The organism is Acetobacter orleanensis, from assembly GCF_001581005.1.
GTDB classification, from domain to species: Bacteria; Pseudomonadota; Alphaproteobacteria; order Acetobacterales; family Acetobacteraceae; genus Acetobacter; species Acetobacter orleanensis.
Map to the genome: position 1 here is coordinate 55,773 of NZ_LHZV01000059.1, position 54,068 is coordinate 109,840.

The 54,068-nt window shown below is 55.0% G+C and carries 49 protein-coding genes and 5 pseudogenes (1 of these 54 only partly in view); 28 read left to right on the top strand and 26 right to left on the bottom strand.

Annotation, left to right across the window (positions count from 1 at the left end):
* The 9 genes from AD949_RS06510 to AD949_RS06545 form a co-directional block, all read right to left on the bottom strand.
* On the bottom strand, positions 1-216 hold the 5' portion of the coding sequence (locus AD949_RS06510; protein WP_048836413.1) for a hypothetical protein. 174 nt of this gene lie to the left of the window's left edge; the window shows 216 of its 390 coding nt (coding positions 1-216); its start codon is at positions 214-216; its stop codon lies beyond the left edge, outside the window.
* Complete coding sequence (locus tag AD949_RS06515; RefSeq protein ID WP_048836414.1) at positions 213-707, bottom strand: hypothetical protein; 495 nt, start codon at positions 705-707, stop codon at positions 213-215. The genes AD949_RS06510 and AD949_RS06515 overlap by 4 nt, the downstream gene beginning before the upstream one ends.
* Positions 708-773: 66 nt before the next feature.
* Positions 774-1,199, bottom strand: coding sequence for a DUF4054 domain-containing protein (locus AD949_RS06520; RefSeq protein WP_048836415.1), 426 nt, complete (start codon positions 1,197-1,199; stop codon positions 774-776).
* A gap of 193 nt (positions 1,200-1,392) precedes the next feature.
* Positions 1,393-1,713, bottom strand: a complete 321-nt coding sequence (locus tag AD949_RS06525; RefSeq protein WP_048836416.1) for a hypothetical protein — start codon at positions 1,711-1,713, stop codon at positions 1,393-1,395.
* Positions 1,714-1,826: 113 nt separating this feature from the next.
* Complete coding sequence (locus tag AD949_RS06530; RefSeq protein WP_048836417.1) at positions 1,827-2,864, bottom strand: major capsid family protein; 1,038 nt, start codon at positions 2,862-2,864, stop codon at positions 1,827-1,829.
* Positions 2,861-3,364 (bottom strand): structural cement protein Gp24, encoded by a 504-nt coding sequence (locus AD949_RS06535; protein ID WP_048836418.1) that lies wholly within the window; start codon positions 3,362-3,364, stop codon positions 2,861-2,863. Before AD949_RS06535 ends, AD949_RS06530 begins: the two co-directional genes overlap by 4 nt.
* Positions 3,365-3,367: 3 nt before the next feature.
* A complete protein-coding gene (locus tag AD949_RS14540) occupies positions 3,368-4,690 on the bottom strand; it encodes a DUF2213 domain-containing protein (protein ID WP_052944582.1) in 1,323 nt (440 codons plus the stop codon).
* Positions 4,677-4,880 (bottom strand): hypothetical protein, encoded by a 204-nt coding sequence (locus AD949_RS14085; protein ID WP_141325336.1) that lies wholly within the window; start codon positions 4,878-4,880, stop codon positions 4,677-4,679. The genes AD949_RS14540 and AD949_RS14085 overlap by 14 nt, the downstream gene beginning before the upstream one ends.
* Before the next feature lie 23 nt (positions 4,881-4,903).
* Positions 4,904-6,544: a DUF1073 domain-containing protein gene (locus AD949_RS06545; protein WP_244463407.1), complete on the bottom strand. Its 1,641-nt coding sequence runs from the start codon at positions 6,542-6,544 to the stop codon at positions 4,904-4,906.
* Between the two features lie 212 nt (positions 6,545-6,756).
* Here AD949_RS06545 and sodC point away from each other — a divergent pair, with 212 nt between their 5' ends.
* Positions 6,757-7,296: a superoxide dismutase[Cu-Zn] gene (sodC, locus tag AD949_RS06555; RefSeq protein WP_048836420.1), complete on the top strand. Its 540-nt coding sequence runs from the start codon at positions 6,757-6,759 to the stop codon at positions 7,294-7,296.
* A 94-nt stretch (positions 7,297-7,390) separates the two neighbouring features.
* Here the strand turns inward: sodC and AD949_RS06560 are convergent, their stop codons facing one another.
* Positions 7,391-7,651 carry a hypothetical protein gene (locus AD949_RS06560; protein ID WP_048836421.1) on the bottom strand — a complete coding sequence of 87 codons (261 nt, stop codon included), beginning with the start codon at positions 7,649-7,651 and terminating at the stop codon, positions 7,391-7,393.
* A gap of 210 nt (positions 7,652-7,861) precedes the next feature.
* On the opposite strand from AD949_RS06560, the gene AD949_RS06565 reads away from it, so the two are divergent.
* From AD949_RS06565 to trhO, 3 genes are all read left to right on the top strand, one after another.
* Complete coding sequence (locus AD949_RS06565; RefSeq protein ID WP_048836447.1) at positions 7,862-8,470, top strand: peroxiredoxin; 609 nt, start codon at positions 7,862-7,864, stop codon at positions 8,468-8,470.
* A 51-nt stretch (positions 8,471-8,521) separates the two neighbouring features.
* Entirely contained in the window at positions 8,522-9,478 is a 957-nt protein-coding gene (yddG, locus tag AD949_RS06570; protein WP_048836422.1) for an aromatic amino acid DMT transporter YddG, read from the top strand.
* Positions 9,479-9,596: 118 nt separating this feature from the next.
* Positions 9,597-10,613 carry an oxygen-dependent tRNA uridine(34) hydroxylase TrhO gene (gene trhO / locus AD949_RS06575; RefSeq protein WP_244463408.1) on the top strand — a complete coding sequence of 339 codons (1,017 nt, stop codon included), beginning with the start codon at positions 9,597-9,599 and terminating at the stop codon, positions 10,611-10,613.
* Between the two features lie 6 nt (positions 10,614-10,619).
* On the opposite strand, the gene terL is transcribed toward trhO, so the two are convergent.
* The 3 genes from terL to AD949_RS06590 are packed head-to-tail and all read right to left on the bottom strand — an operon-like array spanning position 10,620 to position 12,762.
* Complete coding sequence (gene terL / locus AD949_RS06580; protein ID WP_048836423.1) at positions 10,620-12,062, bottom strand: phage terminase large subunit; 1,443 nt, start codon at positions 12,060-12,062, stop codon at positions 10,620-10,622.
* The gene (locus AD949_RS06585; RefSeq protein WP_244463409.1) at positions 12,010-12,273 is read right to left on the bottom strand and encodes a hypothetical protein; all 264 of its coding nucleotides are present in this window, start codon (positions 12,271-12,273) and stop codon (positions 12,010-12,012) included. The genes terL and AD949_RS06585 overlap by 53 nt, the downstream gene beginning before the upstream one ends.
* Before the next feature lie 6 nt (positions 12,274-12,279).
* A complete protein-coding gene (locus AD949_RS06590; protein ID WP_048836424.1) occupies positions 12,280-12,762 on the bottom strand; it encodes a hypothetical protein in 483 nt (160 codons plus the stop codon).
* A 663-nt stretch (positions 12,763-13,425) separates the two neighbouring features.
* Here AD949_RS06590 and AD949_RS06595 point away from each other — a divergent pair.
* The gene (locus AD949_RS06595) at positions 13,426-14,796 is read left to right on the top strand and encodes a PQQ-dependent sugar dehydrogenase (RefSeq protein WP_048836425.1); all 1,371 of its coding nucleotides are present in this window, start codon (positions 13,426-13,428) and stop codon (positions 14,794-14,796) included.
* A gap of 30 nt (positions 14,797-14,826) precedes the next feature.
* Here AD949_RS06595 and grxB read toward each other — a convergent pair whose 3' ends face one another.
* The 3 genes from grxB to AD949_RS14090 all read right to left on the bottom strand — a co-directional run bounded on the left by grxB (position 14,827) and on the right by AD949_RS14090 (position 17,143).
* Positions 14,827-15,474 carry a glutaredoxin 2 gene (grxB, locus tag AD949_RS06600; protein WP_048836426.1) on the bottom strand — a complete coding sequence of 216 codons (648 nt, stop codon included), beginning with the start codon at positions 15,472-15,474 and terminating at the stop codon, positions 14,827-14,829.
* 77 nt (positions 15,475-15,551) lie between these two features.
* Positions 15,552-16,142 carry a hypothetical protein gene (locus AD949_RS06605; RefSeq protein ID WP_048836427.1) on the bottom strand — a complete coding sequence of 197 codons (591 nt, stop codon included), beginning with the start codon at positions 16,140-16,142 and terminating at the stop codon, positions 15,552-15,554.
* A 341-nt stretch (positions 16,143-16,483) separates the two neighbouring features.
* A complete protein-coding gene (locus tag AD949_RS14090) occupies positions 16,484-17,143 on the bottom strand; it encodes a hypothetical protein (protein ID WP_052944583.1) in 660 nt (219 codons plus the stop codon).
* A 155-nt stretch (positions 17,144-17,298) separates the two neighbouring features.
* Between AD949_RS14090 and AD949_RS06615 the strand changes: the two genes are divergently transcribed.
* From AD949_RS06615 to AD949_RS06630, 4 genes are all read left to right on the top strand, one after another.
* A complete protein-coding gene (locus AD949_RS06615) occupies positions 17,299-18,009 on the top strand; it encodes a LexA family transcriptional regulator (RefSeq protein WP_048836428.1) in 711 nt (236 codons plus the stop codon).
* Between the two features lie 281 nt (positions 18,010-18,290).
* A complete protein-coding gene (locus tag AD949_RS06620) occupies positions 18,291-20,084 on the top strand; it encodes a Hint domain-containing protein (protein WP_082064801.1) in 1,794 nt (597 codons plus the stop codon).
* Positions 20,085-20,310: 226 nt separating this feature from the next.
* The gene (locus tag AD949_RS06625) at positions 20,311-20,538 is read left to right on the top strand and encodes a hypothetical protein (protein WP_244463410.1); all 228 of its coding nucleotides are present in this window, start codon (positions 20,311-20,313) and stop codon (positions 20,536-20,538) included.
* A gap of 209 nt (positions 20,539-20,747) precedes the next feature.
* The gene (locus tag AD949_RS06630) at positions 20,748-23,411 is read left to right on the top strand and encodes a TonB-dependent receptor plug domain-containing protein (protein ID WP_048836429.1); all 2,664 of its coding nucleotides are present in this window, start codon (positions 20,748-20,750) and stop codon (positions 23,409-23,411) included.
* A gap of 150 nt (positions 23,412-23,561) precedes the next feature.
* On the opposite strand, the pseudogene AD949_RS14735 reads toward AD949_RS06630, so the two are convergent.
* Together AD949_RS14735 and AD949_RS14740 are read right to left on the bottom strand one after the other, a co-directional pair.
* Positions 23,562-23,707: pseudogene (locus tag AD949_RS14735) on the bottom strand (integrase core domain-containing protein); the annotation flags it as partial.
* 12 nt (positions 23,708-23,719) lie between these two features.
* Positions 23,720-24,021: pseudogene (locus AD949_RS14740) on the bottom strand (IS3 family transposase); the annotation flags it as partial.
* Between the two features lie 388 nt (positions 24,022-24,409).
* Between AD949_RS14740 and AD949_RS06640 the strand changes: the two are divergent.
* The 3 genes and pseudogenes from AD949_RS06640 to AD949_RS13745 all read left to right on the top strand — a co-directional run.
* Positions 24,410-26,551, top strand: coding sequence for a TonB-dependent receptor (locus AD949_RS06640; protein WP_082064802.1), 2,142 nt, complete (start codon positions 24,410-24,412; stop codon positions 26,549-26,551).
* 2 nt (positions 26,552-26,553) lie between these two features.
* Positions 26,554-27,393, top strand: a complete 840-nt coding sequence (locus tag AD949_RS06645) for a substrate-binding domain-containing protein (protein WP_048836431.1) — start codon at positions 26,554-26,556, stop codon at positions 27,391-27,393.
* A 260-nt stretch (positions 27,394-27,653) separates the two neighbouring features.
* Positions 27,654-27,876 (top strand): annotated as a pseudogene (locus tag AD949_RS13745) (integrase core domain-containing protein); the annotation flags it as partial.
* A 73-nt stretch (positions 27,877-27,949) separates the two neighbouring features.
* On the opposite strand, the gene AD949_RS14745 reads toward AD949_RS13745, so the two are convergent.
* Entirely contained in the window at positions 27,950-28,111 is a 162-nt protein-coding gene (locus tag AD949_RS14745) for a transposase (protein ID WP_371277367.1), read from the bottom strand.
* Positions 28,112-28,326: 215 nt separating this feature from the next.
* Here AD949_RS14745 and AD949_RS13755 point away from each other — a divergent pair, with 215 nt between their 5' ends.
* The gene (locus AD949_RS13755) at positions 28,327-30,708 is read left to right on the top strand and encodes a membrane-bound PQQ-dependent dehydrogenase, glucose/quinate/shikimate family (RefSeq protein WP_082064805.1); all 2,382 of its coding nucleotides are present in this window, start codon (positions 28,327-28,329) and stop codon (positions 30,706-30,708) included.
* A gap of 651 nt (positions 30,709-31,359) precedes the next feature.
* Here AD949_RS13755 and AD949_RS06650 read toward each other — a convergent pair.
* Positions 31,360-32,487, bottom strand: a complete 1,128-nt coding sequence (locus AD949_RS06650) for an FAD-dependent oxidoreductase (protein ID WP_082064807.1) — start codon at positions 32,485-32,487, stop codon at positions 31,360-31,362.
* 41 nt (positions 32,488-32,528) lie between these two features.
* On the opposite strand from AD949_RS06650, the gene AD949_RS06655 reads away from it, so the two are divergent.
* Entirely contained in the window at positions 32,529-32,978 is a 450-nt protein-coding gene (locus tag AD949_RS06655) for a MarR family winged helix-turn-helix transcriptional regulator (protein WP_048836433.1), read from the top strand.
* A 177-nt stretch (positions 32,979-33,155) separates the two neighbouring features.
* Positions 33,156-33,338 (top strand): annotated as a pseudogene (locus AD949_RS06660) (IS5/IS1182 family transposase); the annotation flags it as partial.
* Positions 33,339-33,351: 13 nt separating this feature from the next.
* Here the strand turns inward: AD949_RS06660 and AD949_RS13760 are convergent.
* Positions 33,352-34,307, bottom strand: a pseudogene (locus AD949_RS13760) (IS630 family transposase).
* Between the two features lie 608 nt (positions 34,308-34,915).
* A complete protein-coding gene (locus AD949_RS06675; protein ID WP_158319960.1) occupies positions 34,916-38,101 on the bottom strand; it encodes a TonB-dependent receptor domain-containing protein in 3,186 nt (1,061 codons plus the stop codon).
* Between the two features lie 775 nt (positions 38,102-38,876).
* On the opposite strand from AD949_RS06675, the gene AD949_RS06680 reads away from it, so the two are divergent.
* Genes AD949_RS06680 through AD949_RS06690 form a run of 3 tightly spaced genes read left to right on the top strand, consistent with a single transcriptional unit; the run spans position 38,877 to position 40,637 of the window.
* Positions 38,877-39,542 carry a CsgG/HfaB family protein gene (locus AD949_RS06680; protein ID WP_048836677.1) on the top strand — a complete coding sequence of 222 codons (666 nt, stop codon included), beginning with the start codon at positions 38,877-38,879 and terminating at the stop codon, positions 39,540-39,542.
* Between the two features lie 52 nt (positions 39,543-39,594).
* Positions 39,595-39,969 carry a DUF4810 domain-containing protein gene (locus AD949_RS06685; RefSeq protein WP_052944590.1) on the top strand — a complete coding sequence of 125 codons (375 nt, stop codon included), beginning with the start codon at positions 39,595-39,597 and terminating at the stop codon, positions 39,967-39,969.
* Positions 39,966-40,637 carry a DUF799 domain-containing protein gene (locus AD949_RS06690; protein WP_048836676.1) on the top strand — a complete coding sequence of 224 codons (672 nt, stop codon included), beginning with the start codon at positions 39,966-39,968 and terminating at the stop codon, positions 40,635-40,637. Before AD949_RS06685 ends, AD949_RS06690 begins: the two co-directional genes overlap by 4 nt.
* 100 nt (positions 40,638-40,737) lie before the next feature.
* Here the strand turns inward: AD949_RS06690 and AD949_RS06695 are convergent, their stop codons facing one another.
* The 3 genes from AD949_RS06695 to AD949_RS06705 form a co-directional block, all read right to left on the bottom strand.
* Positions 40,738-41,040, bottom strand: a complete 303-nt coding sequence (locus tag AD949_RS06695) for a putative quinol monooxygenase (protein WP_048836675.1) — start codon at positions 41,038-41,040, stop codon at positions 40,738-40,740.
* A 90-nt stretch (positions 41,041-41,130) separates the two neighbouring features.
* Positions 41,131-42,066, bottom strand: coding sequence for a TPM domain-containing protein (locus tag AD949_RS06700; RefSeq protein WP_048836674.1), 936 nt, complete (start codon positions 42,064-42,066; stop codon positions 41,131-41,133).
* Positions 42,067-42,194: 128 nt separating this feature from the next.
* Positions 42,195-42,788, bottom strand: coding sequence for a LemA family protein (locus tag AD949_RS06705; protein WP_048836680.1), 594 nt, complete (start codon positions 42,786-42,788; stop codon positions 42,195-42,197).
* Positions 42,789-42,982: 194 nt separating this feature from the next.
* Between AD949_RS06705 and rfaD the strand changes: the two genes are divergently transcribed.
* Genes rfaD through AD949_RS06745 form a run of 8 tightly spaced genes read left to right on the top strand, consistent with a single transcriptional unit; the run spans position 42,983 to position 50,460 of the window.
* On the top strand, positions 42,983-43,963 hold the full coding sequence (gene rfaD, locus AD949_RS06710; RefSeq protein WP_048836673.1) for an ADP-glyceromanno-heptose 6-epimerase: 981 nt from the start codon (positions 42,983-42,985) through the stop codon (positions 43,961-43,963).
* A gap of 39 nt (positions 43,964-44,002) precedes the next feature.
* Positions 44,003-44,845 carry a prolipoprotein diacylglyceryl transferase gene (gene lgt, locus AD949_RS06715; protein ID WP_048836672.1) on the top strand — a complete coding sequence of 281 codons (843 nt, stop codon included), beginning with the start codon at positions 44,003-44,005 and terminating at the stop codon, positions 44,843-44,845.
* Between the two features lie 13 nt (positions 44,846-44,858).
* Positions 44,859-45,938 carry a class I SAM-dependent methyltransferase gene (locus AD949_RS06720; RefSeq protein WP_048836671.1) on the top strand — a complete coding sequence of 360 codons (1,080 nt, stop codon included), beginning with the start codon at positions 44,859-44,861 and terminating at the stop codon, positions 45,936-45,938.
* Positions 45,935-46,735: a peptidoglycan editing factor PgeF gene (gene pgeF / locus AD949_RS06725; RefSeq protein WP_048836670.1), complete on the top strand. Its 801-nt coding sequence runs from the start codon at positions 45,935-45,937 to the stop codon at positions 46,733-46,735. The genes AD949_RS06720 and pgeF overlap by 4 nt, the downstream gene beginning before the upstream one ends.
* A complete protein-coding gene (locus AD949_RS06730; protein ID WP_048836669.1) occupies positions 46,732-47,673 on the top strand; it encodes a hypothetical protein in 942 nt (313 codons plus the stop codon). Before pgeF ends, AD949_RS06730 begins: the two co-directional genes overlap by 4 nt.
* The gene (locus AD949_RS06735) at positions 47,670-48,746 is read left to right on the top strand and encodes a glycosyltransferase family 2 protein (protein WP_082064849.1); all 1,077 of its coding nucleotides are present in this window, start codon (positions 47,670-47,672) and stop codon (positions 48,744-48,746) included. Before AD949_RS06730 ends, AD949_RS06735 begins: the two co-directional genes overlap by 4 nt.
* Positions 48,746-49,090: an EamA family transporter gene (locus AD949_RS06740; RefSeq protein WP_048836668.1), complete on the top strand. Its 345-nt coding sequence runs from the start codon at positions 48,746-48,748 to the stop codon at positions 49,088-49,090. Before AD949_RS06735 ends, AD949_RS06740 begins: the two co-directional genes overlap by 1 nt.
* Complete coding sequence (locus AD949_RS06745) at positions 49,087-50,460, top strand: DUF2142 domain-containing protein (protein WP_048836667.1); 1,374 nt, start codon at positions 49,087-49,089, stop codon at positions 50,458-50,460. Before AD949_RS06740 ends, AD949_RS06745 begins: the two co-directional genes overlap by 4 nt.
* Positions 50,461-50,668: 208 nt before the next feature.
* On the opposite strand, the gene AD949_RS06750 is transcribed toward AD949_RS06745, so the two are convergent.
* On the bottom strand, positions 50,669-52,102 hold the full coding sequence (locus AD949_RS06750) for a lytic transglycosylase domain-containing protein (RefSeq protein WP_048836666.1): 1,434 nt from the start codon (positions 52,100-52,102) through the stop codon (positions 50,669-50,671).
* A gap of 228 nt (positions 52,103-52,330) precedes the next feature.
* On the opposite strand from AD949_RS06750, the gene AD949_RS06755 reads away from it, so the two are divergent.
* Positions 52,331-53,182, top strand: coding sequence for an ABC transporter permease (locus AD949_RS06755; protein WP_048836665.1), 852 nt, complete (start codon positions 52,331-52,333; stop codon positions 53,180-53,182).
* On the top strand, positions 53,179-54,027 hold the full coding sequence (locus AD949_RS06760; RefSeq protein ID WP_048836664.1) for an ABC transporter ATP-binding protein: 849 nt from the start codon (positions 53,179-53,181) through the stop codon (positions 54,025-54,027). The genes AD949_RS06755 and AD949_RS06760 overlap by 4 nt, the downstream gene beginning before the upstream one ends.
* Positions 54,028-54,068: the final 41 nt, after the last annotated feature.

A 54,068-nucleotide genomic window follows, 5' to 3' on the forward strand; every position in this document is an offset into this window, starting at 1 on the left:
CACGCGGGTGTCTGTGCTTTGATTCAGCCCCGCGACCTGCGCGAGATCCTCGCTGGGGGCGGGCTGCACCATGATTGGGAGCAGAACCTCCACATATTGAGGGACAACCGTACCATCGGGCTGTGTGATGTTGCCCTCCTGCGCGCGCAGGGTGGCGAGGACAGGGGGCGTCAGACCGCTGACCTGTGCGGCGGCGAGACGGAACAGGCCCTTCATCCCTCCACCTGAAAGCTGACACCGTTCTGCAATGTTCCTGTTTCCAGAAGCGGTTTATCAAACCCCTTATGCCGGATTGTGGCCGGGGCATTGGAGGGCGTGTGCGTCTGCCGGATGGTCTGTGTGATATCCGCCTGCATGGTTTTCCCTACTGTGGTCAGCGCCTGTGTGGGAGCGCTGAGGCGCTGGACAAGGGTGTTCAGGGGCGGCTCTGTGGTCCCTGCCCCGCCAGCGCGGAGAGTGGCTTTGAGGGCCTCGGCCAGCTGGCGCACCCATGCGCTGCGCCGTTGCGCGACTGTCTGACGCAGGAAAGGGTGCGGCGGGATGATGACGCTGTGCCCGCCCCTGCCCCGCACCACGGCACCAAACTCCTGCACGGCTGCGATCGCGGCGACGGGGGTGCCGTCTGCTTCTGTAGCCGTTTTGAAAAATCCGGCTTTTACGCCGGGATTTCGGGGGGATATGGCGGGTGGCGGCGAAGAAAGGGGCATGGGAGACAGGCTTTCTCTGGGAAGAGAGTATGGGAGGGTCTGCCGGAAATGATCAGCGACCTATTTTTATGGCCATGACAGCGGCGTTTGCGGGAAACCCGGAACATATCGGGCCGTGCGCAGGAAGGCTGTGGCTGCCCAGTAGGCCGCGCCATAGGGGGTTTGCGCCCACCATGCCTGAGAGGCCGTGACCGGCCCCATATCGGCCTCGACCGCCACGCTGCCCATTCTGGCAGAGGTGATGCGGCCAACCAGTGCGGGTTGGTCCGTGCCGGGTGTCGCCACACCAAACCCCAGTTGCGCCAGATGGGCGGTGATAAGCCCCAGCAGAGTGGCGCGACGCGTCAGGTCCGGGACGGGCGAGGTGTCATCATTCGCAAGAAACAGACTGGCCTGATCAAAACAGGCCTGTGCGCCCTCCGCCCCGACAGTGGTAAACAGGGCAGGATAACGGACTTGCCAGACCTGCACGTCAAACAGCACGGAGGGCATGGGGAATTTCCTTACTCATTTCACCCCGGAATACAGGGAGTCCCGGTTTGGTTCTGAAGCGGGATGTGTCGCTGATGAGTTCAAGCGAAACGGAATTGGTATAAGTCCGAACACCAGACGTGCAGGACAGACTTGTGAGCGAACTGGCGGATTGGGGCCGGGCGTATGGCAGACGCCCACGCTCCGTGCCCGGTCAGACCGGTGTTATGCCGGGGGCTGGCGTGGCGGGGTTGAGAGGTTCCGTGCCTGTGCGGAGTGTTGCCTGCTCCCGCGCCTGTCCGGTGGCTTTTTCCACCGTATTCTGTGCGAAGATCAGGCCGTTTTTCAACGGTGGAAAATCCGCATAGGCGCGGGACCATGCGGCCCAGAATTCTGCCGGGACAGGGGTCAGCCCATAGCCGCCAACAACTGCGGACGCACGGGTACCTGCCAGTTCATGCCGGGCCGCCCCCAGCGAGAGGATGAGGCCATTGGGCAGTTTGCAGCCGATGGTGACAGTAGACGGTATGGCCATGCCGGGGGCTTCCTTGCAATAACATGTTTGGCAAAAAATCAGGTTTGCCGACGCGGTGGAGAGTGTCCTAGGACCGCGCCGGGCAGACAGGTGAGCGACGCTGTAAGACGCCGTTACAGACCCGTCATGGTGGCGATGCCAGCGGGGACATAGATGACGGCACCCCATGTGCCCTGAGACAGCTTCTGTTTCCATGCGGAAGCTTCCGTTACCACGGCATGGGTGCGGAGTTTTTCCGTAAAGGCTGTTTCCGCCGTTTTCTGCGCGCCGACATGCTCCGCCATAACCTGCATGGTCTGGACAGTGCTGCCCGTGGCGTCTCCATACTCGACAGCCTGCACAAAACGCAGGTTGGGGTATGAGTCTTTCAGCAGGGAGGCAGCAGATAGACCGAAGCTGTTACGGCGGGTGAGCAGGCCCATGCGCGTGGGGGAAAGGCCGACGACCATCGGGGTTTCCGTATCCACCAGCCCCGCCGTCTGGCTGCGCAACTGGTTGATGAGGGCGATGACGTCATCCTGCCGCTCTTCCGGCGTGGCGACTGTCCAGTCCGTCCCGCCAGCCGCCTTGACGGCGGGGGTGATGGCGGCAGGCAGGCGCGGGTCATTCAGATACCCGTACAGGCGCAGACCGCTGATACCGAAAAAGTAGGTCTGGTTCTGGAATTTGTTCAGCTTGAGCGCAGCGGCTTCCCGCAGACTGGCCGCCCACTGGAGGCGGGCCTGACCGGCGAGGGCCAGTTCCATTTCCCCCCATGAGACGAAGACCTGATAATGGTAGGACTGGCGATCCGGGTAGGTCGGGTTCAGGCTGACCTGCCCGTTGCCGTTCCAGTCCCCATAACTGGACACTTCGCCTGTGGTCTCGATCATCGGGAAAATGGCCGTGCGGGTCACCCAGTTCCCCTTGCGGACTTCCCCCAGCAGTTCCGCCGCACGCATGGGGGCGAACGCGACCTTGATGAGCGCCGGGTCCACCCATGCGCTCATGAAGGCCGGAATGCCGCCGCTGGCGGTTGTGGACAGCGCGGGCTGGGCATCCTGCGCCAGAGCATCTGACGCAAGCAGGCTGTTGGCGATCATGCCGCGTGCTTCCGGCATGATGAAGCCGAGGCGGTTGAGTTCAGCCAGATGTGTTGTGAAATCGCTCATACAGCGTGGCTCCAGCTTGAAGTTTTGACAAGTTCACCCGCAGCACAAGCCGAGGCGACGTAAAAGCGGGTCTGCACCGCGCCGGAGACCGTGCTTCCGGCTGCGGCGGTGCTGAGACTGCCGTTCGTAGTGGAGGCGAACACGGCCTGACCCGGTGTGGCGGCGGTGGTGGTGCTGGCCCAGAAATCTCCTGCCGTGAACAGGCTGACCGGGAAACCCTGCGGGATGATCTGGGTGCTTTCATCAAACAGGCTGCTGATCTGGCCTGTGAGATCCCGATGCACGAAGCCATCCGGGGCGGTGGTGGCACCGTTGGCGGGCGCGTTGGCCACGCTGCGGCCATCGGCCTGCACCCAGCCGAACGCGCCTATGGTGCAGCCTCCGGCAGCGGCGACCAGTGCGCCCTCCCCTGCCGGGAAAGTGGCCGTCGGGTTGAGGGATGCGAACGCCCCCGGCAGACCGGGAGCGGGCTGGGTGTTGATCTGTGTCTGAAATGCCATGGATTATGCTTTCACCGTAATGCGGCCAAGACCGAACGTGTCCCGAAAAGAGGTGGTTTTCTCTGCATCCATACCGAGCGGAGACGTGTGGAATTTCAGGCGAGCGACTTGCTGGAACAGCGGTTTGTAAGCCTCTTCCGGCAGGCCGGTGAGGTCCACGCCCTGCTCACGCAGCGCAAAGCCATAAACGGCGGTCGCGCTGTCCATTGTGACATCCCCTACAAACGGACGCACTGCGGCACGAGCCGCATGAAGAGCGTCCATCCGGCGAATCACTTCTGCTTCCGCCTGCTGCACAGCCTGCGTCAGGGCGGCGTCCATGGTGGTGGGTGCTGGCGTTGTGGACGTTGAAGTACCCGCCGTTGATATAGATAGTGCTCCGGACGGCTGTGGTGTGGGGGGAAACTGGGTAAGCGAGGCTGAAGCAGCGGTCGGGCTACCGGAGTGGGGCTGTGTACCGGCGGGAAAGGTGGTGGGACACGTGGCTAGGGATATCATGGAGGATAGAACAGGCTCCGTGACGGAGGATGATACCAAAGGTATTGAGAAAGCGTTTGGCCCTGCCAGAGTGTTTTCAGTCTGCCCGAAGAAAGGTCGGGAAGGGTCGGGCTGCGGAGGTGTGGGCTGTGTCATGAAGGCATGATCCCTGTGCGGGGCGGAGGCGGAATCACCAATAATGGCGGTTGTCACACGCGGCTGGGTGACGAGGGCGAGGTGGTTAAAGGTGATGTCTGTCATGGTCAGGCTGTACGGGGTGCCGTCCTGCACACCACTTTGCGGGAGTGCGCGGTAGCGATAGCCTGCGGAGACGGCGCGTTGCTGCCCGCTCTCGATTGCGGCAATGGCAGCGTGGTCCCATACCGTCAAGCTGCCGATCAGATCGGGGCTTTCAAACCGGATATCGCTCCCGACAGCCCCGACGGTGATCTCTTTTGGGTGGTCTTGCGCCGAGACCGGCTGGTGCTGCATGAGAATGGGTTTGCCCGCCATGCTGGCGGCGGCGCGGGCCAGTGCCTGTGGGTCCCGATACACCTGATATAGCCTGTCCGGCTCTAGCCCTAGAGCCTCCGCGCCGGGAATTTCCGACCCGTAATAGGGGCAGACCGTGGCGGCGGAGAGGATGCAGCGGGTGATATGCAGATGACCATCGACATCGGTGTGGCGCACGGAGCGGTCCAGCGCCAGAACGACGGCATCCCTGCGCTGGCGGGGAGTGGCACTCCTGGTCATGGCGGGTGGGATGCCAAAACTTGAGGGGATGCTGTCAGAAATGCGGGAACCGGGGGCTGTGGTATACTGGGGAGAGGACGGGTCAGGAGGTGTCATGCGTTGTCCTGTCTCGGGATTTTGGAACTGTGGCATAAGGAGCCGGGAGCAGATGGGCTGCTTTTTGCGGCGCGAGCTTCCGAAAGCGGGCGGTCAGGGTGCTGGCGGATTGCGCGCGGCGATGGATGGTCTGACGGTAGCAGGCACAGAAATAGCTGGGGCTGGCGGACCAGATCCGACGATCTGGCAAGAACAAACCCGGCGGCGGACGGGTCAGGCCGCTGGCGGTGTGCCTGCGAGATTGACGGCAGCATACTGGCCACCAGCGTCATGCGCGGTGCGGGACCGGGCTTCCGTGGGGGTGATGATGCCGGAGCGGATGTTCTGGGCATCGATATCTGCACGGGTTTTCTGAAGTGTGGCGCGGGCGAGTTCATCCATCTGCCAGAGGGAGACGAAGGTAAAGTCGATATCCGGGTCGATTTCACCCCACAGGTTCAGCATGACCATGTGCAGGATGGTGGTCAGGTTCCTGCGGTAAAATGTTTCCTGAAAAGCATGCACACGATCATAAAAAACCCGGATTTCACCATCGGCTGAAGCGTTCAGGCCGCTGGGCGTGATGCCGGTGAATTTGACCAGAGGTTCCTGCGCCACCGCGCACATCTGCTCCTGCGCCTGTGCCTGAAGCCGGTCTAGCCCGGCAAGAGGGGCCGCCAGAAGCTCCAGTTTCTCCCTGTCCTTATCCAGAACGAAGGTGCCGCGATTGGAGCGGAAGCGATTGAAGGCTTCCACACGGCTCAGCAGCCCTTCCGGGTCCTGCGCATAGGCGGACATGTCTGTCGAGAGCGCCACGATGGAAAACGCATTGAGCAGGTCCGACACAGACTGACGGGTGCGCAGCCAGTTATCCACCGCAGGGCGCGCCATTTGCGAAAGAGACAACCCGCCAAAATTATAAGCAGGTTTGAGAAGGTCCGGTACCGGGCGCGATACAAACTGCAACAGCCGTGTGCTGTGCAGCAGGCCGCCCTGCACCCACCAGCGGCTAGGCTGGTAGAACTCTGCGCTGAGGGGATTTGTGGTGTCATACTGGTCTGGTGTGGTCCAGACGGGTTCGATCGGCACGAGCGCGCGGAGGGAACCTTTACGGAAAGTTTCCGGGCGGAGCAGCAGGGGTGTTTCCAGCGCGCCGCCAGTACGGGGCTGGCCGGTATCCACATAGAGCAGACCCATGCCGTAATAGCCGTCATACTCCGCCATGCGGCGCAGGACATCCCGCACGTTCAGGCGGAGGAAGTCACGTTCCAGATCCGCAAGGCGCTGCTTTTTGTCCGCCGTGCCCCGGGCGCGGAAGGTGATCCATTCCCGCGTGGCTTCAGCCGCGATGACTTCCACCATATGACGGTATTCAGCCCGCTGGGACATTTCCGCCAGACGAGGATAGCCGGGAAAGGCCACGCCCTCCGCCACGGCCTGCCGCAGCCAGCCCAGCAGACCGGGATTGGTGGCTGCGGCACTGTCCATGACCAGATGGGTCCGGCCATCCCCGCGAACACCTTTGGGCGGCTGGTAGGGGCGGAAAATATCCGCCTGCCCCATGTGGCTTTGCGGACGAAGAGTTTCCGCCAGCGCGCGCGGGCCGATGCCGGTGGAAGCCGGTTGAGTCGAAAGCACAGGATCGCAGGGCAGTCTCAGGCGGGGTTCTTTACGAGAAGTGAGCTGAGAATCTGGTGTGGTGGCTTTTGTGGAGGCTTTGCTGTGCGCGCTTGCGGAAACGAGCGTCGGGCAACTGCTTGCGGGGAGGGACATCGCGGCGCTGGTCGGCTGGGAAGAACGCGATGTGCGCAGGCTGGTTGGAAGGCGACAAGATTGCGAGGAAAACCAGCGGGAGAGGAAGGAATTACGAAGCACGAGAAGGACACTCCAGAACAGAGGGTGCGCGGCAGTAAGAGAAACAGGCGGTGCGTGCTGGGTGTTGCTTTGCGATAGTGGCGCGGGGTTGCCGATGGTAGAGTCCACGGCAGCGGCAGTTGAGCGACATCACAAAAGCTACAGACTGTGGAACCCGGAGCTTGTATACGGGTTACGGATTGCGGATTGTCAGAATTGAAGGAACATCCGGTATGAAAACAGGTTTGACGAAGGCGCTGGCAGCTGGGCTGTTGCTGGGTGTTATGGCCTCACCACTCGCCAATGCGGCGGATACGGCCACGGGGACGCTGGTGGGCACAAAGGGCACGGATATCGGCACTGTGAAAGTGACGAACGCGCCCGGGGGTGTAGTGCTGCGTGTAAGCGTGCATGACCTCACACCCGGATGGCATGGAATGCATTTCCATGAGAAAGCGAGTTGTGAAGCTCCGAAATTTACTAGTGCAGGCGCGCATGTGCACACCACCAAGCCGGTTGTGCATGGACTACTGCATGAGAATGCTAATGATGATGGAGACTTGCCGAACCTGTATGTCGGGCCAGACGGTCAGGGAACGGTGGAACTCTATTCCACGCTGGTGTCTCTCAAACCCGGTAGCCCACGGGCTGCTTTGCTAGAGAACGGTGGGGCGGCTCTGGTGATTCACGCGCATCCGGATGATTACATCACGCAGCCGATTGGCGGCTCTGGGGACCGGGTGGCCTGTGCGGTGCTAAAAGCTGGGTCTTAAACGCGGGAAGTGTGCAAAGGCAGGGAGCGCCTGTGAAACGCTCCCTGCCCTGCTTGACACGGAAAAGATGTGTCTGAAGGTATGACCTGAAAGATCAGGCTTCTTCAGTGTCCTCTTCCGGGTCTTCATCGTCTTCATAGACCAGTTCAACCGTGATGGTTGCGCTGTCACCTTCCTGAAGGGATTTGGCGTCCGCGTTGGCTTCGTCCTCGCTTTCGTAGAACTTACCTTCGTTGGGGTCTTCCTGCCACTCATTGCGAGGGTCCCAGAAGGTTACATCGCCGTCCTCGTCCTCGCGCTGGACGAGGTAGCCAACGATCACTTCGTTTTCATCGCTCATGATGTCATCGCTCATGGTCTTTTAATCCTTTAACTGACCCGTCACCTATGCAGCATGGACAGAAAAAAGGAAGAGCCTCAAGTGACGATTCTGCGTCAGCCTTGCCCTAAACGTCTGGCGGACCTGCTGAAAAAGGTTTCCTCACGTCTGACATTACACTGTGGAACAGGTGTGTGACACAAGCCTTTATGCCTTATGTTACTTTCCAATGACCTTCGGAGTTTTATGATGAATCGTGCTCTGACACCGCTGCACCGCCTTGTGCGGATTGCCCTTCTGACCCCTCTGCTAGCCGGTCCTGTGATGATGGCAACGCTGGCAGCCCCTGCCGCCCACGCCGCGCTGGCGGACGGCGTAACCGCGCCGGACTTCACCCTCAGCGGTGCACTGGGTGGAAAGCCCATCACCTTCTCGCTTAAGGAAGAACTCAAGAAGGGGCCAGTGGTGCTGTATTTCTTCCCCTCCGCCTTCACCAGTGGCTGCACGCTAGAAGCCCACGCGTTTGCTGAGGCGATGCCGACCTTTCAGAAGCTCGGCGCTACAGTGGTGGGAGTGACGGCGGGTAATATCGACCGCGTGTCCGAGTTCTCCAAAGAGGAATGCCGCAGCGCGTTCCCCGTGCTGGCAGACCCCGGCGCGAAGGTGGCCAGACTGTATGACAGCCAGAAAACACAGGGATCTTTTGTGCTGTCCTCCCGCACATCCTTTGTGGTGAGCCCGGAGGGGCGGATTGTGCTGAGCTATACCTCCAGCGACCCGGAAACCCATGTGCAGAAAACATTGGAGGCCGTGCAGGTCTGGCGGGTGGCACAGCCTGCGAGAAAAAAAGATTGAACACTGAGTAAAATAAGTTATCAGAACGGAAAATTCTGAGATTGCAGGTCCATGATCCCCAGACAGAGCGCGACACTGACAGGCCTTCTTGCCGTTTTGCTCTGGAGTGCCGTGGTCGGGATGATCCGAAGCATTACGGAAAGCTTTGGCCCGACCGCAGGCCCGGCCATGCTGTACACCATTGCCACGGGCCTGCTCTGGCTTACGCTAGGGGTGCCACGACTGCGGCGCTTCTCCCCGTCTTACCTATGTGTAGGCACGCTGCTGGCGGCGGGGTGCGAGCTGTGTCTGATCAACTCCATTGGCTATGCCAGATCCGAACAGCAGGCCATTGAAGTCGGCATGGTCAACTATCTGTGGCCGACGCTAACCGTTGTGGCCTCTATCCTGTTTAACGGAAAGAAGGCGAATGCCCTTATCTTTCCGGGCGTTTTTCTTTCTCTAACCGGGATATTCCGCATTCTGGCCGGGCAGAGTGGACTGAGCCTGTCCGCCTTTGCGCAGAATATTCAGGGTAATCCGCTCAGCTTCGGGCTGTCCCTGACCGGGGCTGTGCTATGGGCGCTGTATTCCTCTCTGACCACGCGCTCCGGCCGGGGACAGAATGCGGTGACGGTCTTTTTCCCATTGCTGGCTGTGCTGCTCTGGGGACATCTGCTGCTGACAGGCAGCACTGTCTTCCCACCCGGTAGCCTGACATTGCATGGGGTGGGCACCCTGGTGCTGGGCGCCGCGGCGCTGGGGTTTGGCTATGCCGCATGGAATGTGGGCATTCTGTACGGCAATATTACCGTACTGGCGGCGGCTTCCAACCTGATACCCATTTTTTCCGCCGTGCTAGCGGCGGCCCTGCTTCATACCTTTCTGCCGTTGGCCTTCTGGGAAGGAAGTCTGATTGTCTGCATAGGCTCCGCCCTGTGCTGGCTGGCGACACGCAGGCAGCCGTTACCTGCGGTGACGTCGCCGACACTGCCTCGCCCCTTGTCCTGCACGGGGGTGAAGGAGTAAGTCTGGCAACCTGATCTGATCCCGATTGCGGCAGGGCATGGTGTGTGGACTGGCATGGAAGCTGGCACGCGGCAAGCCCGGACTGGTCTGCAATCACACTTCTAGACTGGGTGTTGCCGTGACTGAGACCGATTTGCCGATTTGCGTTGCTGCGCTGTATCGCTTTACCCCGTTTGAAAATTTTGCCGATCTGCGTGGCCCGTTGCAGGCTGTGTGTGATGCAAACGGTGTGCAGGGCACACTGCTTCTGGCGCATGAAGGCATTAATGGCACCATTGCTGGCACGGATGCCGGGATCACGGCGGTACTGGAGCATATCCGCGCCCTGCCCGGCTGTGCGGAAATCGAGGTCAAATTTTCCCGTGCGCCGGATATGCCGTTCCTGCGTATGAAGGTCAGGCTGAAGAAAGAAATTGTGACCATGGGCGTGCCGGGGCTGGACCCGCGTTCCGACGTGGGCCACTACGTGCCTGCCGAGGACTGGAACGCGCTGCTGGAAAACCCAGACACCATTCTGATTGATACCCGCAATGATTATGAAGTCGCGGCGGGCACCTTCAGAGGCGCAATTGACCCGAAAACCCGGACATTCCGTGAATTTCCCGAATGGTTCCGCGCCCATCGGGCGGAACTGCTGGCGGACGGGCGCAAGCCGCGCATCGCCATGTTTTGCACCGGCGGTATCCGCTGTGAAAAGGCGACGGCCTTTGTGAAAGCCGAAGGGCTGGAGGAGGTTTATCACCTTCAGGGCGGCATTCTGAAATATCTGGAAAATGTTCCGGAAGACCAGAGCCTGTGGGACGGCGAGTGTTTTGTGTTTGACCAGCGCGTGACGGTGAAACACGGGCTGGAGCCGGGGTCTCTCGATCAGTGCCACGCTTGCCGGATGCCTCTGACCGCTGAAGAAATGGCCGCTCCAGAATATGAGCACGGGGTAAGCTGCCCGCATTGCTACAATGAGCGGGATGATAAACAGCGTGCCCGTTATGCCGAGCGCGAGCGGCAGGCGCAGCTTGCGGCGGAACGTGGGGAGGCGCATCTGGGCGCGCATATGGACGAAATTCGGGAGCGCAGGCGGCGGGAACGGGACGAGGAAATCCGTCGGCAGAATGAGAAGCGGCAGTCTATGGGCTGATTTTTCTCATATCCGAGAGAGGAAGTCCGGGGCGAAATGTGGCAGGGGTGTGCTGTCCGCTAGGGCGGTGAAGGCACCGGCGGCGGCGTCGACCTGATCGTCATGTCCGCCGCCGGGGAAGGCAGCGAGTTCTTCCAGAAACTGTGGGGTCCATGGGGCGCGTACGGCGAGAACGTTGCCCGCGTTGACCTGTGCAGCGAACGGGGCGGCGCGGGTGGCTTTATCGCCTGTTTCCCGCACGGTGCTGACCTGATATCCCGCGAGACGGCCTGTGAGGTAACGGGCCTGTGCGACACCGGCCTGCCCCGGGTCCTGCGGCAGGATGATGCGAGTTGCGGGACCATCCTGCGCGGCGGTTGCCAGAAGAGTTGCTTCCACCTGAGCGGGATCGCCCCGAAAGCGGGTGACATCCAGCACGCAGAAGCGACCGTCTGGCAGGCGGGCGAGTTTGACGCCGACTGTCCAATCCGCATCGCGCCCGGTGCCCTGCCGGGTGGCGGCGAGGTCCCATCGTCGGACCATTTGACCACCAGCGGGGGCGGCCTGCTGCACGGTGATCATGCCGGTCTGGAACAGGGTTCCCTCAGGCGGAATGGGGGATTGCTGATAGAGCGCGCCCCACTCCCGCGTGCCGATGGCAAGACGGATGCGGGCGAGTTCCGGCTCTGGGAAAGCCTCTGGCCAAAGAGCGGCACCGGAGGGGCGGTCGAGAGGATCTTCCGCTTCGGCAAGGGCTGGCAGGCGGAGAATGTCCCAGTGTTCTCCTGTGCCATTCTGCATGTCATCCAGCAGGCGGCCTGCGAGGTCATCCGGTGACCAGCGTGTCATGACCAGCACGATAGCTCCGCCGGGCATGAGACGGGTGCGTAGAACGGCGCGGTACCAGTCCCACACTGCGGCACGGCGAACGCGGCTTTCAGCTTCCTGACGGTCCTTGACGGGGTCATCCACAATGGCAAGATCAGCCCCTTTACCGGTCAGCCCGCCACCGAGGCCCATGCTGGTATAAAAACCGCCCTGCCCCGTGTGCCATGCATTCCGTGCGCTGCTATCTGCTGCCAACGTGACCGTGGGAAACAGGGAGCTAAAGCGACGGGATGCAACGAGGTTGCGTACGTCTCGCCCGAAATCCTGTGCGAGAGATGCCCCGTAAGAGGCGCAAACGACCTGCTTTGTGGGATTGCGCCCAAGATACCATGCCGGAAAACGCTTGCTGGTCAGCTCAGATTTTCCATGCCGTGGCGGCATGAAGACCATGAGGCGGGTGATGAGTCCGCGTTCCACCGCGTTCAGCTTTTCACAAAGTAAATGGTGATGGGCACCGGCGTTATAACCCGGCATTGTGTAGCGTGTGAAATCAAGAAGCCCCTCTCTGGCCGCGCTGCGGCGGGCAAGTTCAGTCTGGGCCGCTTGCTGGGCCTGTTTGCGCAAGAGTACTGAGCTCATCATCCGAAAACTCTTCAACACCACGGCGGACAACCGCATTCATGGACAGACCTGCCAGCTTGGGATGCAGGTAAGGAGCTGCGACCTTGGCGGCGTCAAACTGCCGATCTGTAATGGTCTCGTCCCCCAGCATGACACGCGTGAAAATATCCAACGGGGTGACAGGGGTGGATTTTCTGGAGCGTCGCTTTGGAGTTACTACTTTTTCTACCATGAGTTTTCAGAAAAAATGTAAGGCACGGGGTGAGCGAGGCTCCGCACGGTGTACTGGCACACGATACGCACCACTACAGGAAACAGCCTCATAAAATCTGCTATTATGTCTCTGCACTCTGCCAGTGTAACTCTCTTCGCAAAAATTCTGCTGGGTTGCTTCTTCCTGCCTGCGATCCCTGAGTTCCGTAAGCAGGGAGTAGACAAGTCGATCTGTCAGATTGGGACTGAACTGGCCGCGCGCCGTAAGCCCACGCGTGGAGCGCCGTAACACCGGGCGGCACCGGATGCGTGCGCCATCCGGGCAGCCAGTCTGCAAGGCTTCCGCCCATGGGATGGAAAGATCGGCCCGGTGGTGGTTTTCTGCCTGCGTAAGAATGGGACAAAACACCAGAAAGACGCCTTGACGTGCCGCCAGAACCCACCATGTGGCGGCGGAACAGAAAACGGCACCCGCACGCAGGCCTGAAGCCGGGGATACACCCGCCATGAGGACTCCTGACACGTTCTGCTCGGCTGCATGAAAGCAGCCTGCTTCCGAATTATTTTGAGAAACTTATGTGCTGCGGAGGGTTTAAAAAATCCCCCGGGCAGAACTGTTGTGATGATGACAAAGGAATAGAAGTGACCACGCGCACAAACAAGCTTTTCTGGCGGAAAAAATAAGGACCGTACGATGGTGCAAGAAATAGAGATTGATAATGAAGGGGTTTTATAACGGACGTGAGTGCCTTCAATAAAAAATCATTAACTCTCCCGATGTCTCTGTAATTCAGTCTAAAAATGCATCAGCAAGATGCCCGGAACCTAAGAAAAAAAATTATCCAAAATGATCTATTTTGCTATTTTTTCTGGTTGAGACGGTTCTGCCGCCCTGATACGTGCGGACAAAGTGCCCACGGCTTTCATCCTACTGAAGTCTAACATGCGCTGTTATACCCAGAGGATAAAAACGTTCAGGCTGCTCTTGCTCTCATCCTTGAAAAAATGCGGCCTGAATGAACTCCTTCTGCGCGCGCGTGTTGAAATGAAATAAAAAGAGCTGCATGACAGTTTTACTTGCGTGCCAACCGCTTTATTACATAAAATTCATCTTAATGAGGCTCCGGCACGCTTTCGTGACCGTGTGCCAGAAGGACGGGATAGACACACGATGACACGGACACGCCGTTACTTACTTGGACTAGTGGCTGTACTGGTTCTTGCCGGAGCCGGAACCTACAGATTTGTACTCCGACCGGAAGCTGCTCAGCTTCCTGTTTCCGAAGGTGTAGGACCACACCCCAAACTGCCGCCGCCCAATGCTACCCTGATGCCTACGGTCAATATCGCTCGACCGCTTGGTTGGAAAAACGGTGAGATGCCTCATGCCTCTGAAGGGTTGAGTGTGAAAGCCTTTGCAACCGGGCTGAACCACCCCCGCTGGCTGTATGCCTTGCCGAATGGAGATGTGCTGGTGGCGGAAACCAATTCCCCCGGCACAGATAAAACGACTTTTAAAAACCGGATTGCCAGAGCTATTCAGGGGCTTGTGGGTGCGGACGTTCCCAGCCCGAACCGAATTATCCTGCTGCGGGATGCCGATGGAGATGGGGTAGCTGAAAAGCAAAGCGTGTTTCTGGAACATCTGAATTCGCCTTTTGGCATGGCGCTAATCAAGGATACGCTTTATGTCGCCAATGCTGATGCAATCTGGCGCTTTCCCTACCAGACCGGGCAGATAACGCTGACCGCACCGGGAGAAAAAGTGGTGGACCTGCCCTCTGGCTACAACCATCATTGGACCAAGAATATTCTAGCGAGTCCAGACGGGCAAGCGCTCTACGTGACAATCGGCTCCAACAGTAATGTTGCAGAAAATGGCCTGCATGCGGAAGAAGGCCGTGCACGGATTGACAAACTCGACTTAACAACTGGAAAACTAACACCGTTTGCTACAGGTTTGCGTAACCCTAACGGAATGGCGTGGGAACCGCAGTCTGGTGCATTATGGACCGTAGTCAATGAGCGGGATGAAATCGGCAGTGATCTGGTCCCGGATTATCTGACGTCCGTGAAGGAAGGGGCATTTTATGGCTGGCCCTTCAGCTATTATGGCAGCCATGTGGATGTGCGAGTTAAGCCGCAGAATCCTGAACTTGTCGCTTCAGCCATTGCGCCGGATTATGCACTTGGTCCGCATACAGCAAGCCTTGGATTGGTCTTTGCGGAAGATAGCACCCTGCCCGCCGCATGGCGCAACGGGGCGTTTATTGCACAGCACGGCTCTTGGAACCGTAGGCCCAAAAGCGGCTATAAAGTGATTTTTGTGCCGTTTTCAAATGGACACCCATCCGGCGCGCCGGTTGATGTGCTAACGGGTTTTCTGACTCCGGATGAAGACCATGTGCATGGTCGCCCTGTAGGGCTGGCGCTGGACCAGACGGGGGCGTTGCTGGTGGCGGATGACGTTGGGAATGTGGTTTGGCGGGTCTCTGACACACAGCTTGAACAGGACTTCCCGGCGCATGATAATGCGCCGTGACTGGAAACTATCGGCCTGATGCGGATTTAATCAGGCCGCAATAGCATCATACAGACCCACTCCAGAGAGACGGGAGAGGGTCTGGCGATAGGCTTCGACGGCCGGAGGATAGAGAATCCCGCGAATAAGCGAGAGGCTGTGCAGGTGAGCAAACAAATGAATATCATCTGTTGAGAGTACACCGTTGACAGCCTCCGGGCTGTGGATCAACGGAGTAAGCATTTTCAGCATGACGTTCAGGTTTCCGATTTCACCTTCATTGTTCTTGAAAATTTCAAAAAATGGACCTGTGGAGGCTTCCTTTTTTGTTAGGAAATAGGCACGGGCAGAGGTTGTTGCAAATTCCGGTAGCGGCGCACAAGCCACGCGCGGCAGGAACAGGCGGTAGAGCGTGCTGCTGGTCACGCTAATCCATTCCGTAATGGCCGGGGTGGGCGTGCCGGTGAGGACGGGCGTACCCTGTCGGTCGATATGAGTGACAATATCCATACTTTCGGGCATAAAATGCCCGTCTTCTTCCAAAATGGGCAGGGATTTCCGGCCGACCATGCCGATGGGCGTGGCTTCATCATCATTCAGCAGGATGATGCGTTCGTAAGGCAGGTTTTTCAGGCCGAAAATCATCTCTGCTTTCACGCAGAAAGGGCAGTGGTCATAAATATAGAGTTTGCGGGACATACTGCTCGGCTCCTTACTGGTGCGCTGGCTGGCGCGGTGGGTTACCCCTCTGCCCTGTTCTAAAATGCCCCTACGCGTCAAGCCTGTTCTGTCCGAGCGACGAGTTCCATGTCTGGTTGGGGGGCTTTGTTTCTGGTTGCGCGGTCGGCTTTGGTGGCCTTGCGTTCGGCCTCCTGCCGTGCTGCGAGCTGTTCAAGTAGCAGCGCGCATTGGGCAGCTATTTTCCGTTGAGACGACCCTGCCGAAATGGCTGGAAACAGTGCCTCACCCATGGCGCGGAATGAGAGTTCATCCACTAACAGCATCCGCAGGCGCTGATGTGCGCACAGGCCCAGAGCGTCCCGCACGGCGGTAATGCGCGCCATGGCGCGGGCTCGCACGAGTTGCCATGAGACGGCATCATGCCGTGTCAGAGTACTGGGGCGGTGTTGGTCTGAAAACTCCACGTAATCACAGTAGCCAAAAACGTAATCCCGGTACCAACGCTCGGCGGCGTCCGCAGCGAGTTGGGTAATGTCACCAACCTGAAGGAGTGCCTGCACTGTGCGTAAGACACGAGGAGGTGCTGTGCCGACAAATTCGGAACGGGCGCGGCGTTCCGGCGTGGGGCCGTTTTCTGCACAGGCGTCGAGCAACGTGTGGCGGGACACGGTTTTAGATTTTGCCATGAAAGTTCCATTAGAAAAGCGGTGTTGCCACGTGTGGAAAACAGAGGACGCCGGTAGTTCTACGGCGAGGCCACTGTGACGGCAGCGAAGAGTGCGTGGCAGATGCCAACGGGAATTGCGTCGGCTGAGAAGAAGCCTATATCCGGTTTCGCAAGAATGCGAGGGGGCGAACCAGCAGAGCACGACTGGCAGCGTGCTCCGGCACAGAGTATTGGCGAAAAGCAACAGGATACTCTCCGTTCATTCGGCGACCTTCAGCGTCTGAACGGCGAACGAACAGAGGCGGAAAATCGGGTCCTGCTCATAATCCTGCCATCAGAATTTGGCTCAACGACGCTTGCTCATACAACATCCCTCCACCGCTCAAGCCCGTGCCAAATGGCTTGTGTGGCAATGGGATGACCAGCAGGAAGTGGCTCAGGGTCCCGCAGCGGTTCGTGCCACTCTTCTTCCTGCGCGATATGCGCCGGGGTTTCGGACCTAGCCTGTTCATAACGCAGTAGCGCCTGCCGCACACTTTCCATACAGCGACCTGTCTGCCGTCCGATCTGGCGCAGGGATTTTCCGGAGCGGCGCAGGCCGACCATCTGTTCCAACAGCGCGGCATCCGTTTTGGGACGGGCCGCTGCGTGGAAGGCTGTATCCGGATGTGGCGGGACGGGCGTGGCCGAATTAGCGCAAAGGATTACTGAAGGTTGGTCCGTTTGAGGCTCAGGATGCGGATTGACCGACTCGGAACGAGAGAGGGATTTATCACATTCATGCCACGTGCAATCTTGCGGGGATGAGCTATGTAGAGAGCGATGTGTGAGTGGGGGATATGGAGGGATGGAAGCGTTGGAGGTGACGAAAGCTGGATGAGCAAGGGTTCGAGCCGGTGTGCAGACCATGCTGGCATGACCAGCATGGCGCGCGTAGGGCGAACAGGCCAGCGAGGCAGCAGGAAAGTCACCTTTCTCTATGATTGTAATAGAGGAGGTATTGGACTGTGAGGCCGGCATGGGCACTCTTCCTTTGAATAAGCGATCAAAAAAATAGCCTCAGCACGAGGAAAAGGCTTAAAGGGACGGTAGGGTGACTTGTCACATTTCGTCAAGGGATGTTGTGGTGATATATCCCATTTGATCTTTGGGGGATGACGTGGGATACTTCCCCCATGGATCGCTCATCTGTTGCCAGAGAACTAGAACGCCGCATGGCCCTGCTGGGGTTGACGCAAAAAGCACTCTCCCGCAGCGCAGGTGTGGGCGACACGTATGTGCGCGATATTCTGAAAGGAAAATCTCGCAATCCGGGAGGCGAAAAGCTTGAACGCGTGGCCTCTATGCTGGGCTGTACAGCGCGGGATCTGCTTTTTCCCGCAGGCGGACAGGCCATGGCGCGAGAAGCACGCACGCCTTATATTACGCCGCCTGACCAGCCGGAAATCACGCTGGAACTAAACCCGCCGGGCTATGTGGCCGTGCCCTATATCTCGTTGCGGGCGGGTATGGGGGGATGCGGTTATGTGGAAGACCGCCTGTTGGGACGCCCCAAATTTTTTGAAGAAGAATTTGTACGAGGCGCGTTACGGGCCTCTCCTGCGGATCTACGTGTGATTGAGGTGGAAGGCCAGTCCATGGAACCCATGCTCCAGAATGGGGACATGGTGCTGGTGGATACGCGCAAGACATCTATTATCGAACCGGGTATTTTTGTGCTGTTTGATGGGGATGGTGTGGTGTGCAAATGGGCGGAGCGGGCGCATGACGCAGCCGAACCGATGGTGCGCATCAAGTCCGAAAATCCACGTTTTTCCGCCTATGACGTGCCAGCCGAGCAGGTGCAGATTATTGGCAGGGTGGTCTGGTTCGCGCGACGGCTGTAACGGGCATTACAGGTCATCTGAGCCACACTGTTCAAGAACAAATAGCTATGGTCCAAATTTTAATGGATATCCCGTATTATTTATAAAGGAAAATTAATGGAATTTTTTAGAAAACACCTGAATGAAAAATTGCTTTATTTATATAAACAAAAAACCATGTAAACAATTACAGAATTTTCTATATAGATTCGTTAAAAAATCATAAGTTGAATAAATGGATAACATTGATATGAAAGGTGAACAAATTGGTTATAGAAAAAACCTAACACGACAAGGAGTTTATGATGGGAAGTTCTTATAAATCAACATATGTGTGGCGCGGCGGTGGAGACAAGGGGAACTGGGCCGACCCCAAAAACTGGACCTATTATGGCCCGGACGGCACCCCCGCCGGAACCCTCGCCCCCTCCGCCACAGATTCTGTGATCTTTCCAACGGGAAAGAATGTCACTCTGGCTCAGAGCAGCGACGGGGTCACCAATCTGACCTATGCGTCTCTTACTGTTGAGAACGGTGCAAGCCTTACTTTTCCGTCCTATGGAACGGTAACAGTCAATGCACTGGTCTCCAATAATGGCACGCTTGATGCTGGAACCTGCACATCCATTGAATTCAAGCAGGTAATTACCGGAAATGGAATTTTAAATAATTTAAGCAATGTGGCCATTCAACTAGATGCGACGTCTTCATTCAGCCAGATAAATATCACGGGCAGCGGCACGCTCACAGCATCTAAGGATCTGAAGGCAAACACAGTCTCCGTGACAGGCAACGGTAGTGTTGTCGTTGACGGCAATCTGCTTGTTTCTGGCAAACTCACGGTTGCAAGCACGGTCACCGTCAAGGGCGACATAGAACTCGGCCAGCCCGGGTCTAAAGAGACAGTCCTTGAACTTAAGGATGGTCAGAATCTGACCGCCGGAAACGGATTAAGCGTTAACGGAACTTATGTCACTCAAGACAAAGTTTACACGGCGTCCGGTGTTTTTGCTCCCTCTTATATGAACTCCGGCGTGACCATCGCCTGCTTCCTAACTGGCAGCATGATCCGCACTACAGACGGAGACATTGCTGTAGAAGATATTCGGGTTGGTGACCAGCTTGTCACCCTCGCCCCGGAAAACGGAGCAAATGTGACCCAGCCTGTCATCTGGGTTGGCAAGGCCCATGCAAGGGTCCGCCCTGAGCTGCCTGATGACGAAGCAGGCTGGCCGGTACGGGTGTTGAAGGATGCTATTTCTGACGGTGTCCCTTACAAAGATATGCTGATTACTGCCGAACATTGTCTGTTTTTCAGGGGCAGTTTTATGCCGGTTCGGATGCTAGTTAATAATGTCTCTATTTTTTACGATAAATCCATCACTGGTTATGACTACTACCATGTGGAGACAAGCCAGCATGCTGTGATGATGGCTGATGGTGTGCTGACGGAAAGTTATCTGGACACGAACAACCGGGGCAGCTTTGCTCAAACGGGCAGTGTAGCAACACTGAGCACAGGACGCAGGACCTGGATGCAGCATGGCGCGGCCCCACTGACTGTGGCGCGGGAAAACGTGGAGCCAATTTTCCACGCTCTGATGGCGCGGGCTGTGACACATGATTTTCCAGATGCCGTGCACAGACCTGAGCTGACGACTGATGCAAACCTGCATCTGGAAACGATGGACGGAAAGATCATCCGCAAAATCCGTGAAGAGAACGGCAGGGTTTCCTTCATGCTTCCGGCTGGTGTGACGCAGGTCCGCCTTGTCTCCCGCGCCAGCCGCCCCAGCGATGTGGTCGGGCCGTTTGTGGATGATCGGCGGATGCTCGGTGTTCTGGTGGGGGATATTGTCGTTCAGAACGGCAATCTTGCCCCGTACCATGTGATGCTACACCCCGAATCCGGCTCCCTACCCGGTTGGTACGCTGCCAGCCCCGGCGAGACCCGCTGGACGAACGGCAGTGCGCTGCTACCGTTGCCTACCGCGCAGCCACAGGCCTTACGCATCCTGACACTCCATATTCTATCCGCCGGACCTTACCTGCTGCAAGGGGAGGCATCCCACCTGCAAAGCCGTGTGAGTGGCTGAAATTTTCTGACAGTCTGAGACTAAGAAAAACGGAAACACCCAGCGTGTCTTCCGTTTTTTAGCCAAAAAAGCAACAATCTGACATGGTCTGGCTTACACAGGATTCTAACCGAACGATGTGCGAGTACTGCTGATGAGACTGCCGTTCCCCCACCCTGTAATCCTTCCGGAAAACCGGCGTGCCGTAACCTCCGCATGGTCACCTTTGCCGGGCAGTCCTGCTTTCTTGCACCGCCAGGCAGCACTGGACTACGCCACGCTTACACAGATTGCAGCGCATCTACGCAAAGCGGCCCGCGATATGTCTCCCTTGATTGATACGCTCTATTTCAGAACAGCTCCTTTGGCCGTAATGGAGTGCAGCACCACGCTGGAGGCGCTGGCACAGGAAATCGAGCAGGATGACAGACGGACTATGTCGGAATGGGCGCAGAATGCGATATGCAATTTTTGAAACATATAACCGAAAGAATATTTAAAGAAGAAACGTGACATGAGCAACACATGAACAGAAAACGCCATATGTTGCTTTATCGCAACATAATGAGCGTTCTTTTGGGCCTTCTTATTTTTTGTAATGGTTTCAGAACGGTTTTGGGGCACTCTGTGAAAGAGCGGTTCCGAATTGACGGATAACCGTGATTAAGAAGCACGGATCATCCTATGAGAGTAAAGCGTCGTTTCTCCCTTCTTGTTACAACGGTTTGTACTGTTGCCCCCTGCCTGACGGCCGAGGCGGCAACATCTGTTTCTGGGAAAACCACGCCGACGCGCCATCACGTAACGGCGCATTCCGGCACTGCGCATGCCACGGGCGCACGCGCAGCGGCAAACCCGGCAACAGCGCCTTCCGTAAAGTCTGTAGCACATAAGGCTCCGCGCAAAAGCAGCCCAGTTTACGCCGGGGAGGCTGAAACCATCAACGTGACGACAGGTACCCATTCCACAAACCGCAAGGCGAGACAAAGCACATCTCCCGTAACGGTCGTGTCCGCCGCCACGCTGCGGCGCTCGGGCATGATGAACTTAGCGGATGCGCTGACACGTACCTATGCCTCCATTAACGTGCAGGCCATGGGCGCGGATTCCGCCGCTTTGACTTCCTCCATCCAGATGCGCGGTCTCGGCCCGAATGAAGTGCTGGTGCTGGTAGATGGCAAACGCCGCCATAATACCGCGAACATTACCGCTGATGCCGGGCCGCAGTTCGGCTCCACCGGGGCAGACCTGAACACCATTCCGGCAAGCGCCATTGACCATATTGAAGTTCTGGAAGATGGCGCGGCAGCCATGTATGGGTCCGACGCCATTGCCGGGGTAGTGAACATCATCACCAAAAAGCAGGATCACGGGCTGCATATGTCTGCACAGACGGGTGCCAATGCTTATAATGGCGATGGCTGGCAGTATCAGTTGAACGCCGATGGCGGGCTGAAGCTGGGACAGGACGGCTACATGCATATCAGCACTCAGATGTACCATTCCGACCATATGGTGGTGGGCGCGCATGACCATCGCCTGCTGGGAAGCTGGCCGACTAATGCCACCACGACGGGCTACTATACCGGCATGGTCCCCGGTGCGATGAACGTGCCGTCTGATTCCAATAAGATCATGAGCACGCCGGAAGAAACACGTGAAAGTCTCGCGATTGATTTTGGAAAAAAGATTACGGAAGGCATCAATTTTTACGGTCTGATCACCTACATGCACCGGCATGGGGAGGCGTATGAAAACTACCGCACACCTAATATTGCGCCAACCATGTATCCGGCCGGTTTCTCTCCGCTGGAAACTTCCGAAGAAAACGACTACGCGGCAACCCTTGGGCTGAAGGGCGACAATTTCTTCGGGTTTGACTGGGATCTGAGCACGACCTACGGCGCGGACGGCAACAAGATTGGCAACAAGAACACCGCCAATACCGGGATGCTGGCCAGCACCTGCTCCTCCGACCCGTCTTCCGCATACTTCTCCACAGACGGATGTGGCTGGTCTCCCGCGACGACCCGGGCGGAAACATACCGCATGGCGCAGTGGACCAATAATCTGGACTTCCGACGCAACTTCAATATTGCGCATGTCGTGCCGATGACGCTGGCCTTTGGCGGTGAACACCGTCTGGAAACCTACCAGATCAAGGCTGGCACGCCGCCCTCCTACCAACTCGGCGGGACACAGGGTTACGCGGGTCTTGGCCCGAACAGCGCTGGCAACTGGGACCGTGACATCTGGGCCGGATATGTGGATGGGGACTTCCATCCGCTCAAACACTGGGATCTGGATTTTGCGGGTCGGTTTGAACACTACACTGACGTTGGCAATACGGAAAACGGCAAGGTGTCCACACGCTATGACATCAATCGCTTTATTTCTGTCCGCGGCACCATCAGCACCGGGTTCCGCGCGCCAACACTGGCAGAACAGCATTACAGCGCCATGAATGTGGACCCGACCGGGGCTTCCGGCCTGCTGCCTGTCAGTTCCTCCGCGGCGCAGATTCTGGGGGCCAGCAAGCTAAAACCTGAACGCTCCGTGAGTGAAAGCGGTGGGATTGTGCTGGAGCCTGTACGGGGCTTCCATGTGGAAGCGGACGTCTACCAGATCAACCTGCGTGACCGCATTGTGGGTGGCGGCACGGTCAAGGGAGATCCGGCCATCAACGCAATTGAGGCGATGGGCTATTCCCTGCCGCTGAACAGCATCACAAAAGATAACGTCTCTGCCTATTACATGACGAACGGTGCCAGCACACGGACGCAGGGGTTAGACATTAAAGCTGACTATACCTTCCACTTTCAGAAGGCCGGAAACCTGACCTTGAGCATGGCGCTGGACCTGAACCGCACCCGCCTGCACCATAACGGCGTAGACAATAAAGGGAACTCGCTGCTAAATGCACAGAATATTGGATACATCACCACGGCTTACCCGCGCAGTAAAATTATCTTGAATGCGCTCTACACTTATCGGAACTGGGACTTTAACGTTCGTCAGACTCGCTATGGGCAGACGACCGATATGCTGACCTACTATGACTGGACGGATAAAACGCTGCCCTGCGCCAGCGGTGGAAAACTCGCTTATTCTAACTCCTGCTTTGCGCAGTTTAAAAATTCTCCGCGCTGGCTGACGGATATTGAAATTGGCTATCGCTTCACCCCGCACTGGCATCTGGCGGTGGGTGTAAACAACCTGCTAAACGTGCGGCCACGCCGGGTTCCACAGATCAACAACTCTCGTGGTGCGCAGATTTACGACCAGTATTCTCTCCAGATCCCGATTACCGGTGGCTATTACTATGGCCGACTGGATGCGAGTTTCTGATTAAGACATAAGATAGTTTAGAAAACGCAGAGCTAATGCTCTGCGTTTTTTATAGGACAGAAGTGGACCCGTTTGTTCGGAGAGTTTTGTGAACTTGATAAGCTATACCCGGTTGTTGTTATGTCGCCATTCTGACGGCGCGGCTATTGTCCATCTGGTAAGCCCGGCCCTCAGCTCTGATCTGGTCTCAAACGCATGCAGATAGACGCATTCGTATTTCAACGACCGCCACAGACGTTCGATGAACACGTTGTCCAGCCATCGTCCGCGCCCGTCCATGCTGATGCGGATCTGGCGCTCTTCTTCGACAGACGCAAGGACAGGATCTTGCTCGTGAACCAGTCCATAATCTCCATAAGTATAGAGAAATCCCCTTTTCATGGGGATATACGTGATATTGGAACACCAAACCCGGTTAGGCCAATCGATGACCCGCCCCCGCAGCAGATACGGATATTTCCGATGCTCAGGATGCGGCTATCCGTGCGTGGCTTCTGGTAGATCGCCCGCAGCCCCATGATCGCCATGAGCCGCCGACACGTTTGCGGCCCACTTCATGCCACATGCGACGCAGATGCCGTACCATCTGCCGTGAGCCATAATACGGCGTAGCCGCATCAACTCCAGACAGGTCTCGCTCTATGGCACAGGCCGATAGGAAACGCCCGACCGGTTGAATTGCAGCAGCCCGGATGAGCGGCAGACGCGCTCGCTTCGGGTCAATCATCTGCTGCTTCTGATCACGCTCAACCGAGCAGAGACATCGCATAAAAAATCCCCTTCCAAGGGAAGCTCGCCGCCATCCCCTTTATTGCTTCCAGAGCAATCTCTGATTTGAACTCCGCCGTATACCTCTTGCGCATAACTTCGCCCATAAACCCTGTTCTCTTTCTAAGCCTAAACTTAGTTGCCAGATCCGTCTATATATATGTATATATAGATTAGAAGATTAACGTATGTGGTCTGACAACTGAGATGTTTTGGAAAGAAATTTTATTATGTGGCTTGTTATGCGCCTCAGGGAGAAAATTAATTACAAGTATTACTTACCTGTTGGTGTTTTAACTTACGGCGCTATCATGGTCGTGCCCGCAAGCGCAACTGATACGCCTGAGATTATTACAGTCCGTAGCCAACTTCCTTCCGAAGTGTCAGATTACCGTATCATTTCTACAACTTTAGATTTGTTTCGGGGAAATTCTAAAATAGACGCACCTTACAGTATTGATGCTGTTCCTGAAAGTCTGGCTCGCAATCAAACCCTGCTCAGTGTACAAGAGGCTTTTCGTTTTATTCCGTCTGTACAGGGGGAAAATATACGCCCGCAATCTCGAGGGATGCAAGCTGGCGTTGTGCAAAACACATTTATTAACGGATTAAACATAGCGGCGACAACGGACTATCCAATGGAACAGTTTGAGCGCGTTGAAGTGCTTAACGGTCCATCTGGGGGTCTTTTTGGGGCCGCTAGCCCCGCAGGGACGTTTAATTATGTTCTAAAGCGTCCGACGGAAAAACCGCTTAATCGCGTGCGTGCAGAGTATCTTTCTCATGATGATTGGATGGGACATATTGATCTAGGCGGGCATTTTGATACGCAACATCACTTCGGCTATCGTCTGAATCTGGTCGAGCAAGATGGCGGGTATTACGTAAAAAATAGCCAGCTTAAACGAGAACTTTCTAGTCTTGATCTAGATTTTCATCTTACTGCTAAAACCACACTGGAAGTAGATACAAGTGCCTATCACTATATCGATAAAGGCCTGCCCGGCACATTCTCTCTTGCAAAGGACGTGATATTTCCCTCGGCACCTTCGCCGTCCCGGCGAGGTTATGGACAGCCTTATGCGGGCGACAATAATCTGACCGTCCTGACTCAGGGACGTATTACACATAGATTTAACAGTGACTGGACAGTTATTGCGGGCATTCTGCATGAAACAAATGATCGTGCATCAACAGCCGTAACAAATACATTATTAGATAATTCAGGACATTACCATACAACAGCCGCGAATACGACCTATAGTCTGGATGCCGTCCTGAGCAATAATGTCTATCTCAATGGTCATGTGAAAACTGGTTTTCTCACGCATGATGTCGTTGTCGGGACAGCCGGTTTTTCGTGGGATCGCTATACACCCTATAAAACGGGAGCCATTTCATTGGGAACAGCGTCGCTTTCCAATCCGGTAGAGTTCGCTGAACCTGATTTTCCTGACTTTGGCAATCGTTATCGCTCAGTACATACTTTCCAGCAGGCTTTGACATTTGGGGATAAAATCAGCTTTGCTAGACACTGGAGCGTACAGGCTGTTGCCACACAGACATGGATCGATACTAAAAATTACAACAAGACGAGTGCGAGAACTGCACATTACAAAGCAGATGGCATCGGCCCGACAGTAAGCCTTGTTTACCAGCCAGTCAAAAATATGAGTGCGTATTTTACGTATGCAAATAGCCTCCAGCAAGGCGATAACGCACCTGCCGGGGCTGCCAATGCGGGGGAAAGTCTTGCACCATACCGTAGCCAGCAATGGGAGCTTGGCTATAAGGTCCAGTTTGGACGGGTTGATTTGCGTACGGCCCTCTATCAGCTCGAACGCCCCTACCCTTATATCGACGCAAACAACGTTTTTGCAGTGCAGGGCAACCAGAAAAATCGTGGGTTTGAAGTGATGGCCAGCACTGTCATAGCGCGCTCACTCACGTTATTTGGCGGCATCGCCGTGCTTGATCCGCGTCTGCACAATACGGCGTCGGCCTCGACAAACGGGCGGAAAGTTTTGGGTTTAGCTCCGGTCACACTCAATGCTTTGGCAGAATATAATTTTCCTTTTTTCCGTCCTCTCACACTTACCGCTGATGTTAATTTTTCTGCTCGACGCCCCGGAAACTATACCAATACAATGTACGCTGCTGGTTATCTTATTGGAAACGTGGGTGTGCGTTACACGCGCCCCGTGTGGGGCAGGAACATGACGTGGGTGCTTAATGTGCGTAACGTCTGCAATGCTCACTACTGGGCAAATATTACCCCTAGCAGTCAGAGTGGTTACAACAGCACAGGCAGCGGTACGGGTACGCTCGGCACACCCCGTATGGTCAGACTCTCCGTTCAGATGGATTTATAATAATGCGATATTTTTCCAAATTCTCGTCTATTGTGTGTCTATTGGCTCTTCTGGTGCAACCAGCCGCCGCACAGGAGGCACGTTTTCTCAATATTTTTGCTGCAGGAAGCTTACGAGGTGCACTGGATGATATTGCGACAGAATTTACGCGACAGACAACAATAAAGACGCACATCACATATGGACCGGCAGGACAACTGAGCCGCAGTCTGGCAGCAGGGCAGCAAACAGATATTTTTCTTTCAGCCAATGAGCTTTATCCTTTGCAGCTTGAGAAAGCCGGCCTTGCCGACAAACCATTTGCTTTTATCGGGAACAGCATATGTGTACTTGCTCCGCAGTCTCTTGGACTGACTGAGGAAACACTGCTCCCATTTTTGTTAAAGCCCACGACAATTATAGGTATTTCGACACCAGGGATTGATCCGGGCGGAGATTATGGCTGGCAGGTTTTGTCAAATCTGGAGCATATACAGAAATTGGCTGCGGGCAGCGTGCTTTACAGAGCCCGCGCCCTTGTGGGGGGTACAATTCTGGCGCCGACCGCCCCAAAAGGAGTTAACCCAATTTCTTATTTTCTACAGTCAGGAATTGCAAATGTTTTTCTTGCGTATTGCAGTCGTCACGAGCGTGAGGTCTCAAAAGAGAGTGTCCGGCTTGCCATTCCTCCGACCCTGAATATTACGGTCTATTATGGCGGAGTCCTCATGACCCAAGCCACGCATAAACAGGATGCACGACGTTTCATTGAGATGATTTATTCTGAAAAAGCACAATCAATTTTCAGGATTTACGGATTTTCCCCTGTTCAAAAAAATTCTTCTCTTAAAGTTTTTCAGTAAATGTGAACTGTTACGTGAAGAGGTCGAAGAACTATTGATTTAAGTCGTTGTATACTGATTTTGGGTTCAACAAACCTGTCTTGATGGGTTTGGGATGGTAACTTCCTTTCTGAATCAAGTGAAGAACAGGGGTATTGACGCTAGATTGCTACTCAGCAGTAATAATTCGCTCATAGACAAGAAAGCGGTGCATATTATAGCCAATATTGGCTAGCCCTATCCTCATGGGGGCATAGGCAATAGCCTGTCAGGAAAACCGCAAGCAGAACGGATTCCTCGAAAGTTTCAATGGTCAGGTCAGTGACAAGCACTTCAACAAACATCTGTTCCGTAACATCGTCCATGCCCGGACGGTCATCAACACATGGGAAACGACTATAACGTTGTCAGGTCCAACACTATCCTCAAGAGTATGACGCAGATGTTTTCGCTCAGTTCCTAGGCAAGGCATACAACAACCCGCAGACCCGAACTTCAAACTGAGGGCACGTCGGGGGCAAAGCCAACAAGCAGGGCCTCATAACCAGAAAGTTTTTCGAACCTTCCACGTCTACTTTCAGCAGGCGCTACATTGATAGCGCCCACGGCTCCGGATAACGATGTGCTCATGCCCACCGCAGGCCGGGCATTTAAAACCGACTGGACGACGCCGGGTAAAAAGCATCGCACGACACGTCTCTTCGCTTCCATAAAGATCGTCGAATTGTGGTTCGCTCAACCCTGTCTGAAATTAAACCGTGCTCCAAGCCATCAACTAAACCTCTCGAAAATCGAATAATATTCGTTTTTTGTACCAGAAATAGACGACTGAACAGAGTGCATAATTAGGAAAGTATTTGCGGAATAAGATCGAAATGGGATATGCAGAAAAATAATACAATTCCTGTCAGGTTGATGTGACATTGGCAGCGTGTCGAGTTAGGTGAACCAAATATGTTTAAGGAAAAACCAAGCATAGTTAAATTTTTTCAAATATTAACTTTCTTAATTTCGCTCACAACAGGAATAATTTGCTTTGTGGGTGGACTTTTTCTTCTATATGCTGGGGGTGTTCCTTACTATTTTATAGTTGGAATTATTTACATAATATCTTCAATTCTTGTAATTAAGAAAAATATCATCGGATCTTATGTAATAGCCGTAGCATTTATATACACAATCGTATGGTCAATATCAGAAGTCGGTTTCGATTTTTGGATGAGTATCCCGCGATTGCTTATCCCTGCTGTGATCACCATTTTTGGATTCCTATCGGCACCACTTCTTGAAAAACCCCTATCGATTCAATGGCTTCCAGTATCGCGTGTAATCAATTGGTCAGGGGCTGGCATAACAACCTTATTTTTCACTGTAATGCTGGGATTGATGTTTGTGCCTCATGGTGTTGTTCGACCCACACTGAATGAACCATTTAGTTTAGCGACGGCAGATAATACGCCAAGCACATGGGAAGCATATGGACATACCAATTCAGGTGACAGATTTACCAATTTTGATCAAATCAACAGAACAAACGTCAAGAATTTAAAAGTTGCTTGGATTTACCACACAAAATATCGTGACTCGAACCCAGGTGAACGCAAGCAGTCCGATGTTAATCAGAATACTCCATTGCAGATTGGCGACACATTATACACCTGTTCACCTAACCACCAAATCGACGCTATCGACGCGGATACTGGTCAGATGCGTTGGCAGGCATCCGGTAATAAAGAAGCACCATGGTGGCATCGCTGTCGTGGTCTAGGCTACTATCGCAACGCAACGGCGAGTGTAGGGCAGATATGCCGAGATCAAATCATTGATGCTAATTCAAATGATCGTTTACGAGCGTTTGATGCTGGTAATGGACAGCTCTGTCCCGAATTCGGTCACGCTGGAGAGGTTGATCTGCTTGAGGGTATGGGAGTTTCTGCCCCCGGATATTACATGCCCACATCTGCGCCAATGGTTGCGCGCGGACTTATTATCGTAGGCGGCTGGATCGCTGATAACTTGCACTCGGACGAACCTTCTGGCGTTATCCGGGCTTACGATGCGAAAACGGGCTCACTCGTTTGGGCGTGGGATCTTGGAAATCCTCAATTGACGACAGCACCGCCTGAAGGGAAGACATATACACGTGCCACACCCAACATGTGGTCGACACCGAGTTATGACGACAAACTCGGTCTGATTTATGTGCCGTTGGGTAATCAGACGCCAGACTACTACGGTGTCAATCGTTTGAAAGCTTCGGAGCGATATAGCTCGTCGGTCGTGGCTCTCGATATCAAGACAGGTCGAGAAAAATGGAAGTTCCAGACTGTTCATCATGATATCTGGGACTATGACCTGCCTTCCCAGCCTGAGTTGGTCGATTTATCTGATGAATCAGGCAAGACAGTGCCAGCATTACTTCAAGCAACCAAGCGTGGTGAGCTTTTTCTGCTAAACCGTGCAACAGGCGTTCCAATTGCTCCTGTTGAAGAACGTCCTGTACCGACCAAAGGTAACATAGCGGAGGAAAGCCTTTCGCCAACTCAACCTTTCTCGTCTGGTATGCCACGCATAGGGGGTGAACAATTTACAGAAGCGAAGATGTGGGGAGTGACGATGTTTGATCAACTTGCCTGCCGCATCAGTTTTCGCCGTCACCGATATGATGGACCGATGACACCGATTGGACTGGACCCAGCTATCGACCAGCCTGGAAATGCTGGTGGTTTGAATTGGGGTAGTATGACGATCGATTCACACAACGGGTACGCATATATGAATGATATGCGACTCTCGAGTGAGTTTTGGTTAGTGCCCCGAGGCAATTGGCAGAAAGTCGACTCACGCTTGCCCACAGATGTTGATACGCATGGACCCTCACCAATGATTGGAACCCCCTACGGCGTGGTGACATTACCTTGGATGAGCCCACTGATGATTCCCTGTAATCATCCTCCCTATGGAACGATTACGGCGGTGAATTTAAAAACGCGTAAGGTGGTTTGGTCAGTTCCTGCGGGAACGGCTGAAAAAATGGGACCTCTAGGTATCCCAAGTCACCTACCAATGCCGGTTGGTGCTCCAGCTTATGCGGGAACATCAGGAACTGCAGGAGGACTGATTTTTTTCTCTGGATTCCAAGATTATTATGTCCGCGCTTACGATGCTCAAACTGGGACTACACTTTGGCAGCATCCTCTGCCAGTAGGGTCAAGTGCAACACCGATGACGTATATCTCACCCAAAACTGGGAAAGAATATCTTGTTGTAAATGCAGGAGGAGCGGGTCACTCCCCCGAAATTGGCGACTCTATCATCGCTTTTACTCTTCCATGACAACACTAGTTTGGAAAATTCGACATGCCTTCGCTATGCGTAGCACGTCGTATCGTTGATCTTGTGCTTGCGGCAGAGGACCGCCACCCGTGCCCGCCTGTGCTCTTTCAGGATCCTGATAATATGGTCCCGCGTGAAACGTGATCTCTCCATTGCCTGTCTCTAGTGGACAAACCTTGCTTCAAATCAAGGGCCTTCCATAGGCAAGATCACAGGCCAGCATGAGTATCTAAGACAGTCAGGTCGGATTGAGTACACGCACTCTGTCCCACCTGATCCTCTGGGAAAATAAGTATGAGTTCAGCCGCTGGCACCGGCAACTCTGCATCATGATCGCAGTGAAATGGCTGACGGTTGGCATGACAATTCAATAAGTCGCCGATGATCTGGGTTGCCAAAAAATTCCAAGATTCGTAACCATGTTTCGCAACATTCTAGGCACACCACATGGCTGATATATGACTGAAAGACACCCCGAGACTAGGCCTCTAGAAAAATAGGGCATACTCAATCAGCAGTTTAATTCTTTCCCACCCAAGTCTCGCATGAACTTATACGATGATCTGATTAACTGATCCTGTCTACATTGACGAAAATACTTGATTATGCATTGGTTTTCCTAAATAAACAATTCACCGATGACAAGTCTTCTCACGTACGCATACGCGCACGATAATGCCCCAGAACATGCTCTACTCCTTTAGATGAGAAAACGCTTCTTAAGCCCTGTGCCGCCCCTTCGGCTGCCACCGTTGCACGTGCACACACAATATGCTCATACCGACTGACTGACGACCAGTCCTCGACCGAAGTCAGAGCATCCGCCAACTCTACGGCATCAGCGAGTGCCAGATTGACCCCTTCACCCGAAAACGGAGACATGAGGTGCGCTGCATCACCCAGTAGGGTCAGACCGGCCTGACTTTTCCATGAATGCCCCACGGGCAAAGCGTAAAGCGGCCTTGCACCAATAAATTCTCCCGTTTCAATCACGTCCCGCAATTCCGGCGCCCATCCGGCAAAAGCGTCTCGCAGTGCCTGCCGCACGCGCTCGCCGGACCACTTTCCCCACTCTCTGGCTACACTCTCCGCCACCCTGACGCCAACATATCCACGAATATGGCCATACCCGTTTCTTTGCGTAATCAATGCGCGATTATCCCCTACTGCGAGCATCTTACCGCTGCCGGTCAGTTTACTGATCCGGGGATGACGGGCCACATCGAACCCCAATTCAACCAGCGTAACGCCCTCATAAAACGGCACGGCATCGCTCAGCAAAGGCCGAACACAAGACCACGCACCATCCGCACCTATGACACCGTCAAACTGTTCGGACCACCCATCGCCATACACCAAGAAACCTCCTTTTTCAGAAGCAATTCGGGTTATTCGCCGCCCCCAGCGAACAGTCCCCGGGGCTAGGGAGTTCAACAGGATTTGACGCAGCACGGATCGGTCGATTTCAGGCCGGTCGTCCGTAGGTTCATTGCGATCGAACAGGAGCGTACCCTCGGCATTGTAAAGACGATCTCCCTGATCTTCTGGACGGGCTGCCGCAACAAATGCCTCTCGCAGCCCGGCCCTCTCCATCGCGTACTGGCCGGTCTCTCCATGCATATCGAGAGAGCCCCCCTGAGGACGCTCCTGTGCATGCTGGTCTCGCTCCAGCACTACAGGACATTTCCCCTGACGTTGCAGTAGACGGGCAAGCATCAAACCACCCGGACCACCCCCTATAATCGCAATCCGCTCCGTTGCCATATCTTTGCGCTCCATTTATATAGGAGCCTATATACATAAACATAGGAGCCTATGCAATGGAGCGTTCTGACAATTGGGATCCTCTTCGTCACCCCGGTCACTATTTCAACCGGATATCCCGCGGACTAACCCGGATAGGTGACGTGCGATTGCGACATTTGGGATTTGCGACCGCGCAACTTCCGGTTTTGACAGCTCTCAAAGACGGGACAGAGTTATCACAAAAAGAGCTGGCAAAATGGGCGAAGGTCGAGCAACCGACCATGGCGCAGATGCTGTCACGTATGGAGCGAGATGGACTGGTGCAACGTGTGCCAGACCCCGAGGATAAACGCTCAAGCCTGATTTCATTGACAGATATGACCCTGAAAAAACTTCCGGAAGGACGAACTATCCTCCGTCAAGGCAATTCCGAAATGACGAAGGGTCTGACCGAAGAGGAGATTGAGACGCTGGTGTCCCTGCTCAGGCGTGTGCTTGAAAATGTTGATTCCATGGAGCCGTGAACAAAAATCTCTTTCTATCTGCCGACGTCAGGATAAAGCCTGAATATGACATTGGTGACAGTCCCCCAATCAGCGCAATACAGACGCTGAGAAGGCCGATCTGGAAAGTTCGAAAAGCCTTTTGGTTATGTGGCCTGCCCGCGTTTCCATCGTTTATCTTACGATGATAGATGGATGATGAAGCCGCACGGTTTCTTTGATGCTGAAGAGCGGCTGGCTCGTCTGAGTGGGCTTGGCAACCGGCTTGAAACGTTGTCCCGGATTGTGGATTTTGAGGTGTTCCTCCGCCCTGATCTGGACAAGACTCTAACCTCTTCAGACGGGAGCAAAGGTGGTCGTCCAGCGTTTGATCCGGCGCTAGAGCATTTTCCTCTCAATCTGGCTCATATCCAGCAGTTGTAAAGAAGTTTGCGCATTCTTCTGGTGAGACCTGATTGATCAGTGTGCCGATCCTGTCCCAGAGAGCGTCGCGTGTGCGTTCTGCGGCTTTACGGAGATGGGCTTTGAGTTTGGAGAAGGCTTTCTCGATTGGATTGAAGTCCGGGCTGTAGGGTGGGAGATAGCGCACGGTCGCTCCCGCAGCTTCGATGGCGGCCTGCACGCCGGGGCCTTTGTGAGAGCTGAGATTTTCCATGATGACAATGTCGTATGGCCGCAGATCGGGTATCAGCACGCGGTCGACGTAGGTCTGGAGGCTACGGCCATTGAACGGACCGTCCAGCACCATGGGAGCCACGATACCGCTCAGCCGCAACCCGGCGACGAACGTCGTCGTTTGCCAGTGACCGTGTGGCACGGCGGAACGCAGTCTCTGGCCGCGCCGACACCGCCCGTAGCGTCTTGTCATATTGGTGGAAGCCCAGGTTTCATCAATGAAGACCAGCCATGTCAGATCGAGATCGAGATCGGGCTGGGCATCGAACCAGTCCTGTCGTCGTGTCAGGATGTCCGGCCGCTCCTGTTCCGCCGCGTGAGCGGTCTTTTTTCCATGTAATCTTATGACGGGCGAAAAAAACGCCAGAGTGTGCCAATGGCAAAGTGATGTCCGTCATCAGCCAGATGGTTACGGGTTTCCGCCAAGGTCAGGTCATCTTTCCCGGCAATCAGCGCATGGATACGCCTCGCCTGCGCCTCGATCCGGTGAGACAGACGATCCCTGCCACGCGGTCTGGCGGCAGTGCTGCCGGTCGTGACAGCAAGAGCGCACCAGCGAACCGCACTCGCAGGACTGACGCCAAACCGTTCAGCCGCCTGACGACGCGACAGACCATACAATACAGCAGCGACAACACGTTCGAGAAGATCCAGAGACAATGTGCGTGATGACATCCACAACCAGCCTCCATTCCGGCTCTCATCTTGAATCAGATCACAACCACTTTGGGAATCCCTGATGATTCGTTCAGCGTGGAAAACGCTCTAGACTTCCCCCCCGTATTGCTGCCGATACTATAGGAGCGTTCATAACTATCAACTGAACCATCCGCATTCAGATGTTGATTAAGCCAGGCGGAGTTTTGCGGTCTAAAAGTGGTATAACCAACATTGGATCCACCAGTTTCAGCACAGCTCGGCACACGGAAGCCACGAGAAAACGTTCCACGCAGTGCAAATTGCTCTCCGGATTTGAAAATGAGGCCTGCTTTGCAATAAATATTTAGCGGACCGCATCTTAAATTTCTTCGCCTAAAGCGGCGCGTTATCGAACCACCATGCGGCATCGACAAATTGCGTGAGATATTTCTTATAAAGTTACCTCATTCTAAAATAATTTTTCGATATAAGTGAAAAATTAATATCCACTATAATGTAATCATAGAATATTCTAACGTTTAAGAATGAGCGCATAAAAAAGGGTCATCCCTTTCAGGATGACCCTTTTGTTGTTTCTCAGTCATATCTCAAAGCGTTTATCTCGCTCTGAGATATCGTGCTCCTTAGAACTCCACCCCAGCCTCAACCTGGAAGTTTCGACCGATAATGGCATCCCAGTAGCGATTGGTGCTGCCCTGATAGGGGAACTGCGGCTTGGCATCAAATACGTTGTTCATCATGAAGCTGACATTGTAGTGCTTGGCAAATGTATAGCCGATGGTCGTGTTAAACGTGAAATACTGCTTCATGGTATTGTTCGGATAGACACCGTCAGCAACCTGAAGTTTGTATTTTGACTTGCCGTAATACATCATCTGCCACTGCACAAACAGCGGGCCACGCATATAGTTGAAGTTAGCCGTAAAATTATCACGCATATCCTGGCTCGTGCCCAGATATTCGTACTGGCTGGTCAGGATTGTGCCTTTATGAATAAAGCCATGCTTGTAATTGACGGTTGTCTGAATCGCACCATCATCATCCGAAAGACCAAGGCGTGAAAGCGGCAGATAATATGACAGGTGCGCCTGCAACCCACGATAATGCTCTGTGCCGACGTTAAACAGCCCTTCCGTAAATCCTTCACTAATCTGACTGTTGCTATCACGATGGAAGGCGCTGCAATACTGGCTGTTCGGATAAGAAGTTGAGTCATAGCAGGCAGCCAGAATGTCTGTCATACCCAAGCTGGCAATTTCATTTTTTACGCGCACATCATATACGTCCGCGCCCAACGTAAAGCCCTTGACCCAGCGTGGCTGCAATGACGCACCGGCGGTAAACTGCTTAGCCTGCTCGTTTTGCAGGTGTGGATTACCACCCGATAGGCCTTTGATGGTGAACTTGTTGAAATTGGACTGAAAACCTGCTGGCACCTGCGCTTTGCGGCAGTTTGCCAGACGCACAGCCGGATTTGGCCCGGAGTTGATGGCCGTTACGTCGCACGGGTCCGTGCCATCATCAAATGTTGTGCTTTGAGGAGAATATAGTTCGGAAATAGACGGAACACGGAAGGATGTTGTGTAATTGCCATGGAACACAATGTCCCGCACAGGGGCATAGCTGCCCCCACCTGAATAGGACCAGTATCCACCGTTCGCACTATTGTTCACGTAACGACCGGAGCCTGTAGCTGTCAGCGCGTACACGCCGGGAATGTTCATTTGTGGGGAAACCAACGGAATCATGGTTTCGCCGTAAGCTTCATTCGTATGGTAGGATCCGGAACCATTGGTGACAGGTGCCGAGTTACCATATTGCTGGCGTGTACCATCAGCCATCAGCTCACCACGGTAGAAGTTCCCTGCGTTGAAATCCATACCTTCAAACCGGTGTTCATACCCAATGTCATACGTCCAGTCTCCAGCAGGAAGCTTAACAACCGTGCTTCGCACGTCCGCGTTAAAGTCCCACTGCTGATTGATGGATTTTGTCCGTGCGTCTGTCTGGATATAGCGAGAGGCCGCGCTGCCACTCTGATTGACGCCAAAAGGATTGAGCGGAGAACAGGTAGAATTGAGAGACGGATAGGCTGCGTTAGTATAACCAGAAGCGCAGACAATATTACCGCCCGGACCTTCCACCGCGTTCAATGCGTTAATATAGTTCTGCGTCAACATTTCGCGCTGCGTGGTTGAAGAGCGGTATTCCCCATATTCCGCACTGCCTTTCCACTCAAATTTGCGACCGGCAAAATGAAAATCACCCTGAAGACCGCCGACAAAACGGAACAGGTTGGTATCTGTTGTATATTTTCCAGTGTAATAATCAGTATTGGCACGAGCCATGTAAAACTTGTCTGTCGGCAGGCCTGCCGCAGCGAGATTGTTTTTAATAATGGCACGCTCGGATGACGTGAGGAACGGGTTATCCGTGCTCAGCTCAAGTGCGCCATTAGGGTTTGTAACATCCGTCATGGCATCGTTGAACATCTGCGTATTGTAATAGGGCTGATTTGCCATGTTGGAAACGGAAGACCTGACATACCAACCTTCAAACGATGCCCGGAGATGTTCCGTAATATCGTAATGACCCAGCATCGTGAGATTCAGACGCTGCTGGTTTGTCAGCAGGTTGTCATAGTTTGAAATCGGGAAGCCGTTGCTACTGCCCTTTTTACCTACCGCTGTAATGCCATCCCCTGTCAGAGTGCCATAGCTGAGCGGCACAAGAGACTTGCCATCCTGACTGAACACCAGCGGCTGCCCTGCCTGATTTGTAATGGCTGTACCAATATTCTGCCCCTGATAGTTTGGATAATCATACAACGCGCCGGACATGGACGGTACACCGGCTGTTGTAAACGGCAGATAATAACGGCCGCCACGCGCCAACTCATACCCGCTTCCATCGGCATTTCGCACATATTGCAAGCGTTTATCGCCTGCGCCGGTATAGTTGGCGCGATCAGCCGTGGTCATACCGAAAGTCTGGTTATATTCAGTATCAAACACGATGCTGCCACGGTCATGATCAAAGTGACGACCGACCTTGCCTGCAAGACGATAGCTGATGGCGTCCTGACGCTGGCTGAAGCCGGTCTGGCCGTCCATCTTCACGCCCTGATAATCATCATCCAAAACGAAGTTCTGCACACCAGCGATAGCATCAGACCCGTAAACCGGGCTGCCAGACCCCACGACTGTTTCCACTTTTTTGATAAGCAGCGAAGGGATATTAGCAATATCCACCGGCGTTCCCTGCACAGCACCACTGAGGGACCCTGTTGCAGAAGAAACAAAGCGGCGGCCGTTTACCAGTGTAAGGGTACGTTGCGCCCCCAGAGACAGCAGGTCTCCATAAGTTTGACCTGCGCCAAATGAGCCCTGCTGAGGGCCAAGTGTGCTGTTATCCGGCACGCCGTAGTTCGGGTTTTCACGCATCAGCGCAAGCCCGAGGTTGGTGTAGCCGCGCGCCTGAATCTGGTCGGCACCCAGATCCATTGTGGCCATTGTATTGGTCAGACGGTTCTGTAAGAGGCGGGAACCCGTAACCGTCACGTGTTCGGTGTTGGATTCCATACCAGCACTGACAGTTTGAGCCTGCTGAAGCACTTTGGAAGACACTGACTGCTGGTCAGTCGTAGCCGCTTTGGTCTGCGTGACTGGAGAAAGCGGAACAGTAGCCTGAGATGAGGCTATGGGGCGCACCGAAGTCCCCGCAGTGCTTGCAGCCTGAGATGATGTCGCTTTCGCATGCGCTTTTTTGGCTTTACCGGATTTACCATGTGTACCAGAAGCAAGAGGCACTTTGGTCTGCGCTGCCGCGGTACCGCTTAATACAGGCACACTCACGGCAAGAACGGGCAAAACATACAACAACGAAAACGATAGAGAAACGCGGCTTTTTTTATTTTGTCCGTGCTTCATCACTCTGCGATGTCTCTGCATCATCAAACTTGGTCCCGACGCGTAAGAAGTGAAATAATTTTTACAAAGTCATAATGCTTTTCTGGACGGCTTTCCTGTGAGACCGAAAGCCCAAAACAGAGCGGAAAAACATTTTGGATAAGGAATGATACATTTTCGACACACTCATCCCACATCAATGCATAATTATTGCATAATTATTGCATTAGACATGCGTAAATCACATGCATTGTATCTTTTTTGAAATGTCGCTCTTTCTCGAAAAGCTACATCCCCACGGAATCGGGCGATCTTTCAGAGAGAAGATGTCCATATTAAACTGATGAAACAGAAAGATTTTGAGTGCGCCTCTTCTCAGGCAAACCATTATCGCGTTGCATCCCTGTATTGTGCATCCTGCATTCGCAAGCCACTCAGCGTAAGTTTCTTTTAAGTCACAGTGAAAAGACACACCCCTAGCTGTTTCCTATAAAAAGCTGAGAGGCCGCGTTGAGCAGCGCAGAAATAATCCTTCTCCTAACAAGTAACGTTTGTAATAAAAAATAAGAATTTATTCAAAATTGAGACGATTTTTTAGCGGTTAAGCTCCTGTTCACAAGATCGCCTTAGAGCGATATACAGCTTAAAATTTTATACATTTAAAAGGATTACTGTTTTGCGTTCTAACTTCTTTGCAAGGAGCGTTAGTCTGATCGGCCTTCTAGTGCTGGGTGGCTGCGCAACGGAATCCTCTCGCACATTGCCGGTGCCGGTCGTTGCTGTGGCACAAACGCCTTATAACGGCCCCCGCGTTAACATTGCCGCGGGCAAGTTCGCCAACCGCTCCAATTACATGAATGGCATTTTTTCCGATGGCATTGACCGGCTGGGCAATCAGGCGCGCACCATTCTGCTGACACGCCTTCAGCAAACCGGCCGCTTCAACGTGATGGACCGTGACAATCTGACGGAAGGGCGTCAGGAAGCTGCCTTTCTTAAACAGGGCCAGAACATTCAGGGGGCCAACTATCTGATTACGGGCGATGTCACCGCATTTGGCCGTAAAGAAGTGGGGGACGAACAGCTATTTGGTATTGCTGGCCGTGGGCGCAAGCAGGTTGCCTACGCAAAAGTCAGCCTCCAGATTGTTAACCCGCTCACATCCCAGATTGTCACGTCCAGTGAAGGCGCTGCGGAATATGCCTTGTCAGACCGTGAAGTGATCGGCTTTGGCAGCACCGCCAGCTATGATTCCACTCTGAACGGCAAGGTGCTGGATCTGGCAGTGCAGGATGCCGTCAATCATCTTGCACAGCAGGTGGATGCTGGTCAGATCCGCTAACAGGCGGCCTCATTTTCTATCTTTTTAAATCTCAGACTGGATTTTATTTTCTATGTTAGTGTCCAAAAAAGCTCTGGTGGGCCTCGGCCTTCTGGGGTGCCTGACGGCCTGCTCCAATACAGACCGCACGCCGCCACTCTATAGCTGGCAGGATTTTTCTGCTCAGCAATATCTGTATCTCAAAGGGCAGACAGACCCGCAGGCGCAAATTATTGCACTGGAAAAGGATGTGCAGAAAGCACAGGCCAAGGGTCTGGCGCTGCCCCCGGGCTTCCATGCTCATCTGGGCATGCTCTACGCCACAACAGGCCGGACCGATCTGGCTCAGCAGGAATTCAGTCAGGAAAAAACCCTGTTTCCTGAATCCGCCACTTATATGAATTTCCTGCTGAACAATCTTGGCCAGAAGGCGCAGTCCTCCTCATGAAAGTCTCTCACCTCGCCCGCCTGTGCCTTTGCGCCGCTCTGCCGCTGATGGCCACAGCCTGCACCACACCGGCCAAAGCACCGGACTATACGGCATTCCGCTCCGCCAAACCGCGCTCTATTCTGGTTCTGCCGCCGGTTAACCACACGCCGGATGTCAACGCCTCAAACGGCCTGATTGCGCAAATGACCCAGCCACTTGCCGAAGGTGGCTATTACGTGGTGCCCGTAACGGTGGAAATTGAAACCTTCCGCCAGAACGGGCTGGATACGCCCGATGACATCATGCAGACACCGGCTGCAAAGTTGCAGTCCATCTTTGGTGCGGATGCTGCGTTATACACCACCGTTACGGCCTATGGGTCTGTTTATCAGGTGATCAGCAGTAACACGGTGGTCACGGCAACATCCAAACTGGTGGACCTGAAAACCGGCAGCGTTCTGTGGAGCGGCACTGGCACGGCCAACAGCAGCGATGTCGGAGAGGCACAGGTCAATGCGGGTGGTCTGATTGGCGCTCTTGTTGGCGCGGCCATCAAGCAGGCCGTGCATAGCCTGACGGACCAGAGCTTTGACGTGGCGCATGTTGCGGCTCACCGTCTGCTGCATGTCGGGCCGCCGGATGGGCTGCTGTACGGTCCACGTTCCGTGAAATACGGCACGGACTGACTTTTCCGCATTGCGGGGAACACCCACACGTAGAGAGACAAAAAAAACCGGGAGAGCCGTCAGGCCATCCCGGTTTTTCAATGCTTGAAGCTAAGAAACTTCAGACCCCGGCGAGCGGTTTCAGCACATGGACTGTAACCGGAGCATCCAGAAGGTCCTGCACACTGGCAATCATCGCCTTGAAGTGCGGGGTTTCCATATGCTCGTTCAGGCTCTGGCGACTGACCCAACGTTCCACAAACACAAAGGTCTGCGGATCATCCTGATCCTTCTGCGGCACATAAGACAGGTTACCCGCTTCCTGCCGGGTTGGTGCTACACAGCCCTTCATGGCGTCTGCCACCTGCTGTTCCGCACCCGGTTTGGCTTTTACAAAGGCGACAACTGTAATTTCTTCACTCACGGCGACTATCCTTTACTCAGATCGCTTTCAACACAGGCACAAAGTATAGCGGTAAACAAACTCTGCAAGGGAAGACCCTGCTGCACAGCGTTACCATGAATTTTGTGATCCACCGCCGCCGGAATCTCCACCACCTCCACTAAAGCCGCCACTGCTCCCGCCCCCTCCGAACGAGCCGCCGCCGCGGCCACCCCCACGGCTTTGCAAAATGATGGAAAGCAGGTTGAGGACCAGATTCAGGAAGAAGCTCCATTTCGCACTCCGCTCAGCCTGCACTTCCGGCGGCACATATCCCCCCGGATAAAGCGCTGCGCGGCGGCGGGACCGGCGAATGAGCCAGATGGGCAGCAGAACAAACAGAAGACCAAGCACAACCAGACCAATCAGCGCCTCCATGGCATCTGTTTGGGAATCTGGCTGTTGGCTGGCGGACGTGCCCCCGCCAATATCGGCAGGGTCCGCATGGGTCAGCACATTAGCCAGCGCATCCACAATCCCATTAACAGCCTGCGCATACTGGCCAGCCTGAAGGGCTGGTTTGGCGGCTTGCAGGATCTCGTTTGTTTGCAGGTCGGTCAGCGCGCCTTCCAGCCCGTAGCCGACTTCAATACGAGACTGGCGATCTGGAATATCCAGCACCACCAGCAGGCCATTATCCACGCCCTTTTTGCCAATGCCGGTTTTATGAAAAGCCTCATTGGCATAAAGGCTGATATCATCAACATGACCGGGCAGAGAGACTACAATCTGCGGGTTGCCCGGCACGGTCTGGGAAATCTGGTAGAGCTTGTGGGAGAGTGCTGCGTTCTCATCGGCTGAAAGCACATTCTGCGGGTCCGTCACCCATTGCCGCAATACGACCCCATCATCCGCCGCTGCCGGAACAGCCAAGGCCGCACCAAGCCCACACAACACCAGACAGACAAACGCGACCAACCTGATGACACAGGCCAACCGCGATAACTCACGCCCCTCCGCGCACACGACAGGCTGGCTGGCATAGAGAGCCGCCACACGCGCAGACATGCCAGCACCCTTATCGGATTGAAGGCCCAGACCACCCGCGCACGGAAGATCCGTCTGCCTCCAAAACCGCGCAAGGCGGGATACGGGATGATACTGCCGCATGGTGCTGTGCCTCAACGCGCTAGGTTTTAGTGTTTGGAGAAATCAACAACCGGCGGGGTCTGTGCTTCAGGAGAAGCCTGATAGTACACGCGGGCATGGTAGCCCATAATGCCAGCCACCAGATTACCGGGGAAATGCATGACAGTCTGGTTATAAGACAGAATGGCCTGCTGCAAACGCTGGCGCGCCACGGTAATGCGGTTCTGTGAGCCTTCAAGCTGCACCATCAGGCGGGAGAAGTCCTGATTGGCTTGAAGCTGCGGGGACTGCTCCACAACAGCGTTAATCGCGCTGATTTCCTTGGCGTTCCGGCTCTGGGCTTCCAGAATTTTCTGCTGGAGGGTGGCGTTGTCCACCGTGCGCGGGTCAATGCGGTTCAGCGGGGTCTCGCCAGAACGTGCGGCGGCGTAATCCGTCAGCGTATCATGCTCGTGGGTCGCGTAGCCCTTCACGGTGTTGACCAAATTGGGGATGAGGTCAGACTGGCGCTGCACTTCATTCTGCAACTGACCTGTCTGCTCTTGCACGTTCTGGTCCGCCGCCATGAAGCGGTTGTAGCTGGACCCGAAAATCGCCAGCAGGGCAACGATCAGAATCGCAGGGATGAGAAGCTTCTTCATCAGGGTATCCTTAATAAACGCATCAAAACAGATCCGTTTTGGGGGCATCACCCCAACCCTCACGGTTCTGTGTGTCGTTTCTCTTTACGCGAAAACGCTGACTCGATGCTAAATATTTCCGTCCTTATAAAAAGACGCAGCAAAAACCGCCTTACATCTTGGAGGGAGAAGCCGCGCCCTTTATAACTCTCTTCATGATTATCATTACCGGTGGCGCCGGTTTCATTGGCTCATGCCTTCAGGCTTCCCTCGCCAGACGCGGGGAGGAAACCGTGGTGGTGGACTGGCTGGGTTCCGACCTCAAATGGCGGAATCTGGCAGCCCATGCCCCCTCCCGCGTTGTGGCCCCGGAAGAGCTTGAGGCTTTTCTAGCCACAAACCCGAAAGTGGACGCCGTGTTCCACATGGGAGCCATCAGTGAGACTACTGCACGGGACGCCGACCTTGTGTGGCGGACCAACGTGGCCCTGACCCAGACCCTGTGGGACTGGTGCGCCCGCACAGAGACACACTTTATCTATGCGTCCTCCGCCGCCACCTACGGCGCGGCGGACAGGCCGGAATTGTTCTCTGATGATCCGGCAAAGCTGGACCAACTCACCCCGCTCAATCTCTATGGCTGGTCCAAACATACGTTTGATCAGCACGTCATGACCGGGCTGAAGAAGCACGCCCCGCGGCCGCCCCAGTGGGCCGGGCTGAAATTCTTCAACGTCTATGGCCCGAACGAATATCACAAAGGCAAAATGATCTCTGTGGTGAAGGTAAAGTATGACGAGGTGAAGGCTGGCAACCCTGCCCGCCTCTTCCGCTCCGACCGCCCGGACATTGCCGACGGCCAGCAGATGCGCGACTTCATCTGGGTGGGAGACGTAGTGAATGTCATGCTGTGGCTGTATGAGACGCCTTCCGTCTCCGGCCTGTTCAACTGCGGCAGCGGCATCGCCCGGTCCTATCTGGATCTGGCCCATGCGGTGTGTGACGCCGCCGGATGCCCGCGCGACGTTGACTTTATCGACATGCCTGACAGCCTCCGTGGCCAGTATCAGTCCTACACGCAGGCCGACCTCACACGCTTGCGGGCGGCGGGCTATACAGGCACCTTCACGACGCTTGAAGACGGAATCCGTCAGTATGTGCAAGGCTACCTCGCCACGGATAACCCGTATCTCTGACTTCCCCTCTCTCTGCCCCCTGTCCGGACACCCTGACGCATGCTGCCAGTTCTGATTTTTCCACAATTTGACCCTGTGCTGGTGCATCTGGGGCCGCTTGCCATCCGGTGGTATGCACTGGCCTACATTGTGGGCATTGTGCTGGGGGTGGCCCTTCTACGCAGGCTGGTGCGCCTTGTCCCCCGCGTTGCCACGGTGGAACAGGCGGATGATTTTCTGGGCTGGGTCACGCTGGGTGTGCTGCTGGGGGGGCGTCTGGGCTATGTGCTGTTCTATCAGCCGGAGGTTTACCTCGCGCATCCGCTGAGCATTCTGGAAGTCTGGAAAGGCGGCATGTCCTTCCATGGCGGCGCACTGGGCGTGATTATCGCCATGGCGCTGTTTACGCGGCGCTATAAACTCAATTTTCTGGCCTTTGCGGACCGCGTGACCGTTGCTGTGCCGGTCGGGCTGGCGCTGGGGCGCATTGCAAATTTCATCAATGGGGAACTCTGGGGCCGGGAAGCCCCTGCCACACTGCCTTGGGCCATGATTTTCCCCAATGCCGGACCGATCCCGCGCCATCCGTCCGAACTGTATGAAGCCCTGACGGAAGGGCTGCTGCTGTTCATCATCATGTTCGTGGCTTCCCGCCGGCAGAGTGTTCGGGAACAGCCCGGCTTTCTGGCCGGACTGTTTCTGGCGGGCTATTCCTGCGCGCGCACCTTCTGCGAGTTCTTTCGGGAGCCAGATGCATTTCTGGGCTTCCTGCCCGGTGGTGTCACCATGGGGCAGGTCCTGTGCATGCCCATGCTGCTGGCCGGGGTCGCGCTGATGGTCCACGCCTCCCGCAGCCCGGTTTACACGGGCCTGCCCGCCACCACTCCTGATACCGGGGCCTGATGGGGACCACCTGATGCCCGGTCCAGCGCCCAACGCTCAGTGCTCGCCCCTGCCCGACCAGACGGAGCAGGCCGAGCGGCTGGACCATTTCATGGCGCGGGCCAATGCGCAGTATTACGCCACGCACCCGCTGCTGAGTGATTTTATTACCGCGCCGGAAATCTCGCAGGTTTTTGGCGAACTGCTGGGCGCATGGGCCGCCACCGTTTGGGCCAGCATGGGGTGCCCAACCCCTGTCATTCTAGCAGAAGCCGGACCGGGGCGCGGCACCCTGATGGCCGACATGCTCCGGCTGATTACTGCCCGTGTGCCCGCTTTTGCTCAGGCTCTTGAGGTGCATCTGGTGGAAACCTCGCCGCTCATGCGGCAGGCACAGGCGGCCGCAGTTGCTCCTTTCGGGGCACGCTGGCCGAACCTTTCCCCCACATGGCACGCCACACTGAACAGTCTGCCGGATGGCCCCCTGATTCTGGTGGCCAATGAGTTTCTGGACGCACTCCCCATCCGCCAGTTTCTGCACACGCCCGAAGGATGGCAGGAACATTACGTGCAGAACGGCGCTTTCTGCTGCGTGCCCTGCCCGCCTCCCGCACTACCTGATGGCCGCGCGCTGGACCCGGACTGCGTGGTGGAACTCTGTGAACCGGCTCTGGAGCTTGCCCGTCTGCTCGGCCAACGTTTTGCCCGTACCACCGGAGCCGCGCTGTTTCTGGATTATGGCCACAATTCCAGCCTGACTGGAGACTCCCTGCAAGCCCTGCGCCACGCCCGCCCGGCAAAACCGCTTGACGCCGCGGGTGAGGCCGATCTGACCGCCCATGTGGACTTTACCGCCTTTGCCGCCGCCGCCAGCCAAGCGGGTGCGGCCATCTGGGGGGCCGTCACACAAGGGACGTTTTTACGTGCTTTAGGGCTGACGGAACGCACGGAACAACTCGCCGCCCATGCCAGTCCGCACGATGCGGCAGAATTACGCAGCGGCGCGCACCGACTGACCGCACCGGAAAAGATGGGGCATCTTTTCCGGGTTATGGCCCTTGCCTCTCCCTCACTCCCCATGCCCCCCGGCTTTATGAAAGGACCGGCTGAATGACATCCGGCCAGACTGCCCAGACACAGCCCTCCCCATTGACCAGCCCTCTGCTGTCTCCAGCCCGCCATGGATTTTTTACGCGCGAAGGTGGCGTGTCCACCGGCCCGTATGCCAGCCTGAACTGTTCAACCCGCTCAGGGGATGGGGCCGCCTGTCTGGCCGAAAACCGTCGCCGCGTGGCAACCTGCCTTGGCGCGACACCGGAAAAACTGCTGGGCGTGACGCAAATCCACTGCCCGCGCGTGATAACGGTAGAAACCCCTTGGGCACCCGGCGCGGGTGAACAAGCGGACGCTATGGTGACACGCCTGCCGGATGTCGCGCTGGGCGTAATTACGGCTGACTGCGCACCAGTTCTGTTCACATCCAAGGATGGCAAGACTGTTGGAGCCGCTCATGCTGGTTGGCGCGGGGCGCTGGCCGGTGTGCTGGAAGCCACGCTGGACGCCATGCTGGCTCTGGGCGTGCAGCTTGCGAATATCTCCGCCGTCGTTGGCCCTTGCATCGCGCAGGAAAGCTACGAGACGGGTGAGGACATGCATGCTGCCATTACCTCAGCCGATGCGCAGGCCGTCCGCTTTTTTACACCCGGCAAGCCCGGCCATTACCAGTTTGATCTGGCAGGCTGGTGCGTCTTCCGGCTGGAACGCGCAGGAATTGGGCAGGTCGCCGCCCTTGGCGTGGACACACTGGCGGACGAGAAACGGTTTTTTAGCCATCGGCGACGTACATTGGCCGGAGGCGGGCCGATTGGGCACCAGATTTCAGTGATTGCAACAGGAGTGCAGAACGGATGAGCGGCTTTTTCCGGCGCACGGTTCTTCCTCTGTCCGGGCTTTTCCTGTTGAGCGGCTGTATTGATGTGCCGCATCCTTTTTCCAATCCGGGTAAGGAAGCCACGCGGCTGGCCGCCAACGCCCCGCCGTCCCGGCTGGATATTCCCGTCTCGACAGAAAGCCGCCTGCCTGCTGAGGCCAGCCGACTATGGAGCAAGGATGTTGCGGCAGAACTGCTCCAACAGACAATCCCCGCTATGGCGCAACCTGTCCGCCCCGGAGACTGGTGGCTGAAAATGCGGGCCGACCAGCGAGGGGACCAGATTGTACCCGTCTATATGGTCATGACCCCCAAAAACGAAATTCGTGCCACGCAGGAAGGTGAGCCGATACAGGCCCTGCTCTGGACTGCGGCAGACCCGGCAACACTCAGCCTTGCCGCTCAGGATGCCGCCCCCAAAGTGGCGTCCGTACTAACCGGTATTCAGGCGGATGACATGGACAAAGACCCGCATAGCCTGAAGCACCGTGCCGCCCGCGTTTATTTTAAAGGAGTGACGGGGGCACCGGGGGACGGCAATATCTCGCTCAGCCGCGCCTTTGCGGCCTCCTTCCGCAACACGGCTGATGCACTCCAGAACTCGGCGGAAAACGCAGATTTCTCCGTCGCCACGACGGTTAAACTCAGCCCCGGCCCCGTTGGCACAACTGGCCACCCACAGCAGCATATTGAAATTATCTGGCGCGTGACGGACAAAACCGGCAAGGAAGCCGGTGCCGCCACACAGCTCCATGATATTGATGCCCACTCTCTTGATGGCTACTGGGGTGATGTTGCGGTCGTAGCCGCACAGGAAGCCGCAGGGGCCGTCCGGCAGATTATTGACCGTTATTCCGGGCGTGATAATGCGCCGCTACCGCCGCCTGTTGATGCTGGGAAAAGCCATAAAAAACAATGATGAACAGTGATCCCAACCCCATAACGGAAGACGCGAATAACAAAAACATGTCCGAAACGCTCTCTATTGGGGTTGTTATCCCGTCATATAAAGTAAAACAACATATTCTAAACGTTATTTCACGCATTGGATCAGAAGTAGAAAAAATTTATGTCGTAGATGATTGCTGCCCGGAACATTCAGGACAATTTGTTGCGCAAAACTGCCACGATCCACGAGTAACAGTCCTCTACCACACCCAAAATCAAGGGGTGGGCGGTGCTGTGATGACCGGTTATCAGGCCGCTGTCGCTGATGGTCTTGTAACCATTGTCAAAATTGACGGTGATGGACAAATGGACCCGGCGCTTATTCCGGAATTTGTCGCACCTATTTTTTCCGGCCATGCCGATTATACAAAAGGCAATCGATTTTTTAATCTGGAAGGGCTGGAACACATGCCAAAAGCAAGAATCTTTGGTAATGCTGTCCTGTCTCTTCTTACTAAAATCTCTTCCGGGTACTGGAGTCTTTTTGATCCAACCAATGGTTATACCGCCATACACCGAGATGTTGCCGCCATACTCCCAATGCACAAAATAAGCTGCCGCTATTTTTTTGAAACAGACATGCTGTTCCGGCTGAATATCTTGAAAGCAACGGTTATGGACATCCCCATGACTGCCGTTTATGGCGATGAGGTCAGCAACCTGAAAATCAGAAAAATCATTCCTGAATTTTTACGAAAGCATTTTGAAAATTTTATAAAACGTCTTTTCTACAACTACTATCTTCGAGATATGTCCATCGCCTCGTTCCAACTCCCGCTCGGCATCCTGTTGCTGGTTATCGGGGGCAGTGTCGGAATTATCCACTGGCTGCATAGTGTGCAGGACGGCATCTATGCCTCAGCCGGTACCGTCATGCTTGCCGGACTACCCATTCTGCTGGGAACGCAGTTTATTCTTTCTTTTCTATCTTATGACATCAGCTCAGAACCCGGAAAACATCATGGGTTACCGCTCCATCGCGTTCTGAACACGTATCAGATCCAGAAAGACTTCCCAACACTGGCAAAGAAGGACGTAGCCTGATGGATATTGTTTACACGCTTTTATGCGTGACAGGTATCGCATTCGGGCAAATCCTATTTAAACTCAGTGCAACCGGGTTCCAGAAAGCCGGAACGCTGCTTGACCCTGCCAGCCTTGGCATTCTGACAAGTGCGCTGGTTTTATATGGCCTCACAACCATAGGCTGGGTATGGATCCTGCAACGTGCGGAACTGGGACGGGTCTATCCCTTAATGGCCCTTGCCTTTGTGATAGTGCCTGTCCTGAGCTATATTTTTCTCCATGAAAGCTTTAATAGGCAATATGCATTTGGCGTTCTTTTAATTATATCCGGCATTCTAGTTTCTCTGGTACAAAAATCATGAAATTTATTTTTTTACCGAACTCTATTTCCCCAAAACTTTTAACCATTCTTGCCGCTCTCTTTATCGGCTTTTTCTGTTTCCTAGAAACGGGCATTATTCCACCCCTGCAATCGCCGGATGAACGCGATCACCTCAAACGCGCTTACTGGCTCTCAAAAGGCGAATTTTTCCTGAAAACACCAGCGGGTGAAGTTTCCGGCGGATTTGTTGATTCAGGGCTTGAGAACTACCTTGAATACTGCAGTAGATATGACAGACACACAGACAAAAAAATTGCACAAAATGATTTAAATATCATAAGAAATTTTCAGTGGACTGCCGATAAAACGTTTACTGTTGCGCCGGGAACAGGATATTATTTCCCCATCCTTTACACACCACAGGCCATCGGCCTGTCGATTGGCGAATACACACATCTCTCCATCGACAACTCATACAGGCTCGCGCGCCTGATGAGTGCCATAATAGCGTGTTTTATCATCATTGCTGCTTTTGCCATCTCTGCGCCCAACGCTCTTGTTCTTGCACTTCTGGCAATTCCCATGACTCTGTTCCAGATTGCTGCTGCTAGTCTGGATGGTATGGCTACGGCAGTCACAATACTGGCGCTTGCTGTTTTCTGTCAGACCAAACGCCTTGCAAGCCATACTCCGCCTGCGCTGCTGTACACACTCTCCATTTCTGTAACGCTGGTTGCCGCATGCCGGCTCCATGCGTTACCCATTCTTCTGCTTCCGTTCATGGCATGGATTTACACAAAAAGAAAAAACGTCCTCTGGCAGACTCTTAGTTGTACTGCCTTTGTAATAGGGTGGACACTGCTTGCCATGAAAATGACAATCAGCAACCCTCATCCAGATACCTCTGTCCATGAAAAACTTCTGGGAATTTTCCTGCATCCGCTTCATTTTGCACATTTGATTGTCAATACAATAGCAGACCCGGGTAAGCAGAATTTCTATATCTGTTCTTTTCTTGGCGATCTTGGATGGCTAGACACGCTCTTTCCCACGAAATTTTACGAGGCCCTGACGCTTTTACTTCTGGTCATCACGCTATTATGCCTCCCATGGAAAAACCAACGCGAGACATGGATTTCGTCCGGTATTATGGCAGGTATGAGTCTGGCGTCCTGTCTGCTGATTTTTATGGCTCTTTACCTTGCATGGACCCCAGCTAACGCGTCCGAAATCGAAGGTATTCAGGGACGGTATTTTCTAATCCCTGCTCTATTTCTGGCTTATGCCTTAGGTGAACTAAAAATAACCCGCCGGTCTCTCTGCGCATTTTCCCTGTTTGCAGTTCTTTTTCTTTTCTCTACTTATTCAATGATCTCTGTCCTTTTAACACGATATTATATCGTGTCCTGAATTCCGAAAAAATATCTAGCAACCGCGTTCAGGACTTGATGTGCATGTCATCGCGACAATTATCACGATGACAGCAGCATGCCGCCCGAGCAGTCCCAAGCACCGTTCGATCAAACAGAAGCGGATGAGACCGGATAAAGACATCAACCATAACAGGAAGCGTGGCTTAACCCGTAAGTCGATGTGAACGGATACAAAAGACTTCTCGTCAGGACCGCGAGTCCGGAGAGACCACCACACACCCACTCAGGCGGCGGCAGGCGGCGACAGCGTCTGTGTGGGACAGGTTGGTTAGGCGCGCGCGGTAAAGGCGGCCTTTCTTGACCTGCACGGCGGCAACCTGCGCTCTGGCACCAGAAAGCGGTGCGTGATTACGCGCCTGCCCCGTGGCCTGCTGCGCCATAGAGGCGGTATTAAACGCCCCGACCTGAATGGCCCAGTTGCGCGGCTCTTCCGCACGAGATTTTTTGCTAAGCAACGGAGCAGGCTCCGCCATAGCCGGGGAAACCAGACGGAAAGACCGACCACGGCTTGGTGTTGCCGCTGGGGTAACCGCCGCAACACGTACCACATGGGCCTGTGTCGGCATGACAGGCTTGGACGGGGTTATAGCGGACTGTGCTTCATCCGCTGTATCTTCAACGGGTTCAGATGCATCAACTGCCTGTGCAACCTGTACCGGCGCTTCAGACGCAGCAGCAGCCGCGCCGCCAGAACGCGCGAGACGCTGCGCCCAGACAGAACTGACATCACTCCGCGCGGAAGGATTTGCCGCATGCGCTACCGGATGCCAGTCAGCTCCGTAGGACGGTGTATCCCCTGAACTGCTTTCAGCAGCCTGAGCCACTTGCACCGGCTGGCTATCCTCGCTCAAGCCAGACTGCTTGTGCTGCCACGCGGTGCGGACCGAACTTGTTTCCGTATTGGACTGCACTGGCTGATAGGCCAAAGCCATGCTGTCATGGCTGGCCACCAGCATATCCGCCTGAGAGCGGTTCGCCGGCCAGATGCCCACAATGCGGCGGCCAATGGAGGCCACATAATTGCGGGTTTCACGCGGGAGTGTACGGTTACGTGTCAGGAAATCCTCAAGCCGTCCGGGGCCTGCATTATAGGCCGCCAGAAAGCCGGGCGAGCCATAGACGTCATACATCTGCCGGATATAAGCGGTGCCAGCCATGATGTTGTCGTGCGGTTCATACGCATCATCGCCCAGATTATAGGCATAGCGCAGGGCATCATACGTTGGCGGCATGAGCTGCATCAGTCCCATCGCACCCGGTGCGGATGTGACAAACTGCCCGTTATGGAAAAGACGACCACCAGATTCCTGTTGCATGACAGCACGGACCCATTCTTCCGGCACGTCAAACCTTTTGGACGCTTCTTGAATATACGGTCCCCATGGATCTTCCGGCGGACCGGGAGGAGCATAGTAGGATCGCGCATGTGCGCGATACTGCGCAGCCTCTTCCGCCACCGGGACGGCGGGAGAACCACCTGTGCCCGGTTGCCCTGCGCAGGCAGCCAGCAAGGCCAGCAAGCCAAAAGCCGGAGAAGTCCGCACAGCACGACGCAGCGCCTTACGCCGCTGCGGGGCGAGGGACTGGTAGAAACGGAAGGGGGGTCGTCTGGATGTCATGGATTATATCCGCCCTGCCCACGTATGGAAGCACCACTGGCCTCCCGGGGATTCTCCTGAGAGTATATGGAAAAACTCTTCTCTAAGTCTCTATAACGCCAGCGTCTCTCACGCAACACATCATCCCGGCTTCTGCCGTGCACCAGCGGGACTTTTCCACACAGGCCCCGGGCGTCCTGAGTGAGGCGGGAGTTGCGGGCCGCCGCGTGATCGGATAGGCGAGAAGGCATGATGGTCAGTTCCGGTTCTTCTGAACACACAGGCTTTACAGCCCCGGCCCCACGCACGCGCTCCCACGTGGCAACTGCCTGCAAGGATATTGCAGATGGCTTCCGGCTGTGGCGACTGGCGGCAACGCTCGGCTGGCTGGATATCAGGCTGCAATTCAGCGGGTCCACACTGGGGCCGTTCTGGCTCACACTGACAACGGCGGTCATGATCGGCTCCATGGGGTTGATCTATTCCCAGCTGTTTCATCTTGTTCTGAAAGATTACCTGCCTTACCTCTCAATTTCGATAATTCTATGGCAGACTGGCCTTTCAGCCCTAATTCTTGAGAGCTGTTCCACCTTTACGCGGGCGACGGAAACCCTACGCTCGGTCAACATGCCCTACACGGTGCAGGCGTTGCGAACCATGATGCGCTGCGGGATTGTATTCAGCTACAATCTAGTGGTGCCAGTCGCGGTCTTCCTGATTTTTGGTATCTCACCGGGAACAGAAGTGGTGCTGGCCCTCCCTGCCCTGCTGCTCTGGCTGGTGGATAGTGTGGCACTGTGCCTGCTGCTGGGCTGTGCGTGTGCGCGTTTCCGCGATATTCCCCCCATTGTGGGCAGCGTCATGCAGATTATTTTCTACATTACGCCCATTATCTGGGAGCCCAAGCAGGTGGGCGCTCATGCTTGGTGGCTCTATTTCAACCCCTTCTATTCCCTGCTGGAAATTGTACGCAGGCCGTTTCTGGGGCAGAGTCCCACTGAGACGTCATGGCTGATTGCTGGAGGGATCAGCGCGGTTTTCTGCTTGCTGGCTTTGTTTGTCTTCTCACGCTCCCGCAGCAAACTGGCGTTCTGGGTATGAACCAATCTATTTTTGATGCCGGGCGCGTACCCTCTGGCACGTCTTCCATCAGCATCCGGGATCTCTCCCTTAATTTCCCGATTTTTCATGGCGGCGCACGCTCGCTCAAGAAGCTACTGTTCAAACGCGGCAAGGCAGCCCTTACCAGTTCTCGCGGACTGCGCACGGGCGGAGAAGTCCGTATGGATCGCCCGGACGGTGGGCCTGTGTATGTGCAGGCGCTGAATGCGGTATCCGTGGAAATCCGGGCTGGAGAACGCGTGGGGCTGATCGGCCATAATGGTGCTGGCAAATCCACCCTCCTGCGGGTGATGGCAGGCATTTATATGCCGGACGCCCCCAATGTGCATATTCGTGGACAGGTGGCCGCCCTGCTGGATGTCAATTCCGGCATGAACCCAGAATTGACGGGGCGTGAAAACATAACCCTGATGGGCCGCCACAAAGGGCTGACCACAGCGCAAATCCGCCAGCTTGAGCAGGATGTAGAAGAGTTCGCCCAGCTTGACACATTTCTGGACCTGCCCGTGCGGCTCTACTCCTCCGGCATGATCGTCCGGCTGGGCTTTGGTCTAGCCACCGCAATTACCCCGCAGATTCTGCTGATGGATGAATGGTTCATGGCCGGAGATTTCCATTTTCAGGAACGTGCGGAAAAGCGCCTCTCATCCGTGGTGAACAAAACGGATATTCTGGTCATCACCTCCCACGCGCTGGATGTGCTGGAAAAATGGTGTACCCGGCTGATCTGGATGGAAGGCGGGCAGATCCATAGGGACGGCCCGACTGCCGATGTCATGGCGGCCTATCGCGTGGCCATGTACGAGCCTGACCACCACACCTGAGCCAGTCGCATCGCATCGCATCGCATCGCATCGCATCGCAT

What these genes read in the sequence shown, in the direction of transcription:
- AD949_RS06515 (WP_048836414.1), bottom strand. Translation starts at nt 707, where the DNA reads ATGCCCCTTTCTTCGCCGCCACCCGCCATATCCCCCCGAAATCCCGGC.
- AD949_RS06520 (WP_048836415.1), bottom strand. Translation starts at nt 1,199, where the DNA reads ATGCCCTCCGTGCTGTTTGACGTGCAGGTCTGGCAAGTCCGTTATCCT.
- AD949_RS06525 (WP_048836416.1), bottom strand. Translation starts at nt 1,713, where the DNA reads ATGGCCATACCGTCTACTGTCACCATCGGCTGCAAACTGCCCAATGGC.
- AD949_RS06530 (WP_048836417.1), bottom strand. Translation starts at nt 2,864, where the DNA reads ATGAGCGATTTCACAACACATCTGGCTGAACTCAACCGCCTCGGCTTC.
- AD949_RS06535 (WP_048836418.1), bottom strand. Translation starts at nt 3,364, where the DNA reads ATGGCATTTCAGACACAGATCAACACCCAGCCCGCTCCCGGTCTGCCG.
- AD949_RS14540 (WP_052944582.1), bottom strand. Translation starts at nt 4,690, where the DNA reads ATGACACCTCCTGACCCGTCCTCTCCCCAGTATACCACAGCCCCCGGT.
- sodC (WP_048836420.1), top strand. Translation starts at nt 6,757, where the DNA reads ATGAAAACAGGTTTGACGAAGGCGCTGGCAGCTGGGCTGTTGCTGGGT.
- AD949_RS06560 (WP_048836421.1), bottom strand. Translation starts at nt 7,651, where the DNA reads ATGAGCGATGACATCATGAGCGATGAAAACGAAGTGATCGTTGGCTAC.
- AD949_RS06565 (WP_048836447.1), top strand. Translation starts at nt 7,862, where the DNA reads ATGATGAATCGTGCTCTGACACCGCTGCACCGCCTTGTGCGGATTGCC.
- yddG (WP_048836422.1), top strand. Translation starts at nt 8,522, where the DNA reads ATGATCCCCAGACAGAGCGCGACACTGACAGGCCTTCTTGCCGTTTTG.
- terL (WP_048836423.1), bottom strand. Translation starts at nt 12,062, where the DNA reads ATGATGAGCTCAGTACTCTTGCGCAAACAGGCCCAGCAAGCGGCCCAG.
- AD949_RS06585 (WP_244463409.1), bottom strand. Translation starts at nt 12,273, where the DNA reads ATGGTAGAAAAAGTAGTAACTCCAAAGCGACGCTCCAGAAAATCCACC.
- AD949_RS06590 (WP_048836424.1), bottom strand. Translation starts at nt 12,762, where the DNA reads ATGGCGGGTGTATCCCCGGCTTCAGGCCTGCGTGCGGGTGCCGTTTTC.
- AD949_RS06595 (WP_048836425.1), top strand. Translation starts at nt 13,426, where the DNA reads ATGACACGGACACGCCGTTACTTACTTGGACTAGTGGCTGTACTGGTT.
- grxB (WP_048836426.1), bottom strand. Translation starts at nt 15,474, where the DNA reads ATGTCCCGCAAACTCTATATTTATGACCACTGCCCTTTCTGCGTGAAA.
- AD949_RS06605 (WP_048836427.1), bottom strand. Translation starts at nt 16,142, where the DNA reads ATGGCAAAATCTAAAACCGTGTCCCGCCACACGTTGCTCGACGCCTGT.
- AD949_RS14090 (WP_052944583.1), bottom strand. Translation starts at nt 17,143, where the DNA reads ATGCCGGCCTCACAGTCCAATACCTCCTCTATTACAATCATAGAGAAA.
- AD949_RS06615 (WP_048836428.1), top strand. Translation starts at nt 17,299, where the DNA reads ATGGATCGCTCATCTGTTGCCAGAGAACTAGAACGCCGCATGGCCCTG.
- AD949_RS06620 (WP_082064801.1), top strand. Translation starts at nt 18,291, where the DNA reads ATGATGGGAAGTTCTTATAAATCAACATATGTGTGGCGCGGCGGTGGA.
- AD949_RS06630 (WP_048836429.1), top strand. Translation starts at nt 20,748, where the DNA reads ATGAGAGTAAAGCGTCGTTTCTCCCTTCTTGTTACAACGGTTTGTACT.
- AD949_RS06640 (WP_082064802.1), top strand. Translation starts at nt 24,410, where the DNA reads ATGTGGCTTGTTATGCGCCTCAGGGAGAAAATTAATTACAAGTATTAC.
- AD949_RS06645 (WP_048836431.1), top strand. Translation starts at nt 26,554, where the DNA reads ATGCGATATTTTTCCAAATTCTCGTCTATTGTGTGTCTATTGGCTCTT.
- AD949_RS13755 (WP_082064805.1), top strand. Translation starts at nt 28,327, where the DNA reads ATGTTTAAGGAAAAACCAAGCATAGTTAAATTTTTTCAAATATTAACT.
- AD949_RS06650 (WP_082064807.1), bottom strand. Translation starts at nt 32,487, where the DNA reads ATGGAGCGCAAAGATATGGCAACGGAGCGGATTGCGATTATAGGGGGT.
- AD949_RS06655 (WP_048836433.1), top strand. Translation starts at nt 32,529, where the DNA reads ATGGAGCGTTCTGACAATTGGGATCCTCTTCGTCACCCCGGTCACTAT.
- AD949_RS06685 (WP_052944590.1), top strand. Translation starts at nt 39,595, where the DNA reads ATGTTAGTGTCCAAAAAAGCTCTGGTGGGCCTCGGCCTTCTGGGGTGC.
- AD949_RS06690 (WP_048836676.1), top strand. Translation starts at nt 39,966, where the DNA reads ATGAAAGTCTCTCACCTCGCCCGCCTGTGCCTTTGCGCCGCTCTGCCG.
- AD949_RS06700 (WP_048836674.1), bottom strand. Translation starts at nt 42,066, where the DNA reads ATGTCTGCGCGTGTGGCGGCTCTCTATGCCAGCCAGCCTGTCGTGTGC.
- AD949_RS06705 (WP_048836680.1), bottom strand. Translation starts at nt 42,788, where the DNA reads ATGAAGAAGCTTCTCATCCCTGCGATTCTGATCGTTGCCCTGCTGGCG.
- rfaD (WP_048836673.1), top strand. Translation starts at nt 42,983, where the DNA reads ATGATTATCATTACCGGTGGCGCCGGTTTCATTGGCTCATGCCTTCAG.
- lgt (WP_048836672.1), top strand. Translation starts at nt 44,003, where the DNA reads ATGCTGCCAGTTCTGATTTTTCCACAATTTGACCCTGTGCTGGTGCAT.
- AD949_RS06720 (WP_048836671.1), top strand. Translation starts at nt 44,859, where the DNA reads ATGCCCGGTCCAGCGCCCAACGCTCAGTGCTCGCCCCTGCCCGACCAG.
- pgeF (WP_048836670.1), top strand. Translation starts at nt 45,935, where the DNA reads ATGACATCCGGCCAGACTGCCCAGACACAGCCCTCCCCATTGACCAGC.
- AD949_RS06730 (WP_048836669.1), top strand. Translation starts at nt 46,732, where the DNA reads ATGAGCGGCTTTTTCCGGCGCACGGTTCTTCCTCTGTCCGGGCTTTTC.
- AD949_RS06735 (WP_082064849.1), top strand. Translation starts at nt 47,670, where the DNA reads ATGATGAACAGTGATCCCAACCCCATAACGGAAGACGCGAATAACAAA.
- AD949_RS06740 (WP_048836668.1), top strand. Translation starts at nt 48,746, where the DNA reads ATGGATATTGTTTACACGCTTTTATGCGTGACAGGTATCGCATTCGGG.
- AD949_RS06745 (WP_048836667.1), top strand. Translation starts at nt 49,087, where the DNA reads ATGAAATTTATTTTTTTACCGAACTCTATTTCCCCAAAACTTTTAACC.
- AD949_RS06750 (WP_048836666.1), bottom strand. Translation starts at nt 52,102, where the DNA reads ATGACATCCAGACGACCCCCCTTCCGTTTCTACCAGTCCCTCGCCCCG.
- AD949_RS06755 (WP_048836665.1), top strand. Translation starts at nt 52,331, where the DNA reads ATGATGGTCAGTTCCGGTTCTTCTGAACACACAGGCTTTACAGCCCCG.
- AD949_RS06760 (WP_048836664.1), top strand. Translation starts at nt 53,179, where the DNA reads ATGAACCAATCTATTTTTGATGCCGGGCGCGTACCCTCTGGCACGTCT.